The organism is Achromobacter sp. JD-1, from assembly GCF_038594925.1.
Taxonomy (GTDB): domain Bacteria; phylum Pseudomonadota; class Gammaproteobacteria; order Burkholderiales; family Burkholderiaceae_B; genus Achromobacter; species Achromobacter spanius_C.
Genome location: NZ_JBCGCS010000013.1, coordinates 56,230 through 113,900, shown reverse-complemented (window position 1 = coordinate 113,900; position 57,671 = coordinate 56,230). Strand labels below are relative to the sequence as shown.

Sequence of the window (57,671 nt, the reverse complement as noted above, 5' to 3'; positions counted from 1 at the left end):
CTCGATATACGGCGCCATCTTCGTGCTGGGCTTTGTGTTGTATCCCTACGTTTACCTGAGTACCCGCGTGATGTTCATGACGCAGGCGGCCAGCCTGCTGGAAGCCGCGCGCACCTTGGGCGCGGGCCGCGTGGCCGTGTTTTGCCGGGTAGCCCTGCCGTTGGCGCGCCCCGCCATCGTGGTGGGCGTCAGCCTGGCGCTGCTGGAAACCTTGAACGACATCGGCGCCTCTGAATTCCTGGGTGTTCAGACCTTGACAGTGTCGGTCTACACCACCTGGGTCACGCGGTCCGACCTGGCGGGTGCCGCGCAGATTGCGCTGACGATGCTGGCCATCGTGATTGGGCTGATCCTGCTCGAACGCCACGGCCGCAAGCGCCAGCGCTATGCCAACACGCAGCGCATGCGGCCGATGCAGGCGCGCCGCCTACGGGGCCCGGCCGCCGCCGTTGCCGCCGTGCTGGGCTGGATTCCCGTCATGCTGGGCTTTGTGGCGCCCGCCTTGTATCTGGTGGTGGAAACCTACAAGCGCCTGCATCTGGTGGGCGGCGTGTCCGAGCAACTGATCAACGGCCTGAGCAACACGCTGATCGTGGCGTTCAGCGCCACCATCGTCACGCTGCTTTGCGGCTTGATCGTGGCGTGGGCCGGCCGCACCTTGCGCGAGAGCGCAAGCTTCAACCCTGGCCGAGCCTGCGCGCGTGTTGCAAGCCTGGGCTACGCGGTGCCCGGCACCGTGCTGGCGATCGGACTGCTGACGCCTTTTGTGTGGATCGATACGGCGGTCGCCAAGGTCTTTGGCGGCACCGGCCTGTTCCTGATGGGGTCCATGGCGGCGCTGGTGTGCGCCTACGTGATTCGCTTTTTGGCTATTTCCACCGGCGCGCTGGAAGCCGGGCTTGCGCGCATTCCGCCTTCGCTTGAACAAGCGTCGCGCCTGTTGGGCGAAAGCGCGGGCGGCACTTTGCGCCGCGTCCACCTGCCCTTGCTGCGGCCCGCGCTGGCGGCCAGTGCCTTGCTGGTGTTCGTTGACGCCATGAAGGAACTGCCCGCCACCCTGCTGCTGCGCCCCATGAATTTCGACACGCTGGCAACCTGGCTGTACGCTGAAGCCGCCCGCGGCACGTACGAGGAAGGCGCCGTCGCAGCGCTGGCGATCGTGCTGGCCGGCCTTCTGCCCGTCATCCTGCTGGCGCGCACCAATCTGAAAATGGGACATTGATCATCGTGCCCGATCTCTTAGAAATTGAACATCTTTCCCTGGCTTACGACACGCCCAAGGGCTTGAAGCCCGTTGTGCAGGACTTGTCGCTGGGCCTGCCCGTGGGCCATATCGGCTGCTTGCTGGGTGAATCCGGCTGCGGCAAGACAACCGTGCTGCGCGCCATTGCCGGCTTTGAGCCCGTGCGCGCTGGCCGCATCCTGCTGGACGGCACGGTGATCTCGTCGCCCACCGAGCAGGTCGCGCCCGAACACCGCCGCGTCGGCATGATGTTTCAGGATTACGCCCTGTTCCCGCACCTGACGGTGGCGCTGAACGTCGCTTTCGGCCTGCGCAAGCTGCCGCGCATCGAGCGCGCGCGCCGCGTTGAAGAAATGCTGACGCTGGTGGGCCTGGCCCATGCAGCCAACAGCTATCCGCACGAGATCTCAGGCGGACAGCAGCAGCGCGTGGCGCTGGCACGGGCGCTGGCGCCCTCACCCGACCTGCTGCTGCTGGACGAACCGTTTTCCAATCTGGACGTGGATACCCGCGAGCGCCTGGCGTTCGAGGTACGTGACATCCTCAAGACCACGGGCCATACCGCCATGCTCGTCACGCACAACCAGGCCGAAGCGTTTGCCATCGCGGACCGCATCGGGGTGATGAGCCAGGGCAGCATCGCGCAGTGGGACACCCCCTACAACCTGCACCATCGCCCCAGCAACGACTTCGTGCGCGACTTCATCCGCCGCGAAGCCTTGGAAGAACAGCGCGAGCAGGCTTTCGCCCGCGGGCGCTGAACATTACGCGATGCGCCGCCGATAACTAGACGCGCGGTTCGGGCAGCGGGATGAATTCCGTTTCGTCGCCCGGCACGACCTGATCAAATCGCGTGCGCTGCCAGTCCTGCTTGGCTTGTTCGATGCGGTCCTTGCTGCTGGACACGAAGTTCCACCAGACGTAGCGCGGGCCGTCCAGGGGCTCGCCGCCGATGACGGCAAAACGGGCGGCGGTAATGGCGCGAATCTGCACGGGGCGGCCGGGTGCGAAGACAACCAGGCGTCCGCTTTCAAAGACTTGGCCGTCGACTTCCACCCTGCCTTGCGCCAGGTAGGCGGCACGTTCTTCGTATTCCGCCGGCAGCACCGTGGTGGCGCCGGCTTGCAATTGCAGGTCGCCATAGAAGAGCGGCGACAGCGTCTTCACGGACGACGTCTTGCCGAACAGCGAGCCTGCCACAACCTGGGCACGCACGCCCTCGCCTTCAATCACCGGCTGCGCGTCCAACCCGTAGTGTGTGAAGCCGGGGTCCGTTTCTTCGTACTTGGTGGGCAGGCCCACCCAAATTTGCAGGCCACAGAGGCGTTGCGGCGACAGGCGGGCTTCGGGGGACGAACGCTCCGAGTGCACGATGCCGCGCCCCGCCGTCATCCAGTTCACTTCGCCCGGAAGAATGGTCTGAGTATGGCCAGCACCGTCGCGATGCACCATCGACCCTTCATACAGATAGGTCACCGTGGACAGGCCGATATGCGGGTGCGGTCGCACGTCAATGCCGGCGCCCACATCGAAATCGGCAGGTCCCATGTGGTCCAGGAACACGAACGGCCCAACCGTGCGGCGCTGCGCCGACGGAATGGCGCGCCGGACGGAAAAACCGCCCAGGTCGCTGGTGCGCGGCACGACGATGGTTTCGATCTGGCTTTCGCCTGCTTCGGACAAGGTGGACATGGTGTAGAACTCCGCATGAATTGGCCAGTGGCCATCGTAGAAAGAAGGCCAGCGGCCATCTTAAGGCCCGTTGGCCTCGTCAATAACAAGCCGGGCGGAAACCCTTCCCGCCCGGCCCTCGTGGCTTACGCCAGGTCAAACACCAGCACTTCGGCCTTCTTGCCGGCAGACAGTTCGACACGGGTTTCATCCGTGATCGCCACGGCATCGCCGCCCGACAGCTCAACACCGTTGACGGTCAGCGTGCCGCGCGCCACATGAACCCAGGCCCGCCGACCCGTCGCCAGTTCAAGCGTGGCGGATTCTTCTCCATCAAACAGGCCGCCGTAAAGCCGCGCGTCTTGATGGATCTTCATCGAACCGCCTTCGCCATCAGGCGACACCAGCGCTTGCAGACGGCCACGCTTTTCTGCATCGCTGAATTCGCGCTCTTCGTATTCCGGCGCAATACCGGTCACATCGGGCTCGATCCAGATTTGCAGCATGTGCGTTTCGGTGTCGGGCAGCGGGTTGAACTCGGAGTGCATCACGCCGCGTCCCGCGCTCATCCGCTGCACATTGCCCGGCTTGATGGTCGAGCCGCTGCCCATGCTGTCCTTGTGGGCGATGGCGCCGTCCAGCACATAGGTAATGATCTCCATGTCGCGATGGCCGTGGGTGCCAAAACCGCGTCCGGCGGCGATACGATCGTCGTTGATGACGCGCAGCGAGCCAAAGCCCATGTGAGCCGGGTCGTAGTAGTTGGCGAAGGAAAAGGTGTGAAACGAATCCAGCCATCCGTGGTTGGCGTGACCCCGTTCGTTAGCGCGGCGAATCGTAAGCATTGCGGACTCCTGTTTCAATAATATGAATGATTATCGAGGTGCGGCACTAGCCTTGCTTCGTTGCCATTTCGCTGCACCCCTGGCATGAGTGATATTCTGCGCGCGCCACATAGGCGCTTTGGCGCTATATTTTGACGAGTTCATTCAAATTTTTTGAATATCCACTTCCGACCCGATATGCAGCCCATTACGCCTGAATTGCTCATCCTGGTAGACGCCATCGCCCGCCACGGCAGCTTTGCCAAAGCAGCCCGGGAATTGGGCAAAGTGCCCTCTGCGGTTACTTATTCGATACGCAAGCTGGAAGATGGGCTGGACGTGTTGCTGTTCGACCGCTCCGGGCATCGCGCGTTACTGACGCCAGCGGGCGAGGCGCTGCTGAAGGACGGACGGCATGTGCTGCAATCGTTGGATGACTTGGCTTGCCGCGTCAAGCGAATTGCCACGGGGTGGGAGGTGGAACTGCGCATTGCGGTCAGCGCGGTGTTGCCGTGGCGGCCGCTGTATGACCTGATCGCTGAATTCCAGACGTTGGAAAGCGCAACGACGCTGCGATTTTCGAGCGAAGTGCTAAGTGGCAACTGGGATGCGTTGACGTCCAACCGCGCGGACCTGGTCATCGGCGCGGGGGCCAATGCAGAGCCCACCGGGCCGTATCGATCGCAAGCCATCGGCACGACCCAGTTTGGTTTCTGCGTGGCGGCGCACCATCCTTTGGCGTCCTTGCCGCAGCCCCTGAGCCGCGCGGACATCACGAAATATTGCGCGGTGGTGGTGGCGGATACTTCGCGGAACCTGCCGCCGCAGTCGCGCGGCATCCTGGCGGATCAGGCCACGCTGGTCATGCCGTCAATGCAGGCAAAGATTGACGCGCAGGTGCGGGGGCTGGGGTGCGGTTATTTGCCATTGACGATGGCCGCGCCGTATCTGGCGCAGGGTTTGTTGGTGGTGTGTGAGACGGATGAAGGGATGTCTCTGACGGAGCACGTGGCTTACGCCTGGCGGGCCGAAGCACCGGGGGAGGCGCTGAAATGGTGGCTGCAGAAGCTGAAATCGCCCAGGTTGTGTGAGAGTTTGCTGGGGATGGGGTGATGGGTTTCGCGCGAATTGCGGTGGTGTTCTTGCGACGGTTGGTGCGCGCTGCACCCATCCTACGGACGGGGTGATGGGTTTCGCGCGAATTACGGCGGTGTTCTTGCGACGGTTGGTGCGCGCTGCACCCATCCTACGAGGTGCCGTGCGTCGGATGCGTAGGATGGGTGGAGCGCGCCATGCCGTTCAGAAGAACCTGGACGCCGATCGCGCGCAACCCATCAGACCATCACTCGTCCTCAATCCCCAATTCACGCAATTTTCGCGTGATGGTGTTTCGCCCGATCCCCAATCTTGATGCCGCTTCCACGCGGCGGCCGCGGCTGGCGTCCAGGGCGCTTTGCAGCAGGATCTTCTCAAACTGACGGGTCAGCGTGGCCATTACCGCGGGTTCGCCGCGTTCCAGCCGGTATTGCGCATCGCGCAACAGGGAATCTTGCCAATTGCGCGGCGCGCCATCATCGGCGGCCTGCCCTGCCTGCACCACCGTGCCGATGCCTGAAATCGGTGCGGCCGGACGCAACGGCGCCGACGCGGGCTGTTGTTGCTGGTGCTCCAGCGCGCGGATTTCCGGCGGCAGGTCAGCCCGGTCCACGGTCTGGCCGGGCGCCATTACCGTCAGCCAGTGGCAGAAGTTCTCCAACTGCCGCACGTTGCCCGGAAAGTCGAACTTGGTCAGCACGGCCAGCGCATCCGGCGTCAAGCGTTTGACCGGCACCCCCAGCGTGCGAGCGCTGGCGGTCAGAAAGTGCTGGGCCAGCGCGGGAATGTCTTCCACGCGCTCGCGCAAAGGCGGCAGACGCAGCCGGATCACGTTCAGGCGATGGAACAAGTCTTCGCGGAACAAGCCCTGCTCAACACGCTGCTCCAGCGGCTGGTGAGTGGCCGCCACGATACGCACGTCCACGCGCACCGGCTGCGCGCCGCCCACGCGATAGAAGCTGCCTTCGGCCAGCACACGCAGCAAGCGGGTTTGAAGTTCAATCGGCATGTCGCCGATTTCGTCCAGGAACAGCGTGCCGCCGTGCGCTTCCTCGAAGCGGCCACGACGCAAATTATTGGCGCCCGTAAACGCGCCGCGTTCGTGCCCGAACAATTCGGCTTCAAGCAGGTCACGCGGGATGGCCGCCGCGTTCAAGGCCACAAAGGGCCCGCTGGCGCGCACACCGTGGCCATGCAGCGCACGCGCCACCAATTCCTTGCCCGTGCCCGATTCGCCCGTGATCAACACCGTGACCTTGGACTGCGCCAGCCGGCCAATGGCGCGAAACACTTCCTGCATGGCGGTGGAAGACGACTGCGTCATCATCCAGCGCTCGTTGTTCTGCGCGCCCTCGCCCTGCCCTTCCGGGCTTTCGGGCTGCGCGGATTCCTGCATGGCCCGCTGGATCAGCGCCACCGCTTCGTTCACGTCGAACGGCTTGGCCAGGTAATCAAACGCGCCACCCTGGAAGGCGGACACGGTGCTGTCCAGGTCGGCAAACGCGGTCATCACAATGACCGGCAAGCCGGGATGGCGTTCTTTCAACTGGCGCAACAGCTCCAAGCCATTGCCGCCTGGCATGCGGATATCGGACACCAAGGCGACGGGCGTTTCGCGCGACAGCGCTTCCAGCACGTCGGCCGATTGGGAAAAACTACGGGTGGGGACACCAGCGCGGGCCAGGGCCTTTTCGAGGACCCAGCGGATGGCCTGGTCGTCGTCGACGATCCATACGGGTTTCATCAGTGTGCGGGCTCCATCGGTAGGACCAGGCGAAACTCGGTACGCCCGGGTCGGGATTCAAATTCGATGATGCCGCCGTGCTGCTGCACGAAGTCCTGAGCCAGGCTCAAGCCCAGCCCGGTACCGCCGGCCCTGGCCGTGACCAGCGGGTGAAAAATGCGGTCGCGGATGTGGTCCGGCACGCCGGGACCGTTGTCGATGATGGACAGCACCAGCGCCAGCCGGTGTTGCCGATGGGCCAGCATGACCTGGCGAGCCACGCGAGTGCGCAGCGTCACCACGCCGGGTTCCGTCTGCGGGCCTTGCGGCCGCGCAACCAGTTCCTGCGCTGCGTTGCGCGCTACGTTCAGCACCGCCTGCATCAGACGGGCGGCATCGCCCTTCAAATCTGGCACCGAGGCGTCGTAGTCGCGCAGGATGGTGACATCGTTGCGGAACTCAGCCTGGATCAGCGCGCAGACACGCTCGCAGATTTCATGGATATTCACCGGCCGCGCATTCAGCGGCACACGTTGCGGGCCGCTCAAGCGGTCCACCAGCGCCTGCAGGCGGTCGGCTTCGGAAATAATGACTTGGGTGTATTCAGCCAGCGCCGCGCTGGGCAGCTCGGCTTCGAGCAATTGCGCGGCGCCGCGCAAACCGCCCAAGGGGTTCTTCACTTCATGGGCCAGATTGCGCAACAGCTCGCGGTGCGCTTCGATTTCATCCACCAGCCGATGGTTGCGGTCAGCCAGCACACGCTGTTCGATCTCGCGCGTTTCGATCAATACCGGCCAGCGTTGGCCCGTCAGCCCCACCGTGGTGACCGCGACTTCGACGGATTCGGCGGCGCGCCGCAACGAGGCCAATTGCCTGACGTCGGCGTACCGGCCGGCGGCGGCACGATCGATGGAGGACTGGATATTTTCTGGGGTGTCGAACAGCGTGGCGGCGGAGTGCCCGCAGAGTTGCTTGCGCGAACGGCCGAACAGATCTTCGGCGGCGGCGTTGGCGTATTCAATGTGGCCGCGCTCGTTGACCAGGAAAACGGACGTGGCAAGCAGGTCGAGAGCTTCTACATTCATTTTTCAACGTACCCGAATGACAGGGGAAAAGCGGAACGCGCCCGCGACGGCGGCGCCGGAACCCGGCGCCCTGCCCGCCAGGCGTGGTGCCTGGCGAACAAACCGTCGAGCCGCGACCTGGTGGTGCGCGATGTGTGGGCCCTGGTTGCTGCCACCATCATCGCGCTCCCCCCGCCACAGCCTCTAAACGATCAGAGGCTGTAGTACATGTCGAATTCGACCGGGTGGGTCGTCATGCGCAGACGATTCACATCGGCCATCTTCAGATCGATGTAGGCGTTGAGCATGTCGTTGCTGAACACGCCACCACGGGTCAGGAATTCGCGATCGGCGTCCAGGGCTTCCAGCGCTTGTTCCAGCGAGGAGCACACGGTCGGGATCTTTGCGTCTTCTTCCGGCGGCAGGTCGTACAGGTTCTTGTCGGCCGGATCGCCCGGGTGGATCTTGTTCTGCACGCCGTCCAGGCCGGCCATCATCAGGGCCGAGAAAGCCAGGTACGGGTTGGCCAGGGGGTCCGGGAAACGCGCTTCAACGCGGCGGCCCTTCGGGTTGCCGACGTACGGAATGCGGATCGAGGCCGAACGGTTGCGGGCCGAGTAAGCCAGCTTGACCGGGGCTTCGTAGTGCGGAACCAGACGCTTGTACGAGTTGGTGCCCGGGTTGGTGATGGCGTTCAGGGCGCGGGCGTGCTTGATGATGCCGCCGATGTAGTACAGCGCGAATTCCGACAGGCCGGCGTAGCCGTTACCCGCGAACAGGTTCTGGCCATCCTTCCAGATGGATTGGTGCACGTGCATGCCGGAACCGTTGTCGCCGACGACGGGCTTGGGCATGAACGTGGCGGTCTTGCCGTAGGCGTGGGCCACGTTGTGCACCACGTACTTGACGATCTGGGTCCAGTCGGCGCGCTGAACCAGCGTGCTGAACTTGGTGCCGATTTCCAGCTGGCCGGCGCCGGCCACTTCATGGTGGTGCACTTCAACCGGCACGCCCATTTGTTCCATCAGCAGGCACATTTCCGAACGCATGTCCTGGAACGAATCAACCGGGGGCACGGGGAAGTAGCCGCCCTTGACCGCGGGACGATGGCCGGTGTTGCCGCCTTCGAATTCCAGGCCGGTCGACCACGAGGCTTCTTCGGACTTGATCTTGACGAACGTGCCCGACATGTCGGTGTTCCAGGTCACGCCGTCGAACACGAAGAATTCGGGTTCCGGACCGAAGTAGGCGGTGTCGCCCAGGCCGGAGGACTTCAGGTAGGCTTCGGCGCGCTTGGCCAGCGAACGCGGGTCGCGGTCATAGCCCTTCAGGTCGGACGGTTCAACGACGTCGCACGACAGGATCAGGGTGGGCTCTTCGCGGAACGGATCCAGGTTGGCGGTCGAGCAGTCGGGGATGAGCAGCATGTCGGACGCTTCAATGCCCTTCCAACCCGGGATCGACGAACCGTCGAAAGCCTGGCCGCTTTCCAGCTTGTCTTCGTCGATGGCGGAGGTGGGCACGGAAACGTGGTGCTCACGGCCAACCGTATCGGTAAAGCGGAAATCCACGAATTTGACTTCGTTATCGGCGATCTGTTTCAGGACGTCTTTCGGGCTTGCCATGTCATCTCCATTAGATAAAAGGGTCGAGGGCTTTGCCGCTCGACTGGCATAAAAGAGGGAAGCAATAAGCGTGCCAGGTTTTCCCTAGGCAATCCCGGGGGAAAACCGCACGCTTCTGGAAACACGAAGCACCATAATGGTGCAAAAGATGGAGCATGATTGCTCCGTTTTGGTGCAAAAGCAACTACAGGAACATTTCCTGCAAGTCGTTCAGAAAGCGCCACCCCAAGGGCGTGGCCTTCAGCCGGGTTGGATCCGCATCCAGCAAGCCCCGTTTCGATGCTGCCTCCAATTGGTGCGCAATGGTGGCAAGCGACAAACCGGTGCGTTCGTTGAACGCCGTGGCCGGTACGCCGTCCTTCAGGCGCAGCGCGTTGAGCATGAATTCAAAGGGCAGCTCGTCCGGCCCCACCTGCCGGCTTTCGGCCAGATGGCTGCCGTCGCGCGCCATGGCTGCCTGCATCCAGGAATCCGGATTGCGCAGCCGGGCTTCACGCACGATACGGTCGTGAAATGACAGCTTGCCGTGCGCGCCGGGCCCGATGCCCAGGTAGTCGCCAAACTCCCAGTAATTCAGGTTGTGGCGGCAACGCGCGCCAGCCTTGGCATAGGCAGAGACCTCGTAGCGCGCCAAGCCGGCTGCCGCGAGTTCGGCTTCGACCGCGTCCTGCATGGCCGCGCTGGTGTCGTCATCGGGCAGTTCGGCGGGCGGGAACTTGGCGAAGACGGTGTTGGGTTCCATCGTCAGGTGATACAGCGACAGATGCTCGGTGCCGAACGAGATGGCCTGGCGCAGGTCCGCCACACAGGCGTCCAGGCTTTGGCCGGGCAAGGCAAACATTATGTCCAGATTCACGCGCGAGACGGCGCGTTGCGCCATATCGATGGCGGCGCGGGCCTGTGCGGCGTCATGGATGCGGCCCAGCTTTTGCAGTTGCGCGTCGTCAAAGCTCTGGATGCCCAGCGAAAAGCGCGTGACGCCGCTTGCTGCATAGTCGCGAAAGCGGCTGGCCTCGGCGGTGCCGGGGTTGGCTTCCATGGTGATCTCGGCGTCAGGCCATAGATTCAAACAGGCGCGCAGCATGGCCAGCAGTTCATCCAAGCCGGCTGACGACAACAGGCTGGGTGTGCCACCGCCAATGAACACGGACACCACCTGCCTGCCCCAGATGGAAGGCAGCGCCTGTTCAAGGTCGCTGCGCAACGCGTCCAGATACGCGCGTTCGGGGATCTCGCCCGGCGCGGCGTGGGAATTGAAGTCGCAATACGGGCATTTGCGCACGCACCACGGCACATGCACATAAATGGACAGCGGCGGCAGACTGGTCAGCGTGGCGCCGGGCGGCAGGCGCACGCGCGACGGCGACGCGCCCATGTCGTTGCGGATCGGAATGGTGATGGACATGCGGGTTAGGCGTGGCTGAGTTTGCTCAGCAGTTCGCGCAAGGCGCGGGCGCGATGGCTGACGCGGTTCTTTTCTTCAGGGTCAAGCGAGGCCGCCGTCAACGCCATGTCGGGCAGGTAGAAGTGCGGGTCGTAGCCAAAGCCGTTCGCGCCTTCGGGCTGGTCGATGATCTCGCCGTGCCACAGGCCTTCGCCAATGATGGGACACGGGTCGTTTTCCGAACGCACCAGAGCCAGCACCGCCACATACCAGGCGTGGCGGTCGGTAACACCCGCCAGGTTGCGTACCAGCAACGTGTTATTGGCCTGGTCGGATTTTTCGCCGCCGTGCATCTGGGCGTAACGGGCGGAATACACGCCGGGGGCAGCTTCCAGTGCGGCCACGCACAGGCCGGAGTCGTCGGCCAACGCCGGCAGACCGGTCAAGCGGCTAGCATGGCGCGCCTTGGCCAAGGCATTTTCAACAAAGGTTACGTGCGGCTCTTCGGCTTCGGGCACGCCCAGCTCGCCTTGGGGCACGAGTTCAACGCCCAGCGGCGCGAACAAGGCGGAGAACTCACGCAATTTGCCAGCATTGTTGGACGCCAGCACGATGCGGCGCAGGGATTCGGGAATCTTGGGGGAAGTCATGGGGCAAATTGTATAGGGCGTGGGCAGGCGGGCGGCCCCTGTCCGGATGCAAAGCAAGGGCAAATCTCGGTTGACACCCATGTAACAGCACTTGAAGATTGCGCGTCGCGTTCACCGGCAACAACGCAGACATATTGTGTCGTCAACATTAGCAATCTTGTCACTGATCGTATCTGAACGCCTCGGCGATGACCTCTCTTCACGCTTTGCCTCGGCCGACTGCGGCCCGCACGCCATTCACCCTGTCGGGCGATGCGCCCGCACCCGTCGGCTTGGCCGGCATTTTGCAAGACCGCTTGTTGCGGCCCCGCTATCAGCCGGTGGTTGACCTGTCGCACACCCGCATCTACGGGCACGAAAGCCTGATTCGCGGCCCCGCCGATACCGCCCTGCACTTTCCAGACGCTCTGTTCGCCGAAGCCCGGCGGCGCGGCCTGCATCCGCAACTGGAACTGGCCAGCTTTCGAGCCGGGGCGCAGGGGTTTCACGACCACGACGCCTCCGGCAAGCTGTTCCTGAACCTGTCCGGGTCGGCGCTGATCCACTACTGGACGCTGTGGGGCAGCGACATGCCGCGGCACCTGCTGGAAGATTGCACGTTGCCAGCCTCCAGCATCATCGTTGAACTGACCGAACAAGACCCGCTGTCCGACCACATCGGCGAACTGGGCAATGCCTTTGCCTGCCTGCGCGAGCACGGCATGCGCATCGCGCTGGATGACTATGGCGTGGGCAACTCGAACTTGCAGTTGTGGTCGGAAATTCAGCCCGACCTGGTCAAGATAGACCGCTATTTCTTCGACGGCATCGGCCACGACGACCGCAAACAAAGCATGGTGCGCGCCATTCTGAAAGTGGCCCAGCACCTGGGCACGGCGATCGTGGCCGAAGGCATCGAGACGGCCGAAGACCTGGCGGTGGTGCGAGAACTGGACATCCGCTACGCCCAGGGCTGGTTCTTGGGCCGGCCTGAAGAAACGCTGCTGACCGAACTGACCGCGCCCGTACGCGATTCATTGCGCGTGCGCAGCACCGCCCCCTTGTCGCAACGCGCGGCGGGGGGCACGGCGGCCAGCCTGCGCGTGGAGGCACCCGCCGCGCTGCTGGACAAGCACACCAACGATGACGTGCACCGGCTTTTTATCGAACACAAGACCATGCACGCCGTGGCGGTGGTCGACGCCGACAACCGGCCGGTAGGCATCATCAACCGGCGCGATTTCTCGGAACACTACGCGCAACGCTACACGCGCGAACTGTTTGGCCGAGATAGATGCTCCACGTTCATGAACGCCGAGCCGGTACTGGTGGACCTGAACGTGTCCATCGACCAGCTCAGCCATGTGCTGATTTCGGAAGACCAACGCTACCTGATGGACGGCCTGATCATCACGCGGGACGGCCGTTACGACGGCTTGGCAACCGGCGAAACCCTGGTGCGTTCCGTGACCGAAATGCGGATCGAGGCGGCGCGCTACGCCAACCCCCTGACGTCCCTGCCCGGCAACATTCCCATCAGCCGCCACATTGCAACCCTGCTGGAAGACGCGGCCGACTTCACCGTTTGCTATGGCGACTTGAACAACTTCAAGCCCTTCAACGACGTCTACGGCTACTGGCGGGGCGACGACATGATCATGCTGACCGCCGAGGTGATCAAGCACCATTGCGACCCGTTGCGCGACTTTGTCGGCCATGTGGGCGGTGACGATTTCGTGGTGCTGTTCCGCAGCCCGGATTGGACCGAGCGCGTACAGCGCATCATTGCGGAATTCAACGAACAGGCAACAGCCCTGTACGACGACCTGGGCCGCAAGAATGGCGGCATCGAAGCGGAAGACCGCTACGGTGTGCCGCGCTTCTTCCCCTTCGTAACGCTGGGTGTCGGCGCGCTGACCGTCACCCCGTCACTATGCGAGCGCATCCGCCCGGAGGACATCGCGTCGGCCGCCGCGAACGTCAAGCACAAGGTCAAGCATGGGAACCTGTCGCTGGTGATCGAGCGCTACACCGGCGGCGTCTTGCCCCAACTGGCCGATTAACTGGCCGACCGAGGCCTGCACGGCGGACGCGTTCTGCGCCGCCTGGGCGATCTGGAACACGGCCACCGCGCGGCGCAGGCCTTGCGCCTGAATTTCCAGGGCCGCCGCTGCGGCCGCGGTCTGTTCGACCATGGCGGCGTTTTCCTGCGTGGTCCGTTCAATGTCCGCCACCGCATCGTTCACCGACGCGATGCCCGCGGCCTGCTCGGCCGTGGCGTTTGAAATTTCGGCCACGATCTGCGTCACTCGGTCCACCGAGACCACCATGTCGCGCATGGTGTCGCCCGCCAGGTTCACCTGCCGCACGCCGGCCTGCACGCGCGACGCGGAGTCTTCGATCAACCCCTTGATTTCCTTGGCCGCCTGCGCACTGCGTTGCGCCAGCGAGCGCACCTCGCCCGCCACCACCGCGAAACCCTTGCCCTGCTCGCCCGCCCGGGCCGCCTCGACGGCGGCGTTCAAGGCCAGGATGTTGGTCTGAAAGGCGATGCTGTCCACCACGCCCACAATTTCGCCGATGCGACGCGCGCTGTCGGCAATGCCCTGCATGCTTTGCACGACCTCGTCCACCGCGCGGCCACCGCGCTGAGCCAGCTGCGTGGCGCTTTCGGCCTGGCGGCTGGCCAGGTCGGCATTGCCCGCCGTGAGCTGGACGGTGTGGGCCAACTGCGTCATGTTGGCGGCGGCTTCCTGCAAGGACCCGGCCTGGCGCGCGGTGCGGTCGGACATATCCGCGCCCCCTGCCGCGATCTCGCCGGACCCGGTATGAATTTCCTCGACGCCCCGGCGCACCGATGCCACCGCCGCCGACAGGCCCGTCTGCATGCGGCGCATGGCGGAATACAGGACGCCGATTTCATTGTCGCCGCGCATGGCGATCGCGCCGGTCAGATCCCCGTCCGCAATCCGATCAAAGTGCGCGCCCGCCTCGTTCAGCGGACGCAAAATGCTGCGCCGAAATGCGAGCCGGATCAACACGGCCAGCACCAGCACCACCGCCAGCACCGCGCCGGCCACCATGATGACGTGCTGCAACGTTTGGCTGGCGCTGGCCACCGCCGCCTGGCCTTGTTCGCGCGCATAGGTCTGGTAGGCATCCGCCTGCTTCACATAGGCCGCGCCGCTGGCCGGCAGCACCTTGTCCACCAGCCGGTTCACTTCAATGCCGTTCCACGCCTGCGTCGCTTGCAGCATGGGCGTCATGGTCTGGTCCGCGAAGGCGGTGTAGGCCGCCAGCAGTTGTTCATACAGCGGGCCGCCTTGCGCGCTGGTGTCCGGGTTGGCGCGCAGTTGCGCCAGGCTTTCGCCCGCCTGCTTGAGCAGCGCCTCGGCATGCGCCAGCGACTGGTTGCGCGCCTCTTCCAACCCACCTTCCATGCTGGTTTTGGCATCAGCCAGCGCGGCCCGCGCCTGGAACAAGCGGCTGGTCATGTCGGCCAGATCGCTGGCGCGTTCGATACTGCCCCGGCCCAGGGCTTCGATGTCGGCGCGGTTGTCGCGCAATACCGCGATGCCCGCCGCCGCCGCAATCGCGAACAGCAGCACAAACAACGCCAGAATGGCCGATACCGCCGTGGTGACCCTAAGATTTTTCCGCATATCCATCCGTCTGAAACCGGGCGCCGTCAGGCGCAGTGCCATGGATTATGGACAGGCAGTTTGGCAATTTCTTGACACAACTACTCTGAACACTGACCAACGCCCGTCATGAAAGTGCGCTTTTGCGAACAGGAACCCCGTATTAAGGAATTGTGAATTGGCACGGCCGCGCCCATGCGGCACATTCGATGCTGTACCGATCCATCCCCTTGTCTCTCCCCACACCCCTATGCCCCACGCCTCACACGACTATCAGGACATCCGCGAAGCCGTGCGCGATCTTTGCGCGCAATTTCCCGGCGAGTATTTCCGCAAGGTTGATGAAGAACGCGGCTACCCCGAAGACTTTGTCCGCGCACTGACCGAGGCCGGCTGGCTGGCCGCGCTGATTCCCCAGGAATACGGCGGCTCGGGGCTGGGCTTGACCGAAGCGTCGGTCATCATGGAAGAAATCAACCGCAGCGGCGGCAATTCTGGCGCCTGCCACGGCCAGATGTACAACATGGGCACCTTGCTGCGCCACGGCTCGGAAGCGCAAAAACGCGAGTACCTGCCGCGCATCGCCGCGGGCGAACTGCGGTTGCAGTCGATGGGCGTTACCGAACCCACCACCGGCACCGACACCACCAAGATCAAGACCACCGCCGTGCGCCGTGGCGACCGCTACGTCATCAATGGCCAGAAGGTCTGGATTTCGCGCGTGCAGCATTCGGACTTGATGATCCTGCTGGCGCGCACCACGCCACTGGACCAGGTCACGCGCAAATCCGAAGGCATGTCGATCTTCCTGGTGGACCTGCACCACGCCGTCAAGCACGGCATGACGATCCGGCCCATTCCCAACATGGTCAATCACGAGACCAATGAATTGTTTTTCGATAACCTGGAAATTCCCGTCGAAAACCTGATCGGTGAAGAAGGCAAAGGCTTCAAGTACATCCTGGATGGCCTGAACGCCGAACGCACGCTGATTGCCGCCGAGTGCATCGGCGACGGCTACTGGTTCGTGGACAAGGTCACCGCCTACGCCAAGGAACGCATGGTGTTCGGCCGCCCCATCGGCCAGAACCAGGGCGTGCAATTTCCCATCGCCCGCGCCCACATCAACGTGGAAGCCGCCAGCCTGATGCGTTACGAAGCCTGCCGCTTGTTCGACGCGCACCAACCCTGCGGCGCGCAGGCCAACATGGCCAAGCTGCTGGCCGCGGATGCATCGTGGGAAGCCGCCAACGCCTGCTTGCAATTTCACGGCGGCTTCGGCTTCGCCACCGAATACGACGTGGAACGCAAGTTCCGCGAAACGCGGCTTTATCAGGTTGCGCCGATTTCGACGAACCTGATTCTGTCTTACGTTGCCGAACACATCCTGGGCTTGCCCCGTTCCTTCTGACCCCGACGCCAATGCTCATGACTGCAAGCAAAGATACCTCCGATCTAAGCGCCGAACTGGCCGCCTTCGCCGCCAACCTGCGCTACGAAGACATTCCCGCGCCGGTGTTGCGCCGCGCCGAAGACCTGCTGCTGGATTGCCTGGCGTCGATACTCGCCGGCGCGTCGGCGCGCGCCGTGCTGGCCATTGACCGCTATGCCGCTACGATGGGGCCAGCCGATGGCCCCAGCGAAGTGCTGATCAACCGCCGCCGCACCACGCCGCTGTTTGCCGCCATGGTGAACGCGGCGGCGGCCCATGTGGTGGAACAGGACGACGTCCACAACGGTTCGGTGTTCCATCCGGCCGCCGTGGTGTTTCCGCCTGCCCTGGCGGTTGCGCAGGCGCTGGGCAGTTCGGGCCGTGATCTGTTGGTGGCGTCGGTGGCGGGCTATGAAGTGGGCATCCGGGTGGGGGAATTCCTGGGTCGCTCGCACTACAAGATTTTCCACACGACGGGCACGGCCGGCACCTTGGCCGCCGCCGTCACCACCGGCCGCCTGCTCAATCTCACGCCCGACCAGATGCTGCACGCCCTGGGCTCGGCCGGCACGCAGGCGGCGGGCCTGTGGGAGTTTCTGCGCGATGCGGCCGACTCCAAGCAACTGCATACGGCCAAGGCAGCAGCCGACGGCATGACCGCCGCCTACTTGGCGCAAGAGGGCTTCACCGGCGCGCGCCACATCCTGGAAGGCCCGCAGGGCATGGCGGCGGGTATGTCGACCGATGCCGATCCCTCGAAGCTTTGCGACCGCCTGGGTGAACGCTGGGCCTTGGCGGAAACGTCATTCAAGTTCCATGCGTCGTGCCGTCACACGCACCCGGCGGCGGACGCCTTGCAACAGGCGCTGCGGGACAACAAGCTGACCGAGGCGGATGTCGAGCGCGTGGTGGCGCATGTGCACCAGGGCGCGATCGATGTGCTGGGCCCGGTGGTCAACCCACAAACGGTGCACCAGTCCAAGTTTTCAATGGGCACGGTGCTGGCGCTGATCGCCCGCCAAGGACGCGCGGGCTTGGCGGAATTTGATGCGGGGCTGGATGATCCGGCGGTCGCGGCGTTCCGTGGGAAAGTGGAGATGGCGCTGGACCCGGAGGTCGACAACGCCTATCCGCAACGTTGGATCGGTAAAGTCACCGTCACCACACGCGACGGCCGCACCCTGCACGGCCGCGTCGACGAACCCAAGGGCGACCCCGGCAACACCCTGAGCCGCCCGGAAATCGAAGACAAGACGCTCAGCCTGGGCCGCTACGCCAATGCGGCAACGGAACAGGAACTACGCGGCCTGATAGATAAAATCTGGGCCTTGGAAAAGGCAGAGAAAGTAAGCGCCCTGTTGCCCACGTAGGATGGGTGCAGCGCGAAGATCCCATTAAATAGAAAAATGAAATCGAACGCGCGAAACCCATCAAGCAGCGGTGAGGATTAGGCCGATTTCGCCAAAGAACCAACAAGGCCAAAAATCACCACCGAACGATGGGTTACGCGCGTTTCCCAACCGAATTCTTGCAACCCGCCTCTCGCGCTTCACCCATCCTACAAAGGTCACACCAGCGCAGCGCGCTGCGCCTGGACCAACTGCGCAATGCCGCCTTCCGCCAAAACCAGCATGGTGTCCAGTTCAGCGCGAGTGAAGGTTGCGCCTTCGCCGGTGCCCTGCACTTCCACGAACGCGCCGCTGCCCGTCATGATGACGTTAACGTCGGCGTCGCAGGCGGAATCTTCCTGGTAGTCCAGGTCCAGCACCGAACGCCCTTGCACCAAGCCCACCGACACGGCGGCGACTGCGTCGCGGATCGGGTTTACCGCCACGTCGCCGCGCTGCATCAGCAAGGCCACGGCGTCGGCTGCCGCCACCCAGGCGCCCGTGATGCTGGCGCAGCGGGTGCCGCCATCGGCCTGCAGCACATCGCAATCCAGATGCAAGGTGCGTTCGCCCAGTGCGCGCATGTCGAACACGGCACGCAGGCTGCGGCCGATCAGGCGTTGAATCTCTTGCGTGCGGCCGCTTTGCTTGCCGCGCGCCGCTTCGCGGTCACCGCGCGTATGCGTTGCGCGCGGCAGCATGCCGTATTCCGCCGTGACCCAGCCTTCGCCCTTGCCCTTCAGAAACGGCGGCACCTTTTCCAGCACGCTTGCGGTGCACAGCACGTGCGTGTCGCCCGCCTTCACCAGCACCGACCCTTCGGCGTAGCGCGTGAATCCGCGCTCCAGGCTGAACGGCCGCAGTTCGTCGACGGCGCGGCCAGACGGACGGGCGATGGTGGGCGTAGTGGTCACAGGCAGACTCCAGACAGAAATAGGGTTCGCGGCATTGTACGGGCAGCCGCCGCAGGAAATCCCGGCTTGGAGTATCCTGCCGCGATATATCCGGTTCAATAAACAGACCCGCCCCCTTTACCAGGATGCCGCGGGCCCCGGCGCAACCGGCTCTTACCCCAAGCTTCACCAGGACACGCCCATGATTCGCAGCATGACCGCCTTCGGCAACGCCCGAGCAGACCTAGAACAAGGCACGCTTGCCATTGAACTGCGCAGCGTCAACAGCCGATTCCTTGATTTGTATTTCCGCTTGCCCGACGAGCTGCGGCACGTTGAAACGCCGCTGCGCGAGCTGCTGACGGCCAACCTGGCGCGCGGCAAGGTCGAGATCCGGGTGTCGTTCACCCGCAATGCCAGCACCGACCTGTCCAAGCTGGACCCGACCTGGCTGGAAAGCCTGGCCGAGCAGCTCCAGGCGGCTCGCCGCATTGTTCCCGATATCTCTCCCCCCCGTCTGGTGGAACTGTTCAACTGGCCCGGCCAACGCGGCAACGACGCGCTGGACCCGCAAATCTGGGGTGCCGCTTGTTTGCAAGCCGCGCAACAGGCCTTGATCCAGTTGCAGGAAGGCCGCGCGCGCGAAGGCGAACGCCTGGCCGGCATGATGCGCGAGTGCGCTGATGGGGTCGCCCGCGTGGTCGACATCGTCCAGGCGCATCTGCCTCAGTTGCTGGCCGAACATCGCGAAAAGCTGGCCGCCAAGCTGCGCGAAAGCGTCGAGTCGGCCTTTCCGGGCGGCTTCACCCATATCTCGGGCACGGAATTGTCCGAACGCCTGTCGCAGGAAGCCAATCTGTTCGCGCTGCGTATCGACGTTGCGGAAGAATTGTCGCGGCTGCGTTCACACCTTGAGGAATTGCGTCACCTGTTGAGCGATGGCGGTGGCAAAGCCGCCTCGGGCAAGAAGCAGGCCGGCAGCGCGGGCAAGCGCCTGGATTTCCTGTTCCAGGAAATGAACCGCGAAGCCAATACCCTGGGGTCCAAGGCCGGCAGCATGGACGTGACGCGTGCCGCCATGGATCTGAAACTGCTGATCGAGCAAATGCGCGAACAGGCGCAGAACATCGAGTAGGGCACGCTCGCTGCCCACGTTTCAAGGCCGCGTCATGCGGCCTTTTTGCATTCCAGACTTTTCCTATTCGAGCGCCGGCGCGAGCGTGTTGTCATGGCGGGTTTACTTTCAGGACACACCGATTAGGAATCGCCATGTTCCGCAAGACCTTTCTGCCGCCCGTCGCCAACCTCCTGGCCTTCGAAGCAGTCGCCCGGCGCAACAGCGTGTCGCGCGCGGCGGATGAACTTCACCTGACGCAAAGCGCCGTATCGCGCCAGATTCACCAACTTGAAACGCAACTTGGCGTGACGCTGTTCCATCGCGTGCGCCAACGGGTGGTGTTAAGCGATGCCGGCCGCGCCTACGCCTCGGAAGTGCGCGTCCTGCTGCACCAATTGTCCGACGCCACGCGCCGCACCATGGCGTGCACGCGGCGCGACCAACTCAATCTGGCAGTGCTGCCCACCTTGGGTACCCGCTGGCTCATTCCCCGCCTGGGGGACTTCATGGCGCGCAAACCTGAAGTCACCATCAACTTCACGTCACGCACCCTGCCCTTCGAATTTTCGCAAGAGCCGTTTGACGCAGCCATCCACTTTGGCGCGCCCTATTGGGCCGGCGCTGTGTGCGAATACCTGATGCCCGAAGAAGTGATCGCCGTGTGCAGCCCCGGCTATCAACGGCGCCATGGTATCCGGCATATCTCGGACCTGGCCCAGGTGGTGCTGCTGCACCAGACCTCACGCCCAGCCCAGTGGGCCACGTGGTTCGACCAGCACGGCGCCAGTTCAGCACGCGCCATGCAAGGCCCCCACTTCGAGCAGGCATCCATGTTGGCGCAAGCCGCCGCCTCAAGCCTGGGCGCGGCGCTGCTTCCCCGCTTTCTGGTTGAGCGCGAGATCGACACGGGCGAACTCATCCAACTGTTTCCGCAAGTGTTAAGCAGCACCGACGCCTATTACTTCGTCTATCCCCAAGCGCAGGCCGACACGCCGCTGGTGCGCGAGTTCGGGGCATGGATGCTTGAGCAGTGCCGGCCCACGGCCTGAGCGCGGCCTGGCGCTGGATCCCGCTTGCCGGGCAATCCAGCGCCTGCTATTCCTAACGCGCCTCGCCCGCCGCCGGCTCTCCGCGCAAGGCTGAATCCAGATACTCGCTACGCGCGCGCGGCTCCGGGAAGCGCATGTCCCGGTAGCTGATGAAGCGCGAGCCGCGCGCCAGGCGATAGCCCAGCCAGATCAGCAGGAACAGCGGAATGCCGATGTAGGTGGCCACCACGCCACCCCAATCGATACGGTCTTGTAGAAACGCCTGGTAGTTCTGCCCCAGCGTGATCACCAGGCACAGCACGAAGGCAAAGATCGGGCCGAAGGGAAAGAACGGCGACACATAAGGCAGGTCGGCCAGGCTGTGACCCTGCTTCACATAGCCGCGCCGAAAACGATAGTGGCTGATGGCGATGCCCAGCCACGCAATGAAACCGGTCATACCGGAGGTATTCAACAGCCAGATGTACACCGCGTTCGGGCTGAAGATGAAGGTGAAGAAGCACAAAGCCGCCACCACGGTCGTGGCCAGCAGCGCCCACATCGGCACGCCATGGCGCGAAATGCGGCCAAAAATGCGCGGCGCCTTGCCCTCGCGCGCCAGGCTGTACAGCATGCGAGTTGCCGCGTACATGCCCGAATTGCCCGCGGACAATACCGACGTCAGCACCACCGCATTCATGACGGAGGCCGCCGCCAGCAAACCAGCCCGTTCGAAGATCAGCGCGAAGGGACTGACGCTGATGTCTTTGACGTCGTTGCGCAGCAGGTGTGGGTCGGTATACGGGATCAACAGGCCGATCACCAGAATCGCCATGACGTAAAACAGCAGAATCCGCCAGAACACCTGGCGAACCGCGCGCGGCAGGTTGCGGGCCGGGTCCTTGGATTCGCCCGCGGCAATACCGATCAGTTCCGTTCCCTGGAACGAAAACCCCACCACCATCGCCACGCCGATCAAAGCGGCGAACCCGCCGGCGAATGGCGCATCGCCTACCGTCCAGTTGGCCACCCCACCGGTTTCGCCGCCGCGGATAATGCCCAGCAGCATCATCACGCCCATGGCCACAAAGCCCAGCACGGCCACGACCTTGATCAGCGCAAACCAGAATTCCGCTTCGCCGAAGCCGCGCGCCGACATCGCGTTCAGCCCGAAGGTAATCGCCAGGAACAAGGCGCTCCAGTAAAAGCCCGGCACATCGGGGAACCAATAAGCCATGACGAGCTGCGCGGCCACCAGGTCCACCGCCACCGTTACCGCCCAGTTGTACCAATAGTTCCAACCCAGCGCGAAGCCGAAGCCGTCTTCGACGTAGCGCGCGCCATAGGTGGAAAACGAGCCCGACACGGGCATGGCGGCGGCCAATTCGCCCAGGCTCGTCATCAGGAAGTAAACCATCACGCCGATCAGCACATAGCCCAGCAGCGCGCCGCCCGGGCCCGCGCTGGCGATGGTTGCGCCCGAGGCCACGAAGAGACCGGTGCCAATGGAGCCGCCTACCGCGATCATTGTCAGGTGGCGTGCGGACAGGGTGCGCCGCAACTCCGAAGGCGCGCCCGCCTTTGCTGCGCGCGTGCCGCCGGAGCGGCGTTCATCGTGTTCCGAGGGGGCCAAAATGCATTCCTTCACGTCTTGAAAGCGTCCGCGCGAGTACCGCGCGAAAGCCGGGGATTACCGAGCAACGCGCGAGAATAGCGCAAACCCGCCTGCCGCAAAAACGGCGCGGGTTTGGGGACGGATCAAGCCTACTGGAAAGCTGTTTCCATGAAGGTGCGCAGCTTGCGTGAATGCAGACGTTCAGGGGGCATGTCGCGCAAGCGCTCCAGCGCGCGGATGCCAATTTCCAGGTGCTGGTTGACCTGCCGGCGATAGAAAACGCTGGCCATTCCAGGCAGTTTCAATTCACCGTGCAGGGGCTTGTCGGATACACATAGCAACGTGCCATACGGCACGCGGAAGCGGAAACCATTGGCGGCGATAGTCGCGGATTCCATGTCCAGCGCAATGGCCCTGGACTGCGCAAAGCGCTCTACCAGTTCAACGTGGTCGCGCAGTTCCCAGTTGCGGTTGTCGATGGTGGCCACGGTGCCGGTGCGCATGATGCGTTTCAAGTCCCACCCCGACAGGCCGGCCACCTCTTCCACCGCCTGTTCCAAGGCCACCTGCACTTCGGCCAGCGCGGGCACGGGCACCCAGGTGGGCAGGTCGTCGTCCAGCACGTGGTCTTCGCGCACATAGCCGTGCGCCAGTACGTAGTCGCCCAGGCGCTGGGAATCGCGCAGGCCGGCGCAATGGCCCAGCATCAGCCAGGCATGCGGGCGCAGCACGGCGATGTGATCGGTGATGGTCTTGGCGTTGGATGGCCCCACGCCAATGTTGACCAGCGTGATGCCGGAGTGGTCGCCGCGCACCAGATGATAGGCAGGCATCTGCGGCAGGCGCACGCCCTGGCCTTCGTCGCCCGGGCCGCTTTCGCCGCGCCGCGTGATGCGGTTGCCGGGTTCGACCAGCATCTCGTAGTCTTCGTTGCCGCTGGCCATCAGCGCGCGGGCGCGGGCGCAAAACTCGTCAACATAGAACTGGTAATTGGTGAACAGCACAAAATTTTGAAAGTGCGCGGGCGCCGTCGACGTGTAGTGCTGCAAGCGATGCAGAGAATAGTCGACGCGCTGGGCCGTAAACGGCGCCAGCGGCTTGGGTTCACCCTCTTTGCCACGCCAGGAACCATTCACGATGGCGTCGTCGGTAACGGCCAAGTCGGGCACGTCGAACAGGTCGCGAAGCGGGCGCTTCAGCGCTTCCAGGTGCTCGCCTTCAACATAAGCGCCTTCGGGGAAGGCGAAATGCAGCGGGATGGGGGAATCGGATTCACCCACTTCCACAGCCACGCGATGGTTCTGCAGCAGTTGGCCCACCTGTTCGATCAGGTAGTCGCGGAACAATTCGGGCTGCGTGATGGTGGTTTGGTACACGCCGGGTTCGGCCACATGGCCGTATGACAGGCGGGTATCGATCGGGTCGTAGGTTTCAACCACGATACGGATGGCCGGGTAGTACGCGCGGGCACGCTCGGGGCCATTGCCGGGGCCTTTGAGCACTTCGCGGAAGGCGGCGCGCAGGAATGCAGTGTTGCGCGCATAGATTTCGGACAAGCGGTCGACGGCGGCCCGCGCATCCTGGAAAGGTTCGAAGGGCAAGGCGTCGGGCCGGTTCATGGAAGACAAAGGGTGTACTGCGTTCATCATTGAGCTCTACTCCGCTTCTTATCTGTCTTATCGGTTTGCACGGCCATCGGGTTGTACGTCCGGGGCGTGTCATGCCGTAAAGCGCCGATGTCGACGATTATGCCCGAGCCCTTCGCGCCTGAAGTGACACATTCAGCCCTCTCGGGACAAGGCATGCATCGCGCACATATAGGAAACGATATATCATTCCGTACTTTATTCTTGCCGTTGACGGATGCGCTCGCAGCTTCCCCCACCCCGCAACACCCCGCCGCTATTCACGCGCTGGGCGGTGCTCGCCTGGGTGTGCGCCTGCCTGCTGCTGGCGCCCGTCGGCAACCTTCGCCATGCACTGACCCACCTGGGTGAGCCGCCCACTTCCAGCCAGGACGACTCTCACCCGCAAGACAAGCCAGGCCAGTGCAGCCTGTGCGACCTGTGGGACCTGCTGGATGCGCCGCTGCCGTCGTCGTTTCATTGGCATGCGGCCCCTGCCACCACATCACCGCCCGCGTCCGCAGCGCCGACCAGCGCCATCGCCATCAGCGGCACCTGGTTCCAATCCCGCGCCCCGCCCCTGCAGGGCTGAAATCCGCAAGCCTCCCTTTTCTGATTTCATCCGCCGGCCATTGCGCCGGCTCCTGGATTGTCACCATGAGTCTCCCGACATACCCCGCCGGGGCGCGTGCCGCGCTGCGCGCCGTTGCCATGCGCCCGTTGACGCTGGCCTGCCTGGCTGCGTTGCCCTACGCCTTTCCCGCTGCCGTGCAGGCGCAAACCCCATCCGACGCCGCAACGCTGGCGCCAGTCGTCATTACCGCCAATCCGCTGGGCAGCGACGCGCTGACCACGCCCGCCAGCGTGCTTGAAGGCCAGGGTCTGGCGTTGCGCCGCGCCTCGAATCTGGGCGAAACGTTGAACGGGCTACCCGGCGTATCCACCACCAGTTACGGCCCCATGGTGGGTCGGCCGATCATTCGCGGATTGGACGGTGACCGGATCCGCCTGTTGAACAATGGCGTCGGCATGCTGGATGCGTCGTCACTATCGTTCGACCACGCCGTGCCGCAGGACCCGCTGTCGATGAACCGGGTGGAGGTGTTGCGCGGCCCCGCCGCCCTGCTCTACGGCGGCAACGCGATCGGCGGCGTGGTCAACACCGTGGACAACCGCATTCCCACCGAGCCCATCGACGGCGTTCATGGCGAAGTGGGCGGCAGCTACGGCGGCGCCAACAATGACCGCAACGGCGCCGTGCAACTGGAAGGCGGCGACGGCACCTTTGCCATCCACGCCGATGTATTCGGACGCAAGACCGACACGCTGCGTATTCCGGGCTATGCGCGCACGGCGCAGCAACGCGCGGCAGACGGGCCGGATACTGATCAAGCGCGCGGCCGCCTGCCCAATAGCGACGGCGAGGCCAGCGGAGGCGCTTTAGGCATGTCATGGACGAGCGACCATGGCTACGCAGGCCTGTCCTACAGCGGTTACGACGCCAACTATGGGTCGGTCGCCGAAGAGGACGTGCGGATCAAGATGCACCAAGAGCGCTTCGGCGCGGCGGGCGAACTGCGCAACCTGGACGGGCCATTCAAAAGCATCAAGCTCAACTTCGCCTACACCGACTACCAGCACAAGGAAGTGGAAGACGGCGAAACCGGCACGGTGTTCAAGAACCGGGGCTATGAGGCGCGAATCGAGGCGCGCCATGCCGACATCGGCCCGCTGCACGGCGTGTTGGGTCTGCAGTTCGGACAAACGCGCTTCTCGGCGCTGGGCGATGAAGCCTTGGTGCCCACCACCGACACCGATTCCGCCGCGCTCTTTGCGCTGGAGGAATGGGACCTGACCGACCGGTTCACGCTGTCGGCCGGCGCTCGTATCGATCACACGCAGTTGAAGCCGACGGCGGGCGGCAACGACCGTTTTGACGGTTCCTCGCGCCGCGACTTCAACGCCGGCAGCTTCTCGGTGGGCGGCATCTACAAGCTGGACAGCCGCTGGTCGGTCGCCGCCAACGGCGCCTACACCGAGCGCGCGCCCACCTTCTACGAGCTCTACGCCAACGGCCCCCACGCGGCCACCGGCCAATACCTGGTCGGCGACCAGAACCTGGGCAAGGAACGCGCCTGGTCGGGCGACCTGGCGCTGCGCTACAAGAACGATGCCGACCACGGCAGCATCGGCGTGTTCTACAGCAGCTTTGCCAACTATCTGGCGGAAACCAACACCGGTCGCTATCGCAACGACGACGGTGGCGTGGTCGCGGCCGGCGGCGACGACGCGTTGCCCGAGGCGCGCTACCAAGGCGTACCCGCCCGCCTGTACGGCCTGGAAGCCGAAAACGTGACGCGGGTGTTGCAGCGTGACGGCCATACGCTGGACCTGGGCTTATCTGGCGACTACACCCTCTCGCGCAACCGCGATACCGGGCGTTCGCTGCCACGCATTCCGCCGCTGCGCCTGCGCGTGGCGCTGGACTACGGCTACGGGCCCTACAGCGCCGGGGTGAGCGTGTCCAAAGCCTTTGCCCAGCACGACCACCCGGCCAACGACACGTCTACCGCCGGGTATTACAGCCTGGACGCCAATGCCGGGTATCGCTTCAAGACCACCGGCGTGCAATGGGAGGCTTACCTACGCGGCCTGAACCTGACCAATCAGGACATCCGCTACGCCACATCGGTACTGCGCGATGTGGCGCCCGAAGGGGGGCGTGCCGTCATGGTGGGCTTGCGCGGCAGCTTCTAAGACGCGGCTTACTGAACCGCGGTGTTTGAAGTCCAAAATGCTGCAACCGTTACGTCGTTCTCCCGGGAGGGCGTAACGGATTTGCCCCGATATTGCTGCATTGCACTACAAATGTAATGAAACTTTATTCCACTATAATTCAACAGCTTCCGGGCCTTTTGCGTCCCGAAGCCGCCCCTTTCCGCCGGCTTGCCCCCTCCAGGCAAAGCCATGCCGCCTACTCCGATTTCTGAAGTGACGTAATGACGCCGCCTACGCGAAAAGTCCGAATTGCCGATTTCCGCATTCCCGTTTTCCTGTCTGCCCCCCTTCTTGCCCTGACCCTCTCGTGGATACCAGGCGCCGCCCAGGCCTCCCTGCCCACCGAGCAAGCCCGCCCGACGCTCAACGGCCTGCGCCTGGCGCAAGAGCCCACCGTGCCCACCTTGCGTGAACGTGTCGTGCAAGCGGGCCTGGACGCCATCGGCACCCCGTACAGCTGGGGTGGCGACGATGCCGAAGGCTTCGACTGCAGCGGGTTGGTGCTGTATGTCTACCGAGAAATCGCCGGGCTTGAACTTCCCCGCACCGCCCGCGCCCAGCGCAGCGAAGGGAAGTCCGTGTCCAACAAGAAGGCACTGCGTCCTGGCGACCTGGTCTTTTTTGCCACTCGGGGGCGTGGCGTAACGTCGCACGTAGGCATCTACATCGGCCAGAACAAATTCGTCCACGCGCCCCGACGCGGCACCAAGGTGCGCGTCGACGAAATGACGAATCCCTACTGGACCAAGCGTTACGTTGGCGCGCGGCGCTATCTGGACACCACGCAGGGCCAGATGCTGGCACAAGCCTCGCGTTAAGGCCTGGCGTTAAGGCATTTTGGGGCCGGCGAACCGGCGCGAAAAAAAAGGCGCCTGCTGGGCGCCTAGCATGTCAGAAGCATCGAAGCCTGCCAGGCAATAGCCGGCAGGCTTCGTGCATTCAGCCCCGGCCCACGAAGGGCATGTTCGTAGCCATGATGGTCATGAACTGCACATTGGCATCCAAGGGCAGGCGCGCCATGGCGGCGACGGCTTGCGCCACGTGCGCCACGTCCATGCGCGGCTCGACCTTGGTGCTGCCGTCGGCCTGGAGGATGCCGGCCGCCATGCGCTCGGTCATGTCGGTGGCGGCGTTACCGATGTCGATCTGCCCGCAGGCAATGCCATAGGGGCGGCAATCCAGCGAAATGGATTTGGTCAGGCCCGTCACCGCGTGTTTGGTTGCCGTGTAGGCAATGGAGAACGGACGCGGCGCATGTGCCGAGATAGACCCGTTGTTGATGATGCGGCCGCCTTGCGGGGACTGCGCCTTCATCACACGGATCGCGGCTTGCGCGCACAGGAACATGCCGGTCAGGTTGGTATCGACAACTTCGCGCCATACCGACACGGGCAGTTCTTCAATGGGCATGGCCGGTGCGCCACGGCCCGCATTATTGAACAGCACATCCAGGCGGCCATACTCCCGCTGCGCAGTGTCGAATAGATCACGCACAGCGTGCTCGTCCGAGACATCGGTGGGCACCACCAGGGCACGCACACCATCTTCACCGGCTGCGGTACGGGTGGCTTCAAGCGGGTCGCGTCGACGCCCCGCCAGCACAACCCGGTAGCCTTGAGCCAAAAATTCCAGTGCTACCGCGCGTCCAATTCCTGTCCCTGCGCCGGTTACCAGGGCTACGCGCGGCGGTTCGATCTCGTTCGCATGCATCGAATTCTCCTTGTTATCAATCGGCGAGATGCTACCGCAATCATTCTTGCGAAGCTGCAAGCAAAGTTTCCAATGCGGACACAATGCGCTGCGGTGACGTGCAAGCAGAAGAAGCGAGAAAGTGCCGCCTTAAGGAAAATGCCGTCTTAGTCGCGAAGCGCGCACTGATATGTCACAAGTCTTTATATAATTTGTAGAAATTAGCTTATTACCCAAATCCAATAACAAGCTTTGGAGCAGGCACCCATGACCCCACGGTCCTTTAGCGCCACGCTGCTGGCAGGTCTGGTATGCGCAACGGCTGCGCAGGCACAGGCCGAACCTGACGGCAAGCAAATCAGCATGCAAGGCGCGAACGGCGCCCCGGCCTGTATTACCTGTCACGGCGCCCGCGGCGAAGGCAACCCCGCCGCGGGCTTTCCGCAACTGGCGGGTATCGGCGCCAAGTACCTGGCTGAACAACTGGAAGCCATGGCCAACGGCTCGCGCGTCAGCCCCATCATGGCCGCGACCGCCAAGGCCCTGAGCCCCGCCCAACAAGACGCCGTGGCCCGCTACTACGCCGGGCTGCCCTCCCCACTGAACACTGACCACCTCGCCGCGACGGCCATGCACCCCGTCAAGCCAACCGACACCGGCGCCTGGCTGGCCACACGCGGCGCCTGGGATAAGAACGTGCCCGCCTGTAATCAGTGCCATGGCCCGGGCGGCATCGGGGTAGGCGAAAACTTCCCCAGCCTGGCGGGCCAGCCAGCCGCCTATATCGCCGGCCAGTTGCGCGCGTGGCAGCAAGGGCAGCGGCCGCCCGGCCCACTGGGTTTGATGCCCGCCGTGGCCACCCGTTTGACGGACGCCGAAATCGACGCCGTCTCGGCCTATTACGCCGGCCTGCCCGCCGCCGCGGAGCTGCTCGCCAAGCAATCGCCCGCCAACCAGGGGAACAAGCAATGAAGCCCGATTCCATGTTCCGCGCCACGTCCACGGGCGGGTTTGCCGCCGCGCTGTTATCCCTGCTGGCCTTGTTCTGTACGGCCTCTGCCACATACGCGGCAGACGCCAAACCCGCCTTCACGCCACCTTCCGCCGCCTCGTTGCCTGACACCGAATTTGGCAAGGTCGTGCGCCAGGGCGAACAGATCTTCCTGCACACGCCGCAACTGGCGGGGAAGTTCGTGGGCAACAACCTGAATTGCGCCAGTTGCCATTTGGATGCCGGACGCAGGCCGGATTCCGCGCCAATGTGGGCGGCCTATGTGCTCTATCCGGCCTATCGCGCCAAGAACGCACACGTCAATACGCTGGCCGAGCGCCTGCAGGGCTGCTTTCGTTTCAGCATGAACGGCAAGGCGCCGGCGGCCGACGACCCCACGCTGACCGCCTTGCAAACCTATATGTTCTGGCTAGCCAGCAAAGCGCCAACGGGCGTGGTGCTGGAAGGCCAGGGCTATCGCAAACTGCCCCCACCCGCCCAGAAAGCCGACTACGTGCGCGGCAGCAAGGTCTATGCGCAGTACTGCGCCGTATGCCACGGCGCCGAAGGCCAGGGCCAGAAGAATGGCAAGCACTGGGTGTTTCCCGCCTTGTGGGGCGCGGACTCGTTCAATTGGGGCGCCGGCATGCACCAGATCGGCAACGCGGCCGGCTTCATCAAGGCCAACATGCCGCTGGGCCAGGCCGGCATGTTGAGCGACCAGGAGGCCTGGGACGTGGCCTACTTCATGAATGCGCATGAACGCCCGCAAGACCCGCGCTATACGGAATCCGTCGCGGCGACGCGCGCCAAATATCACGACTCGGAGGATTCCTTGTACGGGGTCGAGGTCAATGGCCATTTGCTGGGCAGCGACGCCTCACCGGCGGGCGGCACGTTGATTCAGGCGAATACCCAACCGGCGGGTTAAGGGCCGATACCAAACCCACAGGTCGAGCCACACCATTCGCAGACCCTGAAAAAACACGCGGCGCGGCATCGGGTTTTCCCCTGCCGCGCCGCGTGATTTGCTAGACTCCCGGTCTTAGCATCACTCGCCGGTCCTATTTCATGCACGCCAATCCCGGAAACGTCTTCATGGTCGTCGCCCCTAGCGGCGCGGGCAAATCCAGCCTGGTGAAGGCCTTGCTCCAGCAAGACCCTTCCATCGAACTTTCCATTTCTTGCACCACGCGCGCGCCCCGGCCTGGTGAAGAAGACGGCCGCGAATACCGCTTTGTGTCATCTGACGATTTCAGGCAGATGCGCGACGCGCAGAACCTGCTGGAGTGGGCGGAAGTGCACGGCAATTTCTACGGCACGCCGCGCGACCGTATCGACACCGCTACGCGCGAAGGGCGCGACGTCCTGCTGGAAATCGATTGGCAAGGCGCTCGCCAGGTAAAACAGCGGTTTCCGGGCGCAATCGGCATTTTCGTGCTGCCGCCGTCGATCGATGAACTGGAAAACCGCTTGAAGGCGCGCGGCCAGGACGCGCCGCAAGTCATCGCGCGGCGGCTGATGGCCGCGGGCGGTGAAATCGCCCACGCGCCAGAATGCGAATATGTTATTATTAATCAAGAATTTAGCGTAGCCTTGTCGGAACTGATACAAATAGTCAGCGCCGCGCGGCTGCGTTTTTCGTCTCAGGCCGCCCGGCACGCTCAGTTGTTCTCGCAACTTGGCATTCCCGCCGAGCACTGAGCCGACTGCATTCTCTCCAATAATCCATCAGCACCAGGTGTCCTAATGGCTCGCATTACCGTCGAAGACTGTCTGAATCAAATCCCCAACCGTTTCAAGCTCACGCTGGCCGCGACGTATCGCGCCCGCGAGTTGGCGCAAGGCCATGCCCCGCGCCTGGACAGCAAAGACAAGCCCACGGTCACTGCGCTGCGCGAAATCGCAGGCGGCCTAACCGGCGTGGAAATGCTGCGTAAAGTTCCCACCTGATACTCTCCGGGGGGCGGCAAGTATGGCTTTTCCCGGGCTGAAGTACGCTTCATCTGGTCTGCTTGCCGCGCTACGTGCCGGCTCCCGTCTTGGGCGCCGCACGGGTAAGAAAAGCAAGAACCTCGCTACGCCACCGTCTGTCGCTGCACAAGAAGCGGCGGACGCGACCGCTTCGCCGGTTGCTTCGCTGGCGCCGCTGACCGAAATCATCGGCAGCTATCTCGATCCCAAAGATGTAGAACGTGTGCGCGAAGCCTATCGCTTCGCGGATCAGGCGCACCTGGGCCAATTCCGCGCCAGCGGTTCGCCCTACATCTCGCACCCCATCGCCGTCACTGAAATCTGCGCAGGCTGGAAGCTCGACGTCAACGCGTTGTCGGCCGCTCTGCTGCATGACGTGATGGAAGACCAAGGCATCGCCAAGCACGAGCTCGCCGAACGCTTTGGTCCTGAAGTCGCCGAGCTGGTTGACGGCCTGTCCAAGCTCGACCGTCTGGACTTCGCCACGAAGGCAGAACAGCAGGCTGAAAGTTTCCGCAAGATGCTGCTGGCGATGGCGCGCGACGTGCGCGTCATTCTCATCAAGCTGGCCGACCGCCTGCACAACATGCGCACACTGGACGCGGTCAACCCCGAGAAACGCCGACGTATCGCGCGCGAAACGCTGGACATCTACGCGCCCATTGCACATCGTCTTGGCCTGAACCTGCTGTTCCGAGAACTGCAGGATCTGTGCTTCGCGGCCATGTACCCCAACCGCTACCAGGTGCTGTACAAGGCCGTGCTGGCCGCGCGCGGCAACCGCCGCGAAGTCATCACCAAGATTGCAGATTCGGTGCGGGCGTCGCTGCCTGCCGCCGGCATCGAAGCCGAAGTCACGGGCCGCGAGAAAACGCTTTATGGCATCTACCGCAAGATGGTGGACCAGAAAAAATCGTTTTCCGACGTGCTCGACATTTACGGCTTTCGCGTCATCGTGCATACCCTGCCCGAGTGCTATCTGGCGCTGGGCACGCTGCACCAGCTTTATCGGCCCGTACCTGGCAAGTTCAAGGACTACATCGCCATTCCGAAAGTGAACGGCTATCAGTCCTTGCACACCACGCTGGTCGGCCCCTACGGCACACCTGTGGAATTCCAGTTCCGCACACGCGACATGCATCACGTGGCCGAAGAAGGCGTGGCCTCGCACTGGCTGTACAAGGGCGCCGACCTGACGCTGAACGACCTGCAAAAGCGCACCCATCAATGGTTGCAATCGCTGCTGGACATTCAAAGCCAGACGGGTGATTCCGGTGAATTCCTGGAACACGTCAAGGTTGACCTGTTCCCGGATGCCGTCTACGTGTTCACCCCGCGCGGCAAGATCATTTCGCTGCCACGCGGCGCCACGCCCGTGGACTTCGCCTACGCCATCCATACCGACATCGGCAACCAGGCCGTGGCGGCCAAGGTAAATGGCGAGTTCGTTCCGCTGCGCACCGAGCTCAACAGCGGCGACACAGTGGAAATCGTGACGTCGCCCGCCTCGCGCCCCAACGCACAGTGGCTCAATTACGTACGCACCGGCCGCGCACGCTCCGAAATCCGGCATTACCTGCGCACCGTCAAGTACGAAGAATCGGTGGCGTTCGGCGAACGCTTGCTCAGCCAGGCCTTGCAGGAATTGCACATGCCGATGCCGGCCACCGATGACCCCGCCTGGCAGAAATTGGCGCGCAGCACCGGCGCCAGTTCGCGTGAAGAAATCCTGGCCGATATCGGCTTGGGCAAGCGCCTGGCGGCAGTGGTTGCACGCCGGTTTGCGCCCGAACACCAATTGGTCGCCACCACGGCAGCGGCCGTGGACGAGCTGACTTCCGCGCGCAGCGCCCCCATCCTGATCCAGGGCAACGAAGGCCAGGCCGTGCAGTTGGCGCCGTGCTGCGGTCCACTGCCGGGCGATCCGATTGTGGCGGGCATGCGCATGGGCCATGGGCTGGTGGTGCACACCGCCGACTGCCCGGTCGCCATGCGCCAACGCCTGCGCGAACCCGAGCGCTGGATCAACGTGGCCTGGGATGCCCACACGGCCAAGCACCTGGCCACGCGTCTGGACATCATCACCCGCAACGAGCGCGGCGTGCTGGGCCGGCTCGCGGCGGAAGTTACCGCCGCTGACGCCAACATCATGCACGTGACGATGCACGACGATGCGGTGTCCACGGTGTCGTTGCACCTGACCATTCAGGTCGACAGCCGCAAACACCTGGCCCAGGTCATCCGCGCCATTCGACACGTGCCGCAGGTGCAGAAGATTGTCCGGGTGAAAGGCTGACGCCATTTCTTCACGACCCGACGCAAGCGTAAAAAAACCAGCAGCATGCTGGTTTTTTTACGCCATGAATGAATGGCGCCTCAGGTAACGTGCTGCAGGAAATCCTTCAAACGCTGGCTGGGCGGGTTGCTCAGTAATTCAGTCGGTGGCCCATCGTGCGCGATTTTTCCCGCGTCGATGAAGAGAAGCCGGCTACCCACCTTGCGCGCGAATTCCATTTCGTGGGTCACGACCACCATCGTCATGCCCTCTTCCGCCAGGTCCCGCATCACCTTCAGCACTTCGTGACGCAGTTCAGGGTCGAGCGCCGAGGTGGGCTCATCGAACAGCATCAGCTTGGGCTTGATGGCCAGGGCGCGGGCAATGGCCACGCGCTGTTGCTGGCCGCCGGACAGCTCCGCCGGATAGTGATGCATGCGCTCAGCAAGGCCCACCTTGTCCAGCAATGCCTCGGCCAGCTCGCGTGCTTCGCCGCGCGGCTGGCCGCGCGTATGCACGGGGCCGAACATGACGTTTTCCAGCGCGGTCATCTGCGGGAACAGATTGAATTGCTGGAACACCATGCCGGCTTCTCGGCGGATCTCGCGCACCTGCGCCGTATCGCCCTTGACGCTTAAGCCATCCACCAGCAGATCTCCGCCGTTGATGGTTTCCAGCACATTGATGCATCGCAGGAACGTGGACTTGCCGGAACCCGACGGACCCACCACCACCACGACCTCACCCGCGTCGATGTTCAGCGAAATATCGTCCAACACCATGGATTCGCCGAAGTTCTTGGTGACGTTATGGAATTCGACCATGCTCATAATATGCGCATCCTTCTTTCCACCAGGTGCAGGCTCAGCGCCATCAAGCCGGTCAGGATCAGGTAGACGATCGCGACCGCGGACCATATTTCAACAGCACGGAAATTACTGGCCATGATCTCCTGGCCCTGACGCGTCAGTTCGGCCACGCCGATCACGATGAACAGTGATGAATCCTTCAAGCTGATGATGCACTGGTTGCCCAGCGGCGGGATCATGCGGCGAAACGCCACCGGCCCGATGATGTGGAACAAGATCTTGTGGAACGGCAAGCCCATCGCCTGCCCCGCTTCCTTCAGCCCCTTGTGCACGGACAGCAGCGCTCCCCGCACGATTTCCGAGATGTAGGCGCCCGAGTTGATGATCAGGGTGACGATGGCCGCCCATTCGGCATCCACCCGGATATTGGCCAGCAGCGGCAAGGCGAAGTAGATGAACATCACCTGCACAACGATCGGCGTGCCGCGAATCACCGCCACATAGACTTGCGCGATCGCCGACAGGACGGGGTGGCCGTAAGCCCGGGTCACGCCAGACAACGCCCCCAGCAAGAACCCGCCGACCAAGCCCCAGAACGTGATCTTGATGGTCATCAGCGTACCCTCAAGCAGATTGGGTATCGCGTCTTGAATTACAGCCCAGTCAAATTCCACGGTAGTCCCCCCAGGGCGCCTTCGGGCGCCGCATCATCGCGGCGCCGCCCCGCTGACTTCACGGCGAAGCGGCGCGGAAAGCAAGGCTATGCCCAGCGCTTACGGCTTCTTGCCGAACCACTTTTCATAGATGGCATCGTACTGGCCGTTGGCTTTCAGCGTGGCCAAGGCCTTGTTCACCTGCGGGACCAATTCACTGCCCTTGGGGAAGGCGATGCCGTAGAAGTCACCGCTCTTGACCGAACCGATCACCTTCACGCGGCCCTTGCCTGCCGTGTTGGCGTAGTACTGCACGTTGGGCGTGTCGTGCACGGCGGCGTCCACGCGGCCCGTGGCCAGTTCCAGATACGCGTTGTCGATGTTGGGAAACAGCTTGAGCTTGGCGTCCGGCACCTGGGACTTCAGGAAATCAACGGTGGCAGTGCCGGTCTTGACGGCAACGGTCTTGCCGGAGAGGGACTTGGCGTCTTTGATATCGGTGTTCTTGTCGCTGACCAGAATGGCCAGGCCGCTTTCGTAGTAGGGGTCCGAGAAGTCGATGACCTTCTTGCGGTCGTCCCGGATCGTGATGCCCGCCAGCGCGGCATCGATGTTCTTGGTTTGCAGGCCCGGGATGATGCCGTTGAAATCCATGGGCTGAAGCTTGTACTTCAAGTTCAGTTCCTTGGCGATGGCTGCCCAGAGATCCACATCAAAGCCCACATAGGTATTACCCTGCTTGAACTCGAACGGCACGAAAGCGGTGTCGGTGGCCACCACCAATTCCCTGCCCTGGGCTTGGGCGCCGGATACAGCGCCGAACATGGCCACGGACAGGCCGACCAAGGCGGCGGCAACTTTACGTTTGATCATGAAACTCTCCTCGTGGGGACCGTCGGCTCCCCGGGTTGTTGTAGGGGCATGATTCCTTGGCGGCTCCGGGGTCACCGGCACCGCTTATCGGCGATCTTAACGCATGCGTCCCCACCCGGCAGAGCTTAGAAAAATTACAATCCACACGACACCCCGGAGAATCCCCATGCCCTACAAATATGTACGCATTGCCGGAAACCGGCGCGAAGTCGGTCAAGCGCTGGGCAAGTTGGCACGCCCGCTGATGTCGGTGTACCTGAATCAAAGCAGCACCTGGGAAGCGCTGCGCCGCTGGCGTGGCCATCCCTATGTGGACGAACTGGCGCAACAGATCCAGGCGGTGTTGCCGACGCTATGGGAAGAACTTGAAGGGCTGGCCGACGGCCTGCGCATGCCTGTGAAAGACGTGCTGCTTTGGAATTGCCGGGGTGACTTGCTGCATAGCACCACTGACGGCTGCACGTCCGTCGCACTGAAAGGCGCGGACGGCACACGCTGGATCGGCCATAACGAAGACGGCGACCCCTACCTGTACGGGCGCTGCCAGTTGGTTGATGTGGCCTTGGACGACGCGCCCGGCTTTGTCAGCTTCTATTACCCGGGGTCATTGCCAGGCCACACCTTCGGCGCCAACCGGGCCGGCCTGGTGCAAACCATCAATAACCTGCGCACCCGACTGCGCCAGCCGGGCGTGCCGCGCATGTTTCTGGCGCGCGCGGTGCTGGACTGCTCCACGCTGGATGAGGCCGTCGCCCTGCTTCGCGACCTGCCGCATGCTGGCGGCTTTCACCATCTGCTGGGCAGTGCCACCGCCCCCCGTCTGATCAGCGCCGAGGTGGCGCCGGGTTCGACGTCCATCATGGACATCGGCACGCGCTACGGCCATGCCAACCACATGGTTCACGCCAAGGCGCGCGACCAACCGCAAGTGATTACGGAATCATCGCGCAACCGACAAAACCGGATTGAGGGCATCGTGGATGGCTGGTCGCCGGAAACGGGCAGCGCGGACATGCTGGCCGCGCTGCACGACACGTTGGGCGCCCTGCCGATATTGCGCACCGATGCCGCCGACCCAGATGGTGAAAATACGCTGGCGACCGCGATGTTTGAAATCCGCGATGACGAGGTCACGTTGCGAGTCTATGACCGCAGAAAGATGGCGGACATTGCGTTGGATGTCATGTCGGACCCGGAATAGCAGGATCGTAGGATGGGTGTAGCGCGCACCGTCCTGGAACAGGAAATTAACGCTGAACGCGCGTAACCCATCAAGCGGTGGTTGAGCCATGGCTGAATTTGCCACACGTCCACCGTTGCATGATGGGTTGCGCGCGTTGTACGTCGGGGTTCTTGCCCCCGGAGTTCGCGCGCTTCACCCATCCTACGACCTGCCTATTTTGTGCACCAAGGCGATACCATCATCACGCCTTGCCGTAGCCACCACCCCCGGGGGTTTCAACCACGAACACGTCGCCCGGCTGCAATTGGGCGCTGTCTTGCGGGCCGAGTTCCTCGATGGTGCCATCGACGCGCTCAATCGAGTTTCGGCCCATTGCGCCCGGCTGCCCGCCGGCCAGGCCGAACGGCGCAAAGCGGCGGTTGTTGGACAGGATGGCTGCCGTCATGTCTTCCAGGAAGCGGATGCGGCGCACGCCGCCCTCGCCGCCCGGGTAACGGCCCGCGCCGCCTGACCCCTTGCGGATTTCGTAGGACTCCAGCCGCACGGGGAAGCGGAACTCAAGCACCTCGGGGTCCGTCAAGCGTGAATTGGTCATGTGCGCCTGCACCACCGACGTGCCGGCAAAGCCTTCATCATGCGGTCCAGCCGCGTCGATGCGTACCGGGCCCGCACCCGTGCCGCCCGAGATGGTCTCGTAATACTGATGGCGCGCGTTGCCGAAGGTGAAGTTATTCATCGTGCCCTGGCTGGCGGCCAGCACACCCAACGCGCCATACAGCGCGTTGACGATGCACATGGACGTTTCCACGTTGCCCGCCACCACCGACGCCGGCGGGTTGGGCCGCAACATCGAACCTTCCGGCAGGATGATCGACAACGGCGCCAGGCAGCCGTCGTTCAGCGGGATGTCGTCGTTGACCATCGTGCGGAACACATACAGCACCGCGGCCACGGCAATCGCACCAGGCGCGTTGAAGTTGTTGTCCAACTGCGGCGACGTACCGGTGAAATCGACCACTGCACTACGCGCCTGCGTATCCACCTTCACCGCCACGCGTATCACCGCGCCGTTGTCCAGCGGGTATTCGTAGCTGCCGTCCTTCAGCACCGAGATCACGCGGCGCACCGCTTCTTCAGCGTTGTCCTGCACGTGGCCCATATAGGCGCGCACGACGTCCAGGCCGAAGTGGTCGCACATGCGCAGCAGTTCCTGCACGCCTTTCTCGTTGGCGGCGATCTGCGCGTGCATGTCGGCGATATTCTGATCCGGATTGCGCGCGGGCCAGCGGCCCGAGCCCAGGATCTCGCGCGCGGCTTCCTCGCGGAATTCGCCGTTCTTCACCAACTGGAAATTGGTAAAGAGCACGCCCTCGTCTTCCACCGTTTTGGAATCGGGCGGCATGGATCCCGGCGTCGTGCCGCCGATATCCGCGTGGTGCCCACGCGAGCCGACGTAGAACAGGATTTCGCGACCGGCATGATCGAACACCGGCGTAATGACCGTGACGTCCGGCAAGTGCGTGCCACCGTGGTACGGATCGTTCACCACATAGGCGTCGCCCGGCATCATGCGGCCGGCGTTGGCGTTCATGACCGTGCGGACCGATTCGCCCATAGACCCCAGATGCACCGGCATATGCGGCGCGTTGGCGATCAGGCGGGCTTGCGAATCAAAAATGGCGCACGAGAAATCCAGGCGTTCCTTGATGTTGACGGAGTACGCCGTGTTCTGCAGGCGATAGCCCATCTGTTCGGCAATCGACATGAAGAGGTTGTTGAACACCTCCAGCATGACCGGATCCGCCTGCGTGCCAATGCGACGCCGGTCCGCACGCGCCTCGACGCGCCGGATCACAAAATGGTCCTGCGCCGTCAGTTCGGCTTGCCAGCCGGGTTCCACCACGGTCGTCTGATTGGGCTCGGAGATGATGGCGGGACCCGCCACCACGTCGCCGCCCGCCATGTCTTCACGCACATACAACGGCGTGTCGCGCCATTCGCCCGCGCTGTACATGCTGACCACGCGGCGGGCCGCCAAGGCGCCATCCCGGGTACGCGACACCGACGCTTCGCCAACGCGCTCACCGCCACCGGTGGCTTCCACCGAAATGGTCTCAACCACGAGCTCGCGATTGGGCATCAGGAAGGAATAACGCTGCCGATAGGCGGCTTCAAAATCGCCACGCGCCTGCTCCAAGGTGGAAAAGGCAACTTCCAGCGCCGTATCGGTGCCCCGATATTTCAAATGCAGGCGACGCTGCACGCTGATGTCGCCTTCCGGCACATGCTGACGGCGCAGCTCGCCCACCGCTTGCTCGGCCAGCACATCCAGCTCGTCTTTCAGCTCGCCCATCAGGCTGGCGTCCAGCACCTTTTCAACCGTCTTCTGGCGCATGTCGGTCTGGTCGGCCAGGCCCATGCCATAGGCCGAGAGCACGCCGCCCAGCGGATGCGCAAACACCGTTGTCATGCCCAGCGCATCGGCCACCAGGCAGGCATGCTGCCCGCCCGCGCCGCCGAACACGGTCAGGGCATATTCCGTTACGTCGTGGCCGCGCTGTACCGAGATGCGCTTGATGGCCTCCGCCATGTTGCCGACCGCAATTTCCAGGAAGCCCTCGGCCAGTTGCTCGGGCGTCATCTCGCGGCCGGTGGCGGCGCGCACTTCGTCCGCCATGGCCGTGAAGCGCGCAACCACGGCGTCGCGGTCCAGGGCTTCGTTGGCCTCGGGGCCAAACACGTTGGGGAAAAAGTCCGGCTGGATCTTGCCCAACAGCACGTTGCAGTCCGTCACGGCCAGCGGGCCGCCCCGGCGGTAGCAAGCGGGCCCGGGGTTGGCGCCCGCCGAATCCGGGCCGACGCGCAGGCGCGCGCCGTCGAAATGCAGGATGGACCCGCCGCCCGCCGCCACGGTGTGAATGCTCATCATGGGCGCGCGCATGCGCACGCCTGCCACCTGGGTTTCAAATTCCCGTTCGAACTCGCCCGCGTAGTGCGACACGTCGGTGGACGTGCCGCCCATGTCAAAACCGATGACCTTGGGGAAGCCGGCGATTTCGCTGGTGCGCACCATGCCGACGATGCCACCGGCCGGGCCGGACAGAATGGCGTCCTTGCCTCGGAAGCGGTGCGCGTCGGTCAGGCCGCCGCTGGATTGCATGAACATCAGGCGGATGCCCGGCAGTTCGCCCGCCACCTGATCCACGTAGCGCTTCAAGATCGGCGACAGATAGGCGTCAACCACCGTGGTGTCGCCGCGCGATACGAACTTGATCAGCGGGCTGACTTCGTGCGAGGCCGACACTTGCGTGAAGCCGACTTCGCGGGCGATGCGGGCCGCGCGCTGTTCATGGCCGGTAGCGTGCCAGGCGTGCATGAACACGATGGCCACCGCGCGGATGCCGCTGTCGTAGGCGGCCTGCATGCCGGCGCGCAGGCCGGCTTCGTCCAGATCGCGGATGACTTCGCCATCAGCGGCCACGCGCTCGTCGGCTTCCACAACGGATTCATAGAGCATTTCGGGCAGCACGACGTTGCGGTCGAACAGCCGCGGCCGGTTCTGATACGCAATGCGCAGCGCATCGCGAAACCCGCGCGTCGTGACCAGCAGCGTGCGCTCGCCCTTGCGTTCCAGCAAGGCGTTGGTGGCGACGGTGGTGCCCATCTTCACGCACTCGACCTGCTCGACCGGCACGGGCTGGCCGGGCGCCACGCCCAGCAGCTTGCGGATCCCGGCTACAGCCGCGTCGCGATACTGCTCGGGGTTTTCCGACAGCATCTTTGCGGTGGTGGTCGTGCCATCGGGGCGGCGCGCCACGATGTCGGTAAAGGTGCCCCCACGATCGATCCAGAATTGCCACTTCTTCATGCGTGATCCTTGAAAACAAACGGCCACGGCGCGTGCCGCCGCGGTCGGGTTGCGGTGTGCCGGGCCATGCCCGAACAGATTCAGAGTGAGGTTGCCGCCCGTGCGGCCTGGTCGTACAGGCCCGATAGCGAGCGCAAGGCGTGCGCCAGTTGGCGGCTGAAATCCAGCCCGCCTCCGCCTGGCCCGTCCAGGCCGGCGGTCAGGCATTGTTCGCGGATCTCGCCGTAGCGTTTGAGAATGGCCGCGCCGTCCGGCGTGACGCTGTAGAACACTTCCTTGCTGCTGCGTTCGCCCTTGACAACGCCCAGGCGCTCCAGCTTCTTCAGCGCGTAGCTGACGATGTGGGTGTCTTCGACGTTGAGCGTGAAGCAGATGTCGGCCAGCTTCTTGGCGCGTTGCCGGTGGTAGACATGGTGGAACACCATCACGTCGGTAGGCGTCAGGTCGGGCAGCCCGGCCGCCGCCATGCAGCGCACGGTCCAGCGGTCAAAGGCATGGCTGGCGATCATCAGGCCGAATTCAACTTCGGACAGATCGGGCGCGCTGCCGCCGGCAAGGTGGGCCGACGAGGCTATCAACGTGGAGCTCATGAAACGCTCGAACCAAGTTTATCTGGTCGAAATACTAATAATTTATGGGCATTTCATCCATAAAAAATAAGAACCAAACGGCCAAAAGCGGCCATTTCAAGGGAATACCCCTAGCGTTGTGCAAGTGGAAATGCCGCCGGAGGCGGCTTGATGTGCTTAGGGCGCGGCCCAGCCCATGGGCAGATTGGCGCGGATGAGCCAGCCCGCAATCGAAATGCGCGGCGCGATGTCGGGCATGGGGTCGCCCGGGCCGAACCAGCGCGCATCGGCGATTTCGTCTTCCTGCACGCGGATGTCGCCCGAGACGTAGTCGGCGGTAAACGCCACCATCAGGGAATGCGGAAAGGGCCAGGGTTGGCTGCCGAAGTACTGCAGGTTGCCGACCTTCAGGCCGACTTCCTCGTAGACCTCGCGGTGCACGGTCTCTTCGATGCTCTCGCCCGGTTCCACGAACCCCGCCAGCGCGGTGTAGCGGGACGTAGCGGTGGTAGTGTGCCGCGCCAGCAGGATGCTGTCGCCCTTGCGGATCAGCACCATCATGGCCGGCGATATGCGCGGGTAGGCTGAAAAGCCACAGGACGGGCAACGCAAACAGAATTCGTGCGCCACGCGCTCGGCGGGGGTCCCGCAGGCGCCGCAGAACCGGTGCGTGCGCGCCCATTCGGCGATCTGGTAGGCGCGGCCCGCCAGCGCCATGCGCTCGTCGTCCAGCACGCCGAACAGCGACCGCAGCTTCTTGAAGGCATAGCCTTCGGGCGCCTCCAGCGCGGGGTCCACGTGCATCGTCCGATACGGCGAATCGGGCGTGGTCCAGATCGGCTGCAAGGCCGGCAGGGCCAGGCCGATGCGTTCGCACAATGCCAGATCCGGCAACAAGCTGGACGCTTCTTCAACCAGCAACTCATCTCGGCGGAAAACGAAATTCACAAGGGGCCTCTGCAGCTTGCATACACAGCCGCAATCTTAGAAGAAAAACGGGGGCATGAATGCGAGGTGTCCACGGCGTGCACAACGATTTAACCTTCAACGAACTGGCACGCCCAAGCCTAGGATTAACCCGTAAACCGGCGTTTTTTTCGCGCGATGGTGCCGCGCAGCGCCATAGAATGGCACGGCTTTTAGGCCGCGCACCATCCGCGCAGCAGTCTCTTTCAAGAATGCCTATCGGGCACAACCCGTCTTCACCATTCGCACAGAAGGACCATCCATGTACAAGAAAATCTCAATGCTGGCCGGCAGCATCATCCTGGCATTCAGCGCCGGCGCACAGGCCGAAACCAAGTGGGATTTGCCCAGTGCCTACCCGGCCAGCAACTTCCACGTTGAAAACCTGACCAGCTTCATCAAGGAAGTGGATACGCTGTCGCAAGGCAAGCTGAAGATCCAGCTGCACAACAATGCCTCGCTGTACAAGGCGCCGGAAATCAAGCGCGCCGTGCAAGGCAACCAGGCGCAGATCGGCGAAATCCTGCTGACCAACTTCGCCAACGAAGACCCGATCTACGAACTGGACGGCCTGCCCTTCCTGGCCACCGGCTACGACGCTTCGTTCAAGCTGTACCAGGCGCAAAAGCCCTTCCTGGAAAAGAAGCTTGAGTCGCAAGGCATGATGCTGCTGTACGCCGTGGCGTGGCCGCCCCAAGGCATCTTCGCCAACAAGGAAATCAAGCAGATCAGCGACATGAAGGGCCTGAAGTGGCGCGCGTACAGCCCGGTCACGGCCAAGATCGCTGAACTGGTGGGCGCGCAACCCGTCACGGTGCAGCAGGCTGAACTGGCGCAAGCGCTGGCCACCGGCGTGATCGATTCCTACATGTCGTCGGCCTCCACCGGCTACGACACCAAGACCTACGAGTACATCAAGAAGTTCTACGACACGCAGGCCTGGTTGCCCAAGAACGCCATCATCGTGAACAAGAAGGCGTTTGACGCACTGGACCCGGCCTCGCAGGAAGCCTTGAAGAAGGCCGGCGCGGATGCCGAAGCACGCGGCTGGAAGCTGTCGCAAGAAAAGAACAAGTGGTATCAGGAACAGCTGGCCAAGAACGGCATGGAAACCATCCAGCCCACCGTCGAGCTGAAGGAAGGCCTGTCGGTGATTGGCAAGCGCATGCTGGATGACTGGCTGAAGAAGGCCGGCGCGGACGGCAAAACCATGATCGACACCTACAAGAAGCAGTGATATTTCCATGCGCCGCTTTTTAGATGGTCTTTACGGCGCGGCCGGCCTGTTGGCCGGCTTGTGCACGATAGGCGTCCTGGCGTCGGTGCTGGCGGCGATCATCGCCCGCCAGCTCGGCTTGAACATTCCGGGCACCGATGCGTATGCAGGCTACTTCATGGCCGCGGCGGGTTTTCTGGCCTTGGCCAGCACGTTCAAGCACGGCGAACACATCCGTGTGACGCTGTTGCTGAATTCCTTGGCGCCTGCCGGCAGCCGCCGACTGGATATTTTTGCGCTGGCCGTCGGCTCGCTGCTGGCGTCGGCCTTTGCGTTCTTCAGCATCAAGCTGACGTACGACTCCTGGCTGTACAACGACATCTCCACCTCCAACGACGCCACGCCGCTCTGGATTCCGCAGATCAGCATGGCGGTGGGCACGGTGTTGTTCCTGGTCGCCCTTGTCGACGAGTTGATCCGTCGCTCACGCGGCGTGGCCGCCGCTACTTCGCAGCAATCCCATGAATGAACTTCTTGTCATTACCCTATTGGTCGTTTCGATCTTCGCGCTGTTGGGCTGCGGGGTCTGGGTCGGCCTGACGCTGGCCGGCACGGCCTGGATCGGCATGGAGATTTTCTCCAGCCGCCCCGCGGGCGACGCCATGGCCGTCACCATCTGGGGCGCGTCGTCCAGCTGGACGCTGACCGCCCTGCCCTTGTTTCTGTGGATGGGCGAGATCCTGTTTCGCACGCGGCTGTCCGAAGACCTGTTCAGGGGCTTGGCGCCGTGGCTGAACCGCTTGCCGGGCCGGCTGTTGCACACGAACGTGATCGGTTGCGCGATTTTTGCCGCCGTGTCGGGCTCGTCTGCCGCTACCTGCGCCACCGTCGGCAAGATGACCATTCCCGAGCTGAAGCGCCGTGGCTACCCCGAGGACAAGATCCTGGGCACGCTGTCGGGCGCGGGCACGCTGGGCCTGTTGATTCCGCCTTCGATCATCATGATCGTGTATGGCGTGGCGGCCGACGTGTCGATCGCCAAGCTGTTCATCGCGGGGATTCTGCCGGGCCTTCTGCTGGCCGTACTGTTCATGGGCTATATCGGCTGGTGGGCAATACGCAATCCCAAGCAGGTGCCGGCAGCGGATCCCGGCATGCCGTTCATGCAGAAACTGTCGCAGTCGCGGCACCTGATTCCGGTCATGGTGCTGATCGGCGCGGTGCTGGGTTCCATCTACAGCGGCATCGCCACTGCCACGGAAGCGGCGGCGGTGGGCGTGGTGGGCGCGTTGATCCTGTCGGCGCTGCAGGGTTCGTTGAACCGGTCGACCTTCATGCAATCGCTCTTGGGCGCTACCCGCCTGTATTGCATGATTGCGCTGATTCTGGCGGGCGCGCAGTTCCTGACGCTGGCGATGGGCTATATCGGCCTGCCGCGCGCGCTGGCCGAATGGATCGGCGGGCTGGGCTTGTCGCAGTTTGGCCTGATCATGGCGCTGATGGTGTTCTTCATCGTGCTGGGTTGCTTTCTGGACGGCATTTCGATCGTGGTGCTGACCATGGGCGTGCTGCTGCCGACCGTGCAAGCAGCCGGCATTGACCTGATCTGGTTCGGCATCTTCATCGTCTTCGTGGTGGAAATGGCACAGATCACGCCGCCGGTGGGCTTCAACCTGTTCGTGCTGTCCGGCATGAGCGGTCGCGAGTTGCCCTATATTGCGCGCGCTTCAATGCCCATGTTCCTGCTGATGGCCATGGCGGTGCTCTTGCTGTACTTCGTACCCGGTATCGCAACCTGGTTGCCGCTGCACATGAAACTGTGACACCTTAAGGCTGCACGCAAAACCGGTCGCCCAGGCGGCCGGTTTTTTTTCGCCTACGCCTTGTTCCAACCGCCCGCGCGTTTACGGTTCTGTAAACCAGGGAAAACGCCAAAACCGATTGGGTACTACAGAAGCCTCAACTTTCTTAGAATCCCCTGGCGCCAAACGGCTGCACCACATTGGCGCAGCCGTTTCGCACACCCCATTGGGCCTATGCTCCGGACCCGCGCTGAATCCAAAGCGTCGGTGCAAAAGCTCAGCATCGGACGATCCGTCCGGCGCAATATCCCCGGCCACAAGCCGGATGCAATCAAAATAAATCAGCTACACAGGAGGAGTTCTCAGTGAAACGCATCTCTCTTGCACTTGCCGCCTGCGGTATGGGCTTGGCCGCCGGCGCCGCTTCGGCGGAAACCAGCGTCACCCTGTACGGCATCGCCGACGTCAGCATCCGCTACCTGAGCACCAGCGCCGGCAGCGTTGGCCAGGACGGCAGCCGTGTGTCGATGGAAAACGGCGCCATCTCGAACAGCCGTTGGGGCCTGCGCGGCTCTGAAGACCTGGGCAATGGCAACCGCGCCTTCTTCCGCCTGGAAAACGGCTTCAACATGCAGAACGGCAATTCGTCGGCCACGGGCAAGGCGTTTGGCCGGCTGGCCTACGTGGGCCTGGATGGCGGCGGCATCGGCCAACTGACCTTGGGCTTGCAGAACACGCCCATGTTCGATCTGCTGGCCGATCACTTCGACCCGCTGACCGTTGGCAACTACGATCAGAACGCCTGGTTGCCCGCCGCCATGTCGCGCGTGCGCACCAACAACATGACCAAGTATTCCAACACCATTGGCGACCTGTCATTGGCCTTGTCGTGGGCTAACGGCGAAAGCTGGGAAGACCACAAAGCCGGCCAACAATACGGCGCCAGCCTGCGCTACATGGTCGGCAAGCTGGGCCTGGGCGCGGCGTATCAGCAAACCTACGACGGCCTGGATTCGGATCTGCGCCAACGCGTCTGGAACCTGAACGCGTCCTATCAGTTCGACAGCGCCAAGGTGTTCGTCGGCTACTTCAATGGCCGCGACGAAACCGGCTGGGTCAATGCCGTCATGGGCGGCGCCACCAGCACCGCCGGCCTGAACCGTAAGGACAACGGCTACTTCGCCGGCGTCACCTGGCAAGCCACGCCGCGCTGGGCCATCACCGGCGCGGGCTACTACGACCAAAGCAAAAACGTGGTTGAAGACGGCGACAAGGGCAAGCGCTATGCGCTGGTGGCCGTGGCGGAATACGCGCTGTCCAAGCGCTCGCAGGTCTACGGCACCGTGGACTGGAACAAGGTCAGCGACGCCGCCAGCAATGAAATTGCCGGCAAGAACCACCAGGTGGGTGCGGCCGTGGGCTTCCGCCACATTTTCTAAGCGGCACGCGAATCGGGCGTTTTAAGAACGCCCACATAAAAAACCCCATCGCACGAACATGCTGCGATGGGGTTTTTTTACAGCATCGCCATGCGGCTGTTGACCAGGTCGGTCACCAGCATATGCCCCGGGGCGTGCGTGATGCAGAACTCCGGCCGCACGGACGACACCACGGACTGCGGCGTTACGCCGCAAGCCCAGAACACCGGCAATTCGCCGGGGCGAATCTCAACCGCGTCGCCGTAATCCGGCCGGTTGATGTCCGCAATGCCGATCAGCGCGGGGTCGCCAATGTGCACCGGCGCGCCATGCACCGACGGAAAGCGCGACGTGACCTGGATGGCGCGGATGGCGTCAGCCGCCTTCAAGGGCCGCATGGACACCACCAGCGGGCCGCTGAACGAGCCGGCCGGATGCGTGGGGATGTTGGTGCGGTACATGGGCACGTTGCAGCCCTGCTCGATGTGGCGCACCGGCAAGCCGTTGTCCAGCATGGCTTCTTCAAACGAAAACGAGCAGCCGATCAGAAACGACACCAGATCATCGCGCCAGATATCGCGCACATCGGTGGGTTCGGCCACCAGCTCGCCGTTCTTCCAGACGCGGTAGCGCGGGATGTCGGTGCGAATGTCGATGTCCTGGCCCAATTCCGGCAAGGCCGGGTTGCCGGGTTCGGACATGGCCAGCAAGGGGCAAGGCTTGGGGTTGCGCTGGCAGAAATGCAGAAACTCGGCGGCCAGCGCGCGCGGCAGGATGGCCAGGTTGGCCTGAACGTGCCCCGGCGCCAGGTTGGCCGTGGGGCCGGTCAGGCGCCCACTACGGGCGTCCAGCCGCGCCTGGCGGGCCAGTTCGACACTATTGCGTACTACGTCGACGGGCGACATGACAATTCCTCTTGATGCAGGTTGTGGTGCGCCAGGCGATCAACGTGCGCCAAGCAGCGCTTCCACCGCCAGGCCCACGGCCAGGATGCGGCGGTCGGCGCCGTTGCTGCCGGCGATCATGAAGCCCACCGGCGCGGTGCCCTGCGCGTGGCAAGGCAGGGACAATGCGCAGCCGTCCAGGAAGTTGATCAACGTGGGGTTGCGCAGGATCAGGCCGTTGGCCGCGTAATAGGCTTCGTCGGAGGCCACCAGATCCGCCACCGCCGGCGCCACGATGGGCGTGGTGGGCATGATGAGCGCGTCGTAGCCGGCAATGCGGTGGTCCACCGCAGCCACCCAGGCTTCGCGCGCGTCCAGCAGGTCCAGGTAGTCGGCGGCGCTCATGTCCTGGCCACGCATGATGCGCGAGACCACGCGCGGGTCGTAGCGCTTGCCGGCGCGCGCGATCAGGTCGCGGTGCCAGGCCCAGGCTTCGGCCGCCGTGAAGCCGCCTTTGCTGTTGATGTTGCCCAGTTCGGCGAATTCGGGAATGGCGATTTCCTCGACCAGCGCGCCCGCTTCCTTCAGCTTGGCCACGGCAGCGGCAAAGCTGTCGGCAACGTGCTTTTCCATGGCATCCAGCGCCAGCGTGGTCGGCACGGCCAGGCGCAGGCCGCGCAGGGCCATGGCTTCGGGCACCGGGCCGCCGTCGCCGGACAGGATGGCGTCCAGCTCGGCGCAGCAGCGCACGCTGCCGGCGATGGGGCCGATGGAATCCAGGTTGGCCGACAGCGGCAGCACGCCCGTCATGGACACGCGCCAAGCGCTGGGCTTGAAGCCCGTCAGGCCGCACAGCGCGGCCGGAATGCGCACCGAACCGCCCGTGTCGGAACCGATGCCAGCCACCGCCATGCCGTCGGCCACCGACACCGCCGCGCCCGACGAAGAACCGCCCGGAATGCGGCCGGTGCCCCGGTCGTAGGGGTTCAGCGGCGTGCCGTAGTGCGGATTGATGCCCAGGCCCGAATAGGCGAATTCGGTCATGTTGGTACGGCCGATGATGACGGCGCCAGCGGCAATCAAACGCTGCACGACTTCGGCGTTGGCGTCAGCCGCCGGCTCGCCTTCGCGCGCCACGGAACCGGCCATGGTGGTTTCGCCTTCGATGTCGAACAAGTCCTTGATGCTGATCGGCAGGCCTTCCACGGCCGATCGCACGATGCCGGCGGCACGCAGCGTGTCGGAAGCGCGCGCCTGGGCCAGCGCCGATTCGGCATACAGCTTGGTAAACACGCGCGCGCCCTCGCCCGCCGCATCCTGAGCGCGCGCCAGCGCCAGTTCGGTCAGCGCGACCGACGTGGTACGGCCTTCACTCAGGGCCAAGGTCAGTTCATTCAAGGTCGAAACCATCTTTGTCCTCGTGCCGACTTGCGGCGTAAAAGTGCGGACAGGCGCAACCTTGAGAAAAGGCGCGCCTGGCGTTCAATGCGATCAGGATCCGGAACCGGAATCAGGCCACCACGGGCAGCGATTCAACATGATAGCGGTGGCTGATCGTGCGCTGGCGGCGCGGGTCGAACAGTTCCATGGTGAAGTCTGCCGCGGCGCGGATGCCGCCAATGGCGCCCACCGTGCCGCAGGTCATGCCCGCGCCTTGCGGCAGCACGGCAGCGCCGCCGGTGTAGCCGGCGATCAGGTCTTGCGGCGTGCGCAGCGTGGACAGCGGGCCTTCCTGGTACAGCACCTTTTCGCCGTTTTCGACGATATACGAACGGATGACCAGTTCGTCCCAGTAGTCGGCCACGTCGGCCAGGCGCCAGGCGACGTTGGCCACCGGCTTCACGCAGACCTGCTTGGACATGGCGACGCTGACGGTTTCGAGCTTGCGGTCGGTATGGTCGGACGCAATGCTGACGTACATTTCGCCATCCACGGGGAACACGAACGTTTCCACTTCGCCCGAGGAATCCTCGCCCACGGCCTGCACGCGTTCAGCCTGCGTGAGCTGGTTGTCGGCAATGCGGTAGTACAGCGGCACGCTGGTCGGGCGCGGCACGCCGATGGCGGCCAGCTCTTCGATGTGGTGCTCGATGGCGGCCATGTCGCGTCCGGCCCAGCCGGCCACGATCAGGGTGTTGAAGTCCACTTCCACCTGGCGGGGATTGGCGTCGTCGATGTTGAATACGGCTTTCATATCAGTCCTGCGGAAATAACGGGTGGAAAACGGTGCGGCCACCCATGGGCCGCACCCGGTTCAAACAAGCAATCAACCAAAGGCGCGCGGCAGCCACAGCGCCAGGTCGGGCCAGAACGCCAGCAGCGCCAGCATCAGGAACATGGCGGCCACGAACGGCAGGCTGCCGACGATGACGGCTCCCATGGAACCGCTCTTGCGCAGGCTTTGCACCACGAACAGGTTCAGGCCCACGGGCGGCGTGATCAGCGCGGCTTCGACCAGGATGATGATGACGATGCCCAGCCAGATCGGGTCGTAACCCAGCGCGATCATGATCGGCGCCACGATGGGAATCGTCGTGATCATCATGGACAGCGTTTCCATGAAGCAGCCCAGCACCAGGTAGAAGATCACCACGATCAACAGCATCCAGCCGGGCGAAAGCCCCAGGCCGGTGATCGACTTGGTCAGCGCATCGGTCAGGCCGGTGGCCGACATGACGAAGTTCAGGAAGCTGGCCGCGATGACGATCAGCATGATCATCGCCGTGGACCGCATCGTGCCTTCCATCACTTCGCGCAGCATCTTCCAGCTCAGGCGGCGGAACCAGGCGGCCAGGATGAACGCGCCCAGCACGCCCAGCGCGGCGGCTTCGGTTGGCGTGGCCAGGCCCGCGTAGATGGAACCCACCACCAGGAAGAAGATGCCCATGGGCGGCGCCAGGTGCATCAAGCTGGCCAGGCGTTGGCCCCAGGTCGCGTGGATCTTCTTGCCGCCCCAGGACGGCTTGGCCACGCACGCCACCACAATCATCAGCATGAACAGCGCGGCCATCGCGAAACCGGGGATGATGCCGGCCAGGTACAGCTTGGGCACCGACGAATTCGTCAGCACGCCATAGATCACCAGGTTGATGGACGGCGGAATCAAGATGCCCAGCGTTCCGCCCGCGGCCAGACTGCCCAGGAACAGCGGTTCGTTGTAGCCGTACTTGCGGATCTGCGGAATGGCGACGGTGCCCACGGTGGCCGCGGTGGCCACGCTGGAACCGGACGTGGCCGAAAACAAGGTGGATGCGCCGATGTTGGCGTGCATCAAGCCGCCCGGCAACCACGACAGCCACAGGCTCATGGCGCCATACATGCGTTCGGCGAAACCCGCGCGCAGCAGCACTTCGCCCAGCATGATGAACAGCGGAATCGCCACCAGCAGGAACTCGTTGTTCGAGCTCCAGGAAATTTCACCGATGGCGCGCGACAGCGGCAGCATCGAGAACAGCGGGTCCAGGATCAGGCCCAGCACGCCAAGCGCCGCACCCACCGGGATGGACAGGCCGATCAGCACCAGCAACAACGTCAATGCGGTGGAAATCATGCCGCGTCTCCTTTCACCATGCGCTCGCCCGCGGCGGCTTCTTCTTCGGCTTCTTCCTGCGCCGAACGCACGCCACAGATCTGCTTGACCAGTTCAATATCGCCCGTGACCAGCGCGGCGGACGCGCGCGTCAGCATCAGCGCGACGGTGATGCACATCCAGGCCAGGCCCAGCAACCACAGGCCCTGCGGGATCCACAAGGGTGTGGCCAGCGGCGTGTTGGCCGTGGACTTCTGCGCCCACGAGGTCTGCACCACGTCGTAGGCGTAATACGTCAGGAACACCATGAAGACGGCCATCGCCACCATGGAAATCCAATCCAGCACAGCCGACAGGCGCACCGGTAAATATTGATAGAGCACATCAACGCGCACGTTGGCGCGCTGCAAGGTGGCGAACGCCAAGGCCCAGGACGTGCTGATGGCGAAGGCGTAGCTGGAGAGCTCGTCGGCGCCGCCGGTCGTGAAACCCAGGAATTTGCGGGCCAGCACGTCGAAGGAGATCAGCAGCACGCTGGCCACCGTCAACGCGCCGCCGGCCCAGACGGCCAGGCGCGACAGGCTCTCGGCGCGCCTCAACAGGCCGCCCAGCAGGCGGAAGTGTTCGGTTTGGGTCATGGATAGCACCTCTGCGGGCATGCGCCCGGTATGACTAGCGGGAAAACGCGCCGCCGCGCGATGCGGCGGCGCTGTCCAGCGCTTACTTGCTGGCGGTCAGGCCCAGCGTCTTGCCGATGGTGGCGTTGAAGTCCTTCACGCACTGTGCCGAGCAACGGGCGGCCCACTTGGGCAGCACGGCTTCTTCAGCAACCTTCTTCAGCAGCGCGCGATCAGCATCGGACGGCTGAACCAGAACCATCTTGCCCTTGACCGGGAACGGGCAGGCAGCGGCGCCCGTGTTGCAGTCATAGCCTTCCTGCGTCTGGCGCGCGGCGGCGTCCCAGATGTTGTCGACCAGCGTCTTCACGTTGGCTTGCAGGAACGTGCGCACGGCGGGGTCCAGCTTGTCCCAGGCCTTCTGGTTGACGGCGTGGATCTGCTGGTTCCAGTTGATCGGCAGCGCGACCAAGTGCGTGGAAACTTCGTACCACTTGGCCGAGTAGCCCGACAGCGAACCGGTGATGGCGCAATCCACCACCTTGTTCTGCAGGGCCGGAACCACTTCACCGAAAGCCATCGTCACGCTGGAACCGCCCAGCGCTTCAACGAATTCGGCCGTGGTGCGGCTGCTGGTGCGAACCTTCTTGCCCTTGATGTCGGCCAGGCCCTTGATCTCGGCGTTGCAGAACAGCACTTGCGCGGGATAGGTGGAAATGCCAAGCAGCTTGACGTTGTTGCCTTCGCCGTAAAGCTTGGCGTAGACGGGTTCGAACGCATCGGTCACGGCGCGGGCGGTCTTGACGTCGGGCGCCAGGCCGGCCAGGTCGATGGCTTCGTTGATGGGGTTGTCGCTGGCGAAGTACGACAGCGTGGCGGTGCCGAATTCAATCACGCCTTGCGACATCAAACGCAGCAACTCGGGGCCCTTCAAGCCCATTTCGTTGAAGCCCTTGATTTCCGCCGTGACCTGGCCCTTGGACAGTTCAGGGATGGTCTTGGTCCAGAACGGCTTTTCGTAGTCGTTATAGGCGGTCAGGTTGGACAGGCCTCCCACGACCTTCAACTGGGTTTTGGGCAGGTCCTGCGCGTGGACGGCGCCGGTCAGCAAACTAGCGGCGACGGCGGCGAAAACAAGAGACTTCTTCATGGACAAAACTCCTGGCTGGCGGGATGGTCTGCGCACGCGGGATCCCGTTACCCCGGTCGCGTGCGGTTTGGGTTCAGGTGATCAGGCGCGATGAACGCGCGCTGCGCGTGGCCGAGGACGTGGCGCCAGGGTGGGCAATTGGATCAAATGACTGTTCATGCTTTTCCCCCGCACTGTGTATCCAGGCGTTGCATTCTTGATGTTTCGCCATTGCATCCGCCGGGGCAGGAAGCGTCCAATCGTATGTTGCGATGTGGGGGTATAAATATTTCTTGGGTCTCGCCTGGCGGCGCGGGCGCGATTCGCGCAAATGACAGCCTGGCGCGGGCTTGCAGGCAGTTGCCGGCGGGCCGGCGCATGGTTGACGATACCCCCGGGGGCCCCGTGCCGGCCCGTGACCAGGGGAAAACACCTAGATGGGAATTCCGTCCCCGGCCTGCGCCGCGACCTTCTGCGCCATCTGCGCAATGACCCTGACGGCGTGACTGTCCGGCCCCTGTACCCAGCTTGCGGTGAAGTTCAGTTCAGGCAAGGGGTCGGCCTGCACGCGCAAAATGCGCAATTCGCCGCGCGCCAGTTCCTTGCCCAGGAACACCGGCGCGATCACGCTGGTGCCGATGCCGTCCTGCGTCATCCGCACCACCATCGACATGGATGCACTGCCATACATGCGCGGCGAGACCACGCCGGCGCGTGTCAGCATGTCGCGCACCACGCGGTACGGCGAGCTATTGGACGGATACGTAATGATGGGCAGCTTGCCGATACGCTCAAGCGTCAGCGGCTCGGGACCCAGGTCCAGCGTGGGGCTGGCCACCCAGGCCAGCGGATAGCTGCACAGCGCCAGATTTTCCACGCGCGCTTCAAGCACGGGCCCCATCAGAAAGGCAAGATCGATCTGGCGCGACATCAGGTGCGGGCGCAGCACGTGGGTGGTGTCCACCTCAATTTCCAGCACCAGCGCCGGGTAGGTTGAATGGATCAGTTCGATCAGCGTGGGCAGCCAGGTCTGCACGATGGTCTCGGCCACTCCGATGCGCACGGTGCCGGTCATCACGTTCTGTTCGCGCGCGGCCTCGAACATGTCGCGCCGCACTTGCAGCATGCGTTCGGCATGCGACAGCAATTCGTGACCCTTGGCGGTGAGCTTGACGCCGCGCGCGTCGCGCTCGAAAAGCCGAACGCCCAGGTCCGCCTCTAGCGAGGCGATGCGCTGCGACACGGCGGGCTGTGTGGTGTTGAGCTTGTCGGACGCGGCACGAAAGCTGCCCAGCGTGGCGACCCAAAAAAAAGTTTCGACGTTACGTAGTTCGATCATTGGCCTGTTCCCCCGGCGCGATGAGCGTATCATGGCAGCCGCCCATTTCCCCATCAGGAGCCCGTCCATGCCCCCGGCCGATTCAGGTCGCCCACAAGCCCCCGCGCCCGCCTCGCGCGGCCCGCTCGTCGGGATCTTGCTGCTGGTGCTATCGATGTGGACGCTTTCCTGTCTGGACGCCAGTGGCAAATGGGTCATGAATGCGGGCGTGCCGCTGCTGGTGCTGTCGTGGTTCCGCTACGTGGTGCACCTGATCCTGGTGTTGGCGCTGGTATTGCCGGCGCGCGGGCTGCGGGTGCTGCGCAGCAACAAGCCGCGCGAACAACTGATACGCGGCGGCTCCATGTTCCTGGCCACGCTGATGTTCTTCACGACGCTCAGCTACATTCCGCAGGCCGAAGCCACGGCCATCAACTTCCTGGCGCCCTTGCTGGTGCTGTCGGTGGCGCCCTGGATCCTGAAAGAGCCCGCCCGCATGTCGCGCTTTGTGGCGGCGGGCATTGCGTTTATCGGCGTCATCATCGTCATCCGTCCTGGCGGCGGCTTGCATCCGGTTGGCACCATTTTCGGTTTGCTGACGGCCTGTTGCTTTGCCGCGCAGTTCATCGCCACGCGGCGGGTGGCGGGCGATGACCCGTTCACATCGCTGATCTGGAGCGGCGCGGTGGGCACCGTCTGCCTGACAGTGACCCTGCCCTTCGTACTGCCGGCGGCACTGCCGGTCTTGCAGGGCCTGTCGGGCTTCGATTGGTTCTTGCTGATCTCAACCGGCCTGACTGGCGGAGTGGGACATCTGTTCCAGATCGCCGCCTACCGGCGCGCCCCGGCGTCCACGCTGGCGCCGTTCATCTACTTGCAGATCATCAGCGCCACGTCCGTGGGCTGGTTGGTGTACGGCCATTTCCCTGACCCGCTGACCTGGCTGGGCATCGCCATCATCTGCGCCAGCGGCATCGGCATCGGCCTGATCGAATGGCGCCGCAGCATGGTCACCAGCGCGGCGTCCGCGAGAGCCGCTGTTCGCTAGGCTTAGGGCTAGATCCACCGCCGAGCCGACGTCGAAACCCACGGCTACACCGACGCCCGCCCCCGCGGCCTAGCCCATGGCCAAGCCCATGGCGAACCGCATGGTGTGGCCGTGGACGGCACGCGCCAGACCGCTCCCGTACAATGCTGGTCGCTTTTTGCGCTTTCGCGCTTGAGCTCCCAGCATCCGGCATTTCCCCGAGCGAGGTCTTCATGGTCATCAAGCCCCGTGTGCGCGGCTTTATCTGCGTCACCACCCATCCCGTTGGCTGCGAAGCCAACGTCAACAAGCAGATCGACTACGTTCGGGCGCAAGGCCCCATCGCTGGGGGCCCGAAGCGCGTGCTGGTGCTGGGCGCGTCAACGGGCTATGGCCTGGCCGCCCGCATCAGCGCGGCCTTTGGCTGTGGCGCCGAGACCCTGGGCGTGTTTTTCGAACGCCCCGCCGACGCCGCCAAGGCCGGCACGCCGGGCTGGTACAACACTGCCGCCTTCCACAAGGCGGCACAAGCCCAGGGCCTGACCGCCACCAGCATCAACGGCGACGCCTTCTCGGACGAGATCAAACAAAAAACCATTGCCGCCATCAAGGCGGGCATGGGCCAGGTGGACCAGGTCATCTACAGCCTGGCCGCCCCGCGCCGCACCCATCCCACGACGGGCCAGGTGTTCAATTCCACCCTCAAGCCCATCGGCAAGCCGGTCAACCTGCGCGGGCTGGACACCGACCGCGAAGTAGTCAAGGAGTCCGTGCTGGAGCCGGCCACGCAAGCCGAGATCGACGCCACCGTGGCCGTCATGGGCGGTGAAGACTGGCAGATGTGGATCGACGCGCTGCTGGATGCCGGTGTGCTGGCCGAAGGCGCCACGACGACGGCTTTCACCTACCTGGGCGAAAAGATCACGCACGACATTTATTGGAACGGGTCGATCGGCGCGGCCAAGAAGGACCTGGACGAGAAGGTGCTGGACATCCGCGCCAAGCTGACCGCGCGCGGCGGCGACGCCCGCGTGTCGGTGCTGAAAGCCGTGGTCACCCAGGCCAGCTCGGCCATTCCGATGATGCCGCTGTACCTGTCGCTGCTGTTCAAGATCATGAAGGCGGAAGGTACGCACGAAGGCTGCATCGAACAGGTCTACGGCCTGTACCAGGACAGCCTGTGCAGCGACACGCCCATCCTGGACGAGCAAGGCCGCCTGCGCGCCGACTACAAGGAACTGGACCCGAAGGTGCAGGCGCAGGTGCAGGCGCTATGGAATCAGGTCACCAGCGACAACATCTATCAACTGACCGACTTCGCCGGCTACAAACAGGAATTCCTGCGCCTGTTCGGATTCGAGATCGATGGGGTGGATTACGACGCCGATGTGGATCCGGTCGTGGAAATTCGCGGCCTCGTTTGATCGCGGGCTGATCGCGGGTTGATCGCGGTTGGATCGCCTCTTGCGACTTGCGCGCCGGGCTTGCCCGGCCGCGCAGCGCGTCACAGATATTCCAACGTCACCAAACGATGCGGCACGGCCACGCCACCAGGTCCGCCGGGCAAGGGCCGCAGCGCCTTCGTACTGACCTTGACGACACTTTCACTCGTCACCGGCTGCCTGCCCGGGGCAGGCATGCAACTGACCCGATGCGCGCCCTGCCCGGCCACGGGCACGCGGCTGGCCTGACATCGGGTAGGTTCCACAATCGAGCCGGAAAACCGGATGATGCCGCCTGCGGCACTGACCGTCATCGGGGTCAGCAAGGCGGCTAGAGACAAGACAAGCGCTGAACGACAAATAGTCATGGCGGCTCCAGAGCGAGGCAACGTCTGGCGCGCACGCTTGCCCGCCAAACTGCATTCCCTCGACATCGCCGTGGCATCAGGCCGGCGTCAAAGCGCTGCTAGGCAGGCGCCGTGGCGAATTCCATGTCTCGGTTGCTAATCAGACTACTCTGAAGCATTTATCGTATCAATCTGCATTAAGTCTAAAAACGCCGCTTACTTCGGGTTTTTCGTCAAGATCAATTCCAAAAGCCCCGGCAACGTTTCTCGCATGCCGGCCAATAAGGCCAAGCGGTCGCGCAGGCTTTGCTTGTAGT

General features: G+C 63.7%; 48 protein-coding genes and 1 pseudogene (1 of these 49 running past the window's edge). 23 read left to right on the top strand and 26 right to left on the bottom strand.

Annotated elements, in window-relative coordinates; all coding sequences use genetic code 11:
• Both WBR68_RS20075 and WBR68_RS20070 read left to right on the top strand, forming a co-directional pair.
• Positions 1-1,222: the 3' portion of an ABC transporter permease gene (locus WBR68_RS20075; protein WP_230695061.1), read on the top strand. The gene continues 461 nt to the left of window position 1, outside the view; only the last 1,222 of its 1,683 coding nucleotides appear in the window; its start codon lies off the left edge, out of view; the stop codon is at positions 1,220-1,222.
• 5 nt (positions 1,223-1,227) lie between these two features.
• A complete protein-coding gene (locus WBR68_RS20070) occupies positions 1,228-2,004 on the top strand; it encodes an ABC transporter ATP-binding protein (RefSeq protein ID WP_230695060.1) in 777 nt (258 codons plus the stop codon).
• 25 nt (positions 2,005-2,029) lie between these two features.
• Here the strand turns inward: WBR68_RS20070 and WBR68_RS20065 are convergent, their stop codons facing one another.
• Positions 2,030-2,935, bottom strand: coding sequence for a pirin family protein (locus WBR68_RS20065; RefSeq protein ID WP_050446873.1), 906 nt, complete (start codon positions 2,933-2,935; stop codon positions 2,030-2,032).
• Positions 2,936-3,060: 125 nt separating this feature from the next.
• Positions 3,061-3,759, bottom strand: coding sequence for a pirin family protein (locus WBR68_RS20060; protein WP_127184667.1), 699 nt, complete (start codon positions 3,757-3,759; stop codon positions 3,061-3,063).
• 177 nt (positions 3,760-3,936) lie between these two features.
• Here WBR68_RS20060 and WBR68_RS20055 point away from each other — a divergent pair, with 177 nt between their 5' ends.
• Positions 3,937-4,851, top strand: a complete 915-nt coding sequence (locus WBR68_RS20055) for a LysR family transcriptional regulator (RefSeq protein WP_050446875.1) — start codon at positions 3,937-3,939, stop codon at positions 4,849-4,851.
• Positions 4,852-5,080: 229 nt separating this feature from the next.
• On the opposite strand, the gene ntrC is transcribed toward WBR68_RS20055, so the two are convergent.
• From ntrC to rdgB, 5 genes are all read right to left on the bottom strand, one after another.
• Entirely contained in the window at positions 5,081-6,577 is a 1,497-nt protein-coding gene (gene ntrC, locus WBR68_RS20050; RefSeq protein WP_050446876.1) for a nitrogen regulation protein NR(I), read from the bottom strand.
• Positions 6,577-7,641, bottom strand: coding sequence for a nitrogen regulation protein NR(II) (glnL, locus tag WBR68_RS20045; protein ID WP_046804936.1), 1,065 nt, complete (start codon positions 7,639-7,641; stop codon positions 6,577-6,579). The genes ntrC and glnL overlap by 1 nt, the downstream gene beginning before the upstream one ends.
• A 191-nt stretch (positions 7,642-7,832) precedes the next feature.
• Positions 7,833-9,245 (bottom strand): type I glutamate--ammonia ligase, encoded by a 1,413-nt coding sequence (gene glnA / locus WBR68_RS20040; RefSeq protein ID WP_230695059.1) that lies wholly within the window; start codon positions 9,243-9,245, stop codon positions 7,833-7,835.
• Positions 9,246-9,429: 184 nt separating this feature from the next.
• Entirely contained in the window at positions 9,430-10,650 is a 1,221-nt protein-coding gene (gene hemW, locus WBR68_RS20035) for a radical SAM family heme chaperone HemW (RefSeq protein ID WP_230695058.1), read from the bottom strand.
• 5 nt (positions 10,651-10,655) lie between these two features.
• Positions 10,656-11,279, bottom strand: coding sequence for an RdgB/HAM1 family non-canonical purine NTP pyrophosphatase (gene rdgB / locus WBR68_RS20030; protein WP_230695057.1), 624 nt, complete (start codon positions 11,277-11,279; stop codon positions 10,656-10,658).
• A gap of 188 nt (positions 11,280-11,467) precedes the next feature.
• On the opposite strand from rdgB, the gene WBR68_RS20025 reads away from it, so the two are divergent.
• Positions 11,468-13,321 (top strand): EAL domain-containing protein, encoded by a 1,854-nt coding sequence (locus WBR68_RS20025; RefSeq protein WP_230695056.1) that lies wholly within the window; start codon positions 11,468-11,470, stop codon positions 13,319-13,321.
• 162 nt (positions 13,322-13,483) lie between these two features.
• Here WBR68_RS20025 and WBR68_RS20020 read toward each other — a convergent pair.
• Positions 13,484-14,920 (bottom strand): annotated as a pseudogene (locus tag WBR68_RS20020) (methyl-accepting chemotaxis protein); the annotation flags it as partial.
• Positions 14,921-15,149: 229 nt separating this feature from the next.
• Between WBR68_RS20020 and WBR68_RS20015 the strand changes: the two are divergent.
• Together WBR68_RS20015 and WBR68_RS20010 are read left to right on the top strand one after the other, a co-directional pair.
• Complete coding sequence (locus WBR68_RS20015; RefSeq protein ID WP_050446881.1) at positions 15,150-16,310, top strand: acyl-CoA dehydrogenase family protein; 1,161 nt, start codon at positions 15,150-15,152, stop codon at positions 16,308-16,310.
• A 17-nt stretch (positions 16,311-16,327) separates the two neighbouring features.
• Entirely contained in the window at positions 16,328-17,701 is a 1,374-nt protein-coding gene (locus WBR68_RS20010; protein ID WP_230695055.1) for an MmgE/PrpD family protein, read from the top strand.
• A 197-nt stretch (positions 17,702-17,898) separates the two neighbouring features.
• Here WBR68_RS20010 and rph read toward each other — a convergent pair whose 3' ends face one another.
• Positions 17,899-18,633, bottom strand: a complete 735-nt coding sequence (rph, locus tag WBR68_RS20005; RefSeq protein ID WP_050446883.1) for a ribonuclease PH — start codon at positions 18,631-18,633, stop codon at positions 17,899-17,901.
• Between the two features lie 181 nt (positions 18,634-18,814).
• Between rph and WBR68_RS20000 the strand changes: the two genes are divergently transcribed.
• Both WBR68_RS20000 and WBR68_RS19995 read left to right on the top strand, forming a co-directional pair.
• The gene (locus WBR68_RS20000) at positions 18,815-19,747 is read left to right on the top strand and encodes a YicC/YloC family endoribonuclease (RefSeq protein WP_050446884.1); all 933 of its coding nucleotides are present in this window, start codon (positions 18,815-18,817) and stop codon (positions 19,745-19,747) included.
• A gap of 134 nt (positions 19,748-19,881) precedes the next feature.
• Positions 19,882-20,778, top strand: a complete 897-nt coding sequence (locus WBR68_RS19995; protein WP_050446885.1) for a LysR family transcriptional regulator — start codon at positions 19,882-19,884, stop codon at positions 20,776-20,778.
• Positions 20,779-20,830: 52 nt separating this feature from the next.
• Here WBR68_RS19995 and WBR68_RS19990 read toward each other — a convergent pair whose 3' ends face one another.
• The gene (locus WBR68_RS19990) at positions 20,831-22,390 is read right to left on the bottom strand and encodes an amino acid permease (RefSeq protein WP_050446886.1); all 1,560 of its coding nucleotides are present in this window, start codon (positions 22,388-22,390) and stop codon (positions 20,831-20,833) included.
• 131 nt (positions 22,391-22,521) lie between these two features.
• Positions 22,522-24,021 (bottom strand): AMP nucleosidase, encoded by a 1,500-nt coding sequence (locus WBR68_RS19985; RefSeq protein ID WP_370641256.1) that lies wholly within the window; start codon positions 24,019-24,021, stop codon positions 22,522-22,524.
• Positions 24,022-24,235: 214 nt separating this feature from the next.
• On the opposite strand from WBR68_RS19985, the gene WBR68_RS19980 reads away from it, so the two are divergent.
• From WBR68_RS19980 to WBR68_RS19970, 3 genes are all read left to right on the top strand, one after another.
• Positions 24,236-24,589: a hypothetical protein gene (locus WBR68_RS19980; protein ID WP_050446887.1), complete on the top strand. Its 354-nt coding sequence runs from the start codon at positions 24,236-24,238 to the stop codon at positions 24,587-24,589.
• Between the two features lie 65 nt (positions 24,590-24,654).
• Positions 24,655-26,754: a TonB-dependent receptor gene (locus WBR68_RS19975; RefSeq protein WP_083447371.1), complete on the top strand. Its 2,100-nt coding sequence runs from the start codon at positions 24,655-24,657 to the stop codon at positions 26,752-26,754.
• Positions 26,755-26,996: 242 nt separating this feature from the next.
• Positions 26,997-27,593: a C40 family peptidase gene (locus WBR68_RS19970; RefSeq protein WP_050446889.1), complete on the top strand. Its 597-nt coding sequence runs from the start codon at positions 26,997-26,999 to the stop codon at positions 27,591-27,593.
• Between the two features lie 121 nt (positions 27,594-27,714).
• Here the strand turns inward: WBR68_RS19970 and WBR68_RS19965 are convergent, their stop codons facing one another.
• A complete protein-coding gene (locus WBR68_RS19965) occupies positions 27,715-28,485 on the bottom strand; it encodes an SDR family oxidoreductase (protein ID WP_050446890.1) in 771 nt (256 codons plus the stop codon).
• 246 nt (positions 28,486-28,731) lie between these two features.
• On the opposite strand from WBR68_RS19965, the gene WBR68_RS19960 reads away from it, so the two are divergent.
• The 5 genes from WBR68_RS19960 to WBR68_RS19940 all read left to right on the top strand — a co-directional run bounded on the left by WBR68_RS19960 (position 28,732) and on the right by WBR68_RS19940 (position 33,725).
• Entirely contained in the window at positions 28,732-29,436 is a 705-nt protein-coding gene (locus tag WBR68_RS19960; RefSeq protein ID WP_230695054.1) for a c-type cytochrome, read from the top strand.
• Entirely contained in the window at positions 29,433-30,386 is a 954-nt protein-coding gene (locus WBR68_RS19955; RefSeq protein ID WP_050446892.1) for a c-type cytochrome, read from the top strand. The genes WBR68_RS19960 and WBR68_RS19955 overlap by 4 nt, the downstream gene beginning before the upstream one ends.
• Positions 30,387-30,526: 140 nt before the next feature.
• On the top strand, positions 30,527-31,159 hold the full coding sequence (gmk, locus tag WBR68_RS19950; protein WP_083447372.1) for a guanylate kinase: 633 nt from the start codon (positions 30,527-30,529) through the stop codon (positions 31,157-31,159).
• A 45-nt stretch (positions 31,160-31,204) separates the two neighbouring features.
• The gene (gene rpoZ / locus WBR68_RS19945; protein ID WP_006219679.1) at positions 31,205-31,408 is read left to right on the top strand and encodes a DNA-directed RNA polymerase subunit omega; all 204 of its coding nucleotides are present in this window, start codon (positions 31,205-31,207) and stop codon (positions 31,406-31,408) included.
• A gap of 22 nt (positions 31,409-31,430) precedes the next feature.
• A complete protein-coding gene (locus WBR68_RS19940; RefSeq protein ID WP_100855892.1) occupies positions 31,431-33,725 on the top strand; it encodes a RelA/SpoT family protein in 2,295 nt (764 codons plus the stop codon).
• Positions 33,726-33,805: 80 nt separating this feature from the next.
• Here WBR68_RS19940 and glnQ read toward each other — a convergent pair whose 3' ends face one another.
• From glnQ to glnH, 3 genes are all read right to left on the bottom strand, one after another.
• Positions 33,806-34,534: a glutamine ABC transporter ATP-binding protein GlnQ gene (gene glnQ / locus WBR68_RS19935; protein ID WP_230695053.1), complete on the bottom strand. Its 729-nt coding sequence runs from the start codon at positions 34,532-34,534 to the stop codon at positions 33,806-33,808.
• Complete coding sequence (gene glnP / locus WBR68_RS19930; protein WP_050446898.1) at positions 34,531-35,187, bottom strand: glutamine ABC transporter permease GlnP; 657 nt, start codon at positions 35,185-35,187, stop codon at positions 34,531-34,533. Before glnP ends, glnQ begins: the two co-directional genes overlap by 4 nt.
• A 99-nt stretch (positions 35,188-35,286) precedes the next feature.
• Complete coding sequence (gene glnH / locus WBR68_RS19925) at positions 35,287-36,039, bottom strand: glutamine ABC transporter substrate-binding protein GlnH (RefSeq protein WP_050446899.1); 753 nt, start codon at positions 36,037-36,039, stop codon at positions 35,287-35,289.
• Between the two features lie 166 nt (positions 36,040-36,205).
• Between glnH and WBR68_RS19920 the strand changes: the two genes are divergently transcribed.
• A complete protein-coding gene (locus tag WBR68_RS19920) occupies positions 36,206-37,240 on the top strand; it encodes a C45 family autoproteolytic acyltransferase/hydolase (RefSeq protein WP_230695052.1) in 1,035 nt (344 codons plus the stop codon).
• Positions 37,241-37,463: 223 nt separating this feature from the next.
• On the opposite strand, the gene WBR68_RS19915 is transcribed toward WBR68_RS19920, so the two are convergent.
• The 3 genes from WBR68_RS19915 to nudC form a co-directional block, all read right to left on the bottom strand.
• The gene (locus WBR68_RS19915) at positions 37,464-41,090 is read right to left on the bottom strand and encodes a hydantoinase B/oxoprolinase family protein (protein WP_230695051.1); all 3,627 of its coding nucleotides are present in this window, start codon (positions 41,088-41,090) and stop codon (positions 37,464-37,466) included.
• A gap of 80 nt (positions 41,091-41,170) precedes the next feature.
• Positions 41,171-41,680 (bottom strand): winged helix DNA-binding protein, encoded by a 510-nt coding sequence (locus WBR68_RS19910; RefSeq protein ID WP_050446902.1) that lies wholly within the window; start codon positions 41,678-41,680, stop codon positions 41,171-41,173.
• A 156-nt stretch (positions 41,681-41,836) separates the two neighbouring features.
• Entirely contained in the window at positions 41,837-42,607 is a 771-nt protein-coding gene (gene nudC / locus WBR68_RS19905; RefSeq protein ID WP_050446903.1) for an NAD(+) diphosphatase, read from the bottom strand.
• 280 nt (positions 42,608-42,887) lie between these two features.
• Between nudC and WBR68_RS19900 the strand changes: the two genes are divergently transcribed.
• The 4 genes from WBR68_RS19900 (at position 42,888) to WBR68_RS19885 (ending at position 47,082) form a co-directional block, all read left to right on the top strand.
• Positions 42,888-43,862, top strand: coding sequence for a TRAP transporter substrate-binding protein (locus WBR68_RS19900; protein WP_050446905.1), 975 nt, complete (start codon positions 42,888-42,890; stop codon positions 43,860-43,862).
• Positions 43,863-43,869: 7 nt separating this feature from the next.
• A complete protein-coding gene (locus WBR68_RS19895) occupies positions 43,870-44,370 on the top strand; it encodes a TRAP transporter small permease (RefSeq protein ID WP_050446906.1) in 501 nt (166 codons plus the stop codon).
• A complete protein-coding gene (locus WBR68_RS19890) occupies positions 44,363-45,664 on the top strand; it encodes a TRAP transporter large permease (protein WP_050446907.1) in 1,302 nt (433 codons plus the stop codon). Before WBR68_RS19895 ends, WBR68_RS19890 begins: the two co-directional genes overlap by 8 nt.
• A 344-nt stretch (positions 45,665-46,008) precedes the next feature.
• Complete coding sequence (locus tag WBR68_RS19885) at positions 46,009-47,082, top strand: porin (RefSeq protein ID WP_050446908.1); 1,074 nt, start codon at positions 46,009-46,011, stop codon at positions 47,080-47,082.
• A gap of 77 nt (positions 47,083-47,159) precedes the next feature.
• Here WBR68_RS19885 and WBR68_RS19880 read toward each other — a convergent pair whose 3' ends face one another.
• From WBR68_RS19880 to WBR68_RS19850, 7 genes are all read right to left on the bottom strand, one after another.
• The gene (locus WBR68_RS19880) at positions 47,160-47,966 is read right to left on the bottom strand and encodes a putative hydro-lyase (RefSeq protein WP_230695050.1); all 807 of its coding nucleotides are present in this window, start codon (positions 47,964-47,966) and stop codon (positions 47,160-47,162) included.
• A gap of 39 nt (positions 47,967-48,005) precedes the next feature.
• Positions 48,006-49,355, bottom strand: coding sequence for an amidase (locus WBR68_RS19875; protein ID WP_230695049.1), 1,350 nt, complete (start codon positions 49,353-49,355; stop codon positions 48,006-48,008).
• A gap of 100 nt (positions 49,356-49,455) precedes the next feature.
• Positions 49,456-50,139, bottom strand: a complete 684-nt coding sequence (locus tag WBR68_RS19870) for a DUF2848 domain-containing protein (protein WP_230695048.1) — start codon at positions 50,137-50,139, stop codon at positions 49,456-49,458.
• 72 nt (positions 50,140-50,211) lie between these two features.
• Positions 50,212-51,495 (bottom strand): TRAP transporter large permease, encoded by a 1,284-nt coding sequence (locus WBR68_RS19865; protein ID WP_050446912.1) that lies wholly within the window; start codon positions 51,493-51,495, stop codon positions 50,212-50,214.
• The gene (locus tag WBR68_RS19860; RefSeq protein WP_127184675.1) at positions 51,492-52,112 is read right to left on the bottom strand and encodes a TRAP transporter small permease subunit; all 621 of its coding nucleotides are present in this window, start codon (positions 52,110-52,112) and stop codon (positions 51,492-51,494) included. Before WBR68_RS19860 ends, WBR68_RS19865 begins: the two co-directional genes overlap by 4 nt.
• 82 nt (positions 52,113-52,194) lie before the next feature.
• Positions 52,195-53,241, bottom strand: coding sequence for a TRAP transporter substrate-binding protein (locus WBR68_RS19855; RefSeq protein WP_050446915.1), 1,047 nt, complete (start codon positions 53,239-53,241; stop codon positions 52,195-52,197).
• A 412-nt stretch (positions 53,242-53,653) separates the two neighbouring features.
• On the bottom strand, positions 53,654-54,559 hold the full coding sequence (locus WBR68_RS19850; protein ID WP_050446916.1) for a LysR family transcriptional regulator: 906 nt from the start codon (positions 54,557-54,559) through the stop codon (positions 53,654-53,656).
• Between the two features lie 67 nt (positions 54,560-54,626).
• Between WBR68_RS19850 and WBR68_RS19845 the strand changes: the two genes are divergently transcribed.
• A complete protein-coding gene (locus WBR68_RS19845) occupies positions 54,627-55,586 on the top strand; it encodes a DMT family transporter (protein WP_157055407.1) in 960 nt (319 codons plus the stop codon).
• Positions 55,587-55,798: 212 nt separating this feature from the next.
• Positions 55,799-56,989 (top strand): enoyl-ACP reductase FabV, encoded by a 1,191-nt coding sequence (gene fabV / locus WBR68_RS19840; protein WP_230695047.1) that lies wholly within the window; start codon positions 55,799-55,801, stop codon positions 56,987-56,989.
• Positions 56,990-57,069: 80 nt separating this feature from the next.
• Here fabV and WBR68_RS19835 read toward each other — a convergent pair whose 3' ends face one another.
• The gene (locus tag WBR68_RS19835) at positions 57,070-57,375 is read right to left on the bottom strand and encodes a hypothetical protein (protein WP_230695046.1); all 306 of its coding nucleotides are present in this window, start codon (positions 57,373-57,375) and stop codon (positions 57,070-57,072) included.
• Between the last annotated feature and the right edge of the window lie 296 nt (positions 57,376-57,671).

Coding starts and splice junctions, on each gene's coding strand:
- WBR68_RS20065 (WP_050446873.1), bottom strand. CDS start 2,935: ATGTCCACCTTGTCCGAAGCAGGCGAAAGCCAGATCGAAACCATCGTC.
- WBR68_RS20060 (WP_127184667.1), bottom strand. CDS start 3,759: ATGCTTACGATTCGCCGCGCTAACGAACGGGGTCACGCCAACCACGGA.
- WBR68_RS20055 (WP_050446875.1), top strand. CDS start 3,937: ATGCAGCCCATTACGCCTGAATTGCTCATCCTGGTAGACGCCATCGCC.
- ntrC (WP_050446876.1), bottom strand. CDS start 6,577: ATGAAACCCGTATGGATCGTCGACGACGACCAGGCCATCCGCTGGGTC.
- glnL (WP_046804936.1), bottom strand. CDS start 7,641: ATGAATGTAGAAGCTCTCGACCTGCTTGCCACGTCCGTTTTCCTGGTC.
- glnA (WP_230695059.1), bottom strand. CDS start 9,245: ATGGCAAGCCCGAAAGACGTCCTGAAACAGATCGCCGATAACGAAGTC.
- hemW (WP_230695058.1), bottom strand. CDS start 10,650: ATGTCCATCACCATTCCGATCCGCAACGACATGGGCGCGTCGCCGTCG.
- rdgB (WP_230695057.1), bottom strand. CDS start 11,279: ATGACTTCCCCCAAGATTCCCGAATCCCTGCGCCGCATCGTGCTGGCG.
- WBR68_RS20025 (WP_230695056.1), top strand. CDS start 11,468: ATGACCTCTCTTCACGCTTTGCCTCGGCCGACTGCGGCCCGCACGCCA.
- WBR68_RS20015 (WP_050446881.1), top strand. CDS start 15,150: ATGCCCCACGCCTCACACGACTATCAGGACATCCGCGAAGCCGTGCGC.
- WBR68_RS20010 (WP_230695055.1), top strand. CDS start 16,328: ATGACTGCAAGCAAAGATACCTCCGATCTAAGCGCCGAACTGGCCGCC.
- WBR68_RS20000 (WP_050446884.1), top strand. CDS start 18,815: ATGATTCGCAGCATGACCGCCTTCGGCAACGCCCGAGCAGACCTAGAA.
- WBR68_RS19995 (WP_050446885.1), top strand. CDS start 19,882: ATGTTCCGCAAGACCTTTCTGCCGCCCGTCGCCAACCTCCTGGCCTTC.
- WBR68_RS19985 (WP_370641256.1), bottom strand. CDS start 24,021: ATGATGAACGCAGTACACCCTTTGTCTTCCATGAACCGGCCCGACGCC.
- WBR68_RS19980 (WP_050446887.1), top strand. CDS start 24,236: ATGCGCTCGCAGCTTCCCCCACCCCGCAACACCCCGCCGCTATTCACG.
- WBR68_RS19975 (WP_083447371.1), top strand. CDS start 24,655: ATGAGTCTCCCGACATACCCCGCCGGGGCGCGTGCCGCGCTGCGCGCC.
- WBR68_RS19970 (WP_050446889.1), top strand. CDS start 26,997: ATGACGCCGCCTACGCGAAAAGTCCGAATTGCCGATTTCCGCATTCCC.
- WBR68_RS19965 (WP_050446890.1), bottom strand. CDS start 28,485: ATGCATGCGAACGAGATCGAACCGCCGCGCGTAGCCCTGGTAACCGGC.
- WBR68_RS19960 (WP_230695054.1), top strand. CDS start 28,732: ATGACCCCACGGTCCTTTAGCGCCACGCTGCTGGCAGGTCTGGTATGC.
- WBR68_RS19955 (WP_050446892.1), top strand. CDS start 29,433: ATGAAGCCCGATTCCATGTTCCGCGCCACGTCCACGGGCGGGTTTGCC.
- gmk (WP_083447372.1), top strand. CDS start 30,527: ATGCACGCCAATCCCGGAAACGTCTTCATGGTCGTCGCCCCTAGCGGC.
- rpoZ (WP_006219679.1), top strand. CDS start 31,205: ATGGCTCGCATTACCGTCGAAGACTGTCTGAATCAAATCCCCAACCGT.
- WBR68_RS19940 (WP_100855892.1), top strand. CDS start 31,431: ATGGCTTTTCCCGGGCTGAAGTACGCTTCATCTGGTCTGCTTGCCGCG.
- glnQ (WP_230695053.1), bottom strand. CDS start 34,534: ATGAGCATGGTCGAATTCCATAACGTCACCAAGAACTTCGGCGAATCC.
- glnH (WP_050446899.1), bottom strand. CDS start 36,039: ATGATCAAACGTAAAGTTGCCGCCGCCTTGGTCGGCCTGTCCGTGGCC.
- WBR68_RS19920 (WP_230695052.1), top strand. CDS start 36,206: ATGCCCTACAAATATGTACGCATTGCCGGAAACCGGCGCGAAGTCGGT.
- WBR68_RS19915 (WP_230695051.1), bottom strand. CDS start 41,090: ATGAAGAAGTGGCAATTCTGGATCGATCGTGGGGGCACCTTTACCGAC.
- WBR68_RS19910 (WP_050446902.1), bottom strand. CDS start 41,680: ATGAGCTCCACGTTGATAGCCTCGTCGGCCCACCTTGCCGGCGGCAGC.
- WBR68_RS19900 (WP_050446905.1), top strand. CDS start 42,888: ATGTACAAGAAAATCTCAATGCTGGCCGGCAGCATCATCCTGGCATTC.
- WBR68_RS19895 (WP_050446906.1), top strand. CDS start 43,870: ATGCGCCGCTTTTTAGATGGTCTTTACGGCGCGGCCGGCCTGTTGGCC.
- WBR68_RS19890 (WP_050446907.1), top strand. CDS start 44,363: ATGAATGAACTTCTTGTCATTACCCTATTGGTCGTTTCGATCTTCGCG.
- WBR68_RS19880 (WP_230695050.1), bottom strand. CDS start 47,966: ATGTCGCCCGTCGACGTAGTACGCAATAGTGTCGAACTGGCCCGCCAG.
- WBR68_RS19875 (WP_230695049.1), bottom strand. CDS start 49,355: ATGGTTTCGACCTTGAATGAACTGACCTTGGCCCTGAGTGAAGGCCGT.
- WBR68_RS19870 (WP_230695048.1), bottom strand. CDS start 50,139: ATGAAAGCCGTATTCAACATCGACGACGCCAATCCCCGCCAGGTGGAA.
- WBR68_RS19865 (WP_050446912.1), bottom strand. CDS start 51,495: ATGATTTCCACCGCATTGACGTTGTTGCTGGTGCTGATCGGCCTGTCC.
- WBR68_RS19860 (WP_127184675.1), bottom strand. CDS start 52,112: ATGACCCAAACCGAACACTTCCGCCTGCTGGGCGGCCTGTTGAGGCGC.
- WBR68_RS19855 (WP_050446915.1), bottom strand. CDS start 53,241: ATGAAGAAGTCTCTTGTTTTCGCCGCCGTCGCCGCTAGTTTGCTGACC.
- WBR68_RS19850 (WP_050446916.1), bottom strand. CDS start 54,559: ATGATCGAACTACGTAACGTCGAAACTTTTTTTTGGGTCGCCACGCTG.
- WBR68_RS19845 (WP_157055407.1), top strand. CDS start 54,627: ATGCCCCCGGCCGATTCAGGTCGCCCACAAGCCCCCGCGCCCGCCTCG.
- fabV (WP_230695047.1), top strand. CDS start 55,799: ATGGTCATCAAGCCCCGTGTGCGCGGCTTTATCTGCGTCACCACCCAT.
- WBR68_RS19835 (WP_230695046.1), bottom strand. CDS start 57,375: ATGACTATTTGTCGTTCAGCGCTTGTCTTGTCTCTAGCCGCCTTGCTG.